This is a genomic window from Lachnoclostridium sp. An138 (assembly GCF_002160765.1).
GTDB lineage: Bacteria > Bacillota > Clostridia > Lachnospirales > Lachnospiraceae > Laedolimicola > Laedolimicola faecalis.
In genome coordinates this window covers 113,458-171,128 of record NZ_NFLF01000006.1, presented here as the reverse complement: position 1 = coordinate 171,128, position 57,671 = coordinate 113,458, and the positions used below count along the sequence as shown (strand labels likewise).

Sequence of the window (57,671 nt, the reverse complement as noted above, 5' to 3'; positions counted from 1 at the left end):
ATGGGCTGGTACTGGCTACGGTTTCAGACAGGCAGGAAGCTCTTGGAAGATATTTCCGGAATTCCGTTCCGGTTATTTTTATCGACAATCTGCCTCATGTGGACCCGGCCTATGAGGACTGCGTGCTTCTGGATAACGGCCGTGCCAGCGCCATGGCGGTAGAGTGCTTTATTAAGGAAGGGCATGAGAAAATTGCAATCATTGCGGGAAATGAACGAGAGACTACCGGAATGGAAAGAATTCTCGGATACAAACGCAGTATGGAAGAGCACGGGCTGGAGGTAAGGCCGGGGCTTGTGAAAATGGGGCATTTTCAGGAGGCTGGAGGTTACCGCTGTATGAAGGAACTTCTGGAGAACCGGGAAAAGGAACCGTTCACGGCAGTGTATGTCAGCTCCTATAAGATGACCTGCGGAGCCCTGCGCGCCATCCGTGAGAGTGGACTGAAGATTCCGGAGGATGTTGCCCTGATTGGTTTTGATTTTATTGATAATACCGGGCTGATCACTCCGTCTATTACGACAATTGTGCAGCCTATTGAGAATATCGGAGATGTCGTGGCAAAACGGCTTTTGGCCCGGGTTAAGACAGCGGAGGAATCGGAGCAGGGAGAACAGATTCGGGACATTGCTCAGAAGATTATTCTGGCACCGGAAATTCTGGAAGGAGAGAGCAGCAGGCGGACAGCCAGCGGGCAGTAATCGCAAAAAAGTATTGACAGAAGTCCATTCAAACACTATAATCTTAGTTGTGCAACGATCCCTTCAGCGGCGAACTGCGCGAGCTTTCCGCAGTTGAAGGTATATTACCCAGACAGTTGTCTAGTGCACAATATACAACTGGAGGGAGGTTAGGTGTGATACTATGTCGAATGTAATCGTAAAAGAGAACGAGACTTTAGATAGCGCTCTGCGTCGTTTCAAGAGAAACTGTGCGAAGGCTGGCATTCAGCAGGAGATTCGTAAGAGAGAGCATTACGAGAAGCCCAGCGTAAGACGTAAGAAAAAGTCCGAAGCAGCGAGAAAGCGTAAATACAATTAATTGTGCGTGAAATTCCCCGGCGATCCCGGGGAATTTTTTGATCTGGCGGGTAACTTTTGTTTCCGGTTCAGTCAACATGTTCTGTGCAAGAAAATTCTGCGAAGCGGATAAGGAAACAAAATTTAAAGGTGTAAACCTGCATAATTTGGAAATTTTACATAATTGTAGAGAAAGACAAAAAGAATAATTTACTTTTTTGTCATTTTGACTATAGCTTTTTGCACAAAAAAGATATAGTATAATTTAGATTCAATTATGATACGCAGACAGGAGGAAATCGCATGGAGCAGATGGAGACTGTGCTCAGCCGGCTTTCTGAGATTGAGGATGCGGCTGTCTCGCTGGAGGAACAGGCGGCGGAACAGAAAAAAGATATTGCCGCAGAGTATGATGCGAAGACAAAAGCGTTTGATGCCGAAATAGATGCTCAGACGCAGGAAAAGCTGAAAAATCTGAATGAAAAGCTGAAAGCAGAAGCTGAAAATGAGCTTCTCAAGATGAAGATTGAAACAGAACGCGAGCTTAATGCTATGGAGCAGGAATACAGTCAGAACCATGAAAAGCTGGCTGAAGGAATATTTCATAAAATGATAGGAGAGTAGGCATGGGCGATCTGATGAAATACAGCGCCATTGCCACCAAAATCAGAGCCATGGAGAGCCGCCTCCTGAAGAAGGAAGACTACCGGAGACTGGCAGAGATGGCAAGTGTGCCGCAGGCAGTGGCTTATCTGAAGAAGATTCCCGCGTACAGCGCCCTGTTTGGAAGCAGGGATGAAAATCAGCTTCACCGTGGAGAGATTGAAAAGCTTCTGATTGGAACACTGTACTTTGATTTTTCAAAAATTTACCGGTTCTGTGACAGAAGCCAGAAGAGTGTCCTGAGACTTTACTTCTGCAAATTCGAAATTGCTGTTCTGAAACGGGCCTTCCGGCGCGCGTTTAACCATGGAGACAGGACGGCAGAGGAGAAAGAGCTTCGGGGAATGATTCAGCGTTTTACGGAAATTCCTCTGGACAAGCTGTCAGAGGCCCAGACTGTCCCGGAGATTCTGGAAGTGCTGAAGGATACGCATTATTACAGAGTTCTGCAGAAACTGGAAAAATCAGAGCAGGTAAGTCTTTTTGATTTTGAGATGACGCTGGATCTCTATTATTTTTCTATAATATGGAAACAGAAAGATAAGCTTCTGAAAGGCAGGGATCTGGATCTTCTGACAAGAAGCCTGGGAAGTAAAATTGATCTGCTGAATATGATGTGGATTTACCGGGCAAAAAAATATTACCAGCTTACAGAGGCCTCCATTTACGCTCTTTTAATCCCCATTAATTATCGGCTGCATGACAGCGATATCCGGAATATGGTGACGGCCGGGGATGAGAGAGAGATGGAAGAGGCCGCGCGGAAAACCTATTATGGAAAGCGTTTTCTGGAGCTGGACGGGAAGAAACTGGAGATTATGTATAACCAGTTTATCCGAAAAATTTATGGGGAAGAGAAACGGAGCAATCCGTATTCCATGGCAGTGATTACCAGTTATCTGTTCGACAAGGAACTGGAGCTGGATAGGCTGACCACCGTCCTGGAGGGTGTCAGATATGGCATGCCGCCCGGTGAGACGTTGAAATACGTGGAGCAGGCGAGTGACGGAAGCACACAGTAGAGGAGGTAGCAGCAAGTGATTGTTAAAATGAAGTTCTTAAGCATCACTGGGCCGAAAAATGATATTGAGCGCATGGCTGGCCAATATCTTTCCAAGTATGAAATTCAGCTGGAAAACGCCCTGACAGAGCTTAAGACGGTAAGGGATTTGAGGGCCTATACGGATAAAAATCCTTATGAGGAAATCATCCGCCAGGCAAAAGAGTATCTCCCTGCCGGTTTGAAAACAGATAAGGAATTCCCGGATATGACTGTGGAACGGGCGGAGCAGATTCTCCGGGAAGCGGAAAAGAACCTGACCGAATTGCGGGGCCAGAGGACGGAACTTTCTGAACAGCGGGAAAAAGCCATGAAGCTGCTGGAAAATATTGATCCGTTTCAGGCTCTGGGATTTGAGGTACACAGGCTTCTGGAGTTCCGGTATATCAAATATCGTTTCGGCCGGATTTCAAAAGAGTATTTTGACAAATTTGAGCGGTATGTCTATGATACGCTGGATACGATTTTCTATAAATGCAGCAGCGATGAGGAGTATGTGTGGGGCGTGTATTTTGTGCCTGCTTCTATGGCAGACAAGATAGACGCAGTATACGCTTCCATGCACTTTGAACATTTCTTCCTGCCGGACGAGTATGAAGGTACGCCCAGCCAGGCTCATCAGGCTCTGCTGGACAAGATAGCCAGACTGGACAGCCGGCTGGCCGAAGTAGATCAGAAGATCACAGGCGTGACGGCAGACCGGGCGGATGAACTGGCCGGAGCGATGCAGTTCCTGGAGAAGCGTTCCGCAAGCTTTGACATCCGCAAATTTGCGGCTCTGACCAAGGAAAAGGACAATGTGTTCTATATTCTCTGCGGCTGGATGCCGGAGAATCAGGCGGATGCCTTCCAGAAAGAGATTGAGGATGATGAGCAGACCTTTGTGGTAGTGGAGGATGATCATGACAATATTTTCAGCACTCCGCCTACCAAGCTGAAGAATTTCAGGCTGTTCCGGCCCTTTGAAATGTACGTGAAGATGTATGGTCTTCCGGCCTACAATGAGATGGACCCCACTATGTTCGTAGCTCTGACCTATGCGTTCATTTTCGGAGCCATGTTCGGCGATGTGGGACAGGGGCTGGTACTTCTGCTGGGAGGTCTCTTCCTTTATAAAAAGAAGGGAATGGATCTGGCGGCGATTATCGCCAGCGCAGGTGTATTTTCCACTTTCTTTGGCTTTATGTACGGCAGCTTCTTCGGTTTCGAGGATACGGTGATAAAGCACATCTGGCTGAAACCCAAGGAGGCCATGATGACGCTGCCTGTGATTGGACAGATGAATACGGTGTTTGTGGTTGCCATCGTCTTCGGTATGTTCCTGATTCTGACGGCCATGATTATGCACATCATTGTATGTGTGCGCAATCATGACGCGGAAGGAACCTGGTTTGACACAAACGGAGTGGCAGGCTTCCTGTTCTACGGCTTCCTGGTAGCCAGCCTGATTCTTGTGATGAGCGGCCATACTCTTCCCGCAGCGGTGATTCTGGTGATTATCCTTGGAGTTCCGCTTCTGGCCATGGCCTTCAAGGAGCCTCTGGGAGCCTGGCTGGAGAAGAAGAAGGCAAAATTTGAGGACGGAGTACCCATGTACCTGGTTCAGACCTTTTTTGAAATGTTCGAGGTGCTTCTGAGCTTCTTCTCCAATACGCTGTCCTTTGTCCGTATCGGCGCGTTTGCAGTCAGCCACGCGGCCATGATGGAGGTCGTGCTGATGCTGGCAGGCTTTACGAACGGCGGCAGCGGAAACTGGATTATCATTGTTCTGGGCAATGCCTTTGTATGCGCCATGGAGGGTCTGATTGTGGGAATCCAGGTGCTGAGGCTGGAATATTACGAGCTGTTCAGCCGGTTCTACAAAGGAACAGGACATGCGTTCAAGCCTTATGAGCTGAAGAAATAAACAGTTGAAAAAGCATGTGAAAAAAGCAGCAATAAAAAATTTATTTATAAATATCTAAAGGTATTTTAAGGAGGAAAATAAAATGTCTATGGTAGTGAGAGTGTTACTGGTTGCAGCGTTAATCTTAAGTATTATTGTTCCCTTTGGCGCATATTTTCTGGGAGAAAAGAGCCGTAAGAGATATAAGAGATCACTTGCGTGCAACTGCTTCTTCTTCTTTGGAACCCTGGTACTGGCATCTGTTCTTTCCCTTGGCGGAGCAGGCAGCGTACAGGCTGCTGAGGCTGCCGCAGATGTGGCAGCCTCAGGCGCGGCCGCAGGCGGACTTTCTTCCGGTCTCGGCTATATCGCGGCAGCTCTGGCAACAAGCCTTTCCGGTATCGGTTCCGGTATCGCGGTAGCTTCTTCTGCAAGCGCGGCTCTTGGAGCTATCAGCGAGGATCAGAGCATTTTCGGTAAGTCCATGATCTTTGTAGCTATGGCCGAAGGTATCGCTCTGTATGGACTTATCATCTCCTTCATGATTCTTGGACAGTTATAAGCAGCCGCCTGAAAGGAAGGAATTCCTATGAAAATGTATCTGATAAGTGATAATGTAGACACCTGCACAGGCATGCGCCTGGCAGGAATTGAGGGAGCTGTGGTACACGAGAGAGAAGAGCTGAAAAGTGAGCTTGCCCGTGTCCTGGCAGACAAAGAGGTGGCGGTTATTATTCTGACGGAGAAGTTCGGCCGGGAGTTCCCGGATCTGATCAATGATGTCCGTCTGAGCCGCAGTCTGCCGCTTCTCATAGAGATTCCGGATCGCCACGGTACGACCCGGGATGAAAACTTTATCACTTCTTACGTCAACGAGGCGGTAGGAGTCAAACTGTAACAGGAAGAAGGAAGGTGGAACGCGGTGACGACAGAAGAAAAGCTGCAGCATTTTACCATGTATGCCATGGAAGAGGCGAGAAATAGGAGCAATACCATGCTCCGTGAATACAGAGATGCTCTGGAGAAGATTTTCCAGGAGCACCAGGAAAAGAAAAAACGTCAGGCGGATCTGGAGATAAAGACAGAAACGGTTCGCCTTGTAAGCCAGAATAACAAGCAGTTTTCAGAGGCTCAGATAGAAATCAAAAGAACCTTAAGCAAGCGTCAGGCAGAGCTGAAAGAAAAGCTGTTTGTGGAAGTAAAGGATATGCTGGCGCGGTTTGCTGAGACGCGGGAGTATCATCAGATGCTGGTGAAGCAGCTGCGTGAGGCGAGAGAGTTCGCGGGAGGAGAGGAAATCATTCTCTATATCGATCCTTCGGACGCGCAGTATCAGTATAGTATTGAAGCAGAAGTAGGAGCCCCGGTTACGGTCAGCACCTATTCTTTCCTGGGCGGAACCCGGGCGGTTCTGCCGGGCAGAAATATTCTGATTGACAATTCTTTTGAAACCAAGCTTGCGGAGGCAAAAGAGAGCTTTCAGTTAAAGGGAGGCAAGACCAATGAATAGAACAGGCGTTATCTATGGAATCAATGGTCCCGTTATCTACCTCCAGGGAAATACAGGTTTTAAAATGTCAGAGATGGTCTACGTGGGCCAGGAAAAGCTGGTAGGCGAGGTTATTGGACTGACAAAGGATATGACGACCATTCAGGTTTTCGAGGAGACGACGGGCCTGAAGCCGGGAGAGCTTGTAGAGGCCACGGGAGACGCGATTTCGGTCGTGCTGGCTCCAGGTATTCTTCATAATATTTTTGATGGAATCGAGCGCCCCTTAAGCGAGATCGCAAAGACCGGCGGCGCGTATATTACCCGGGGAACGATTGTGGATTCTCTGGATAAGGAAAAACTCTGGGACGCGCATATGACTGTCAAAGAGGGAGAGCGTGTCCGGGGCGGCACGATACTCTGTGAAGTTCAGGAGACTCATGCGGTAGTCCACAAGGTGATGGTTCCTCCGAATATGGAAGGAACGCTGATTAAGGTGATGCCAGACGGACAGTATACCATCTGCGACACTATTGCGGTTCTGCAGCTGGACGACGGTTCGGAGCAGGAGCTGACCATGACTCAGAAATGGCCTATCCGGATTCCGCGTCCTACCAGAAAGCGTTACCCGGCAATGAAGCCGCTGATCACAGGACAGCGTATTCTGGACACCCTGTTTCCTATCGCAAAGGGAGGTACAGCGGCGATCCCCGGCGGTTTCGGTACAGGAAAGACCATGACCCAGCACCAGATCGCAAAATGGTCTGACGCGGATATCATTATTTACATTGGCTGCGGCGAGCGTGGAAATGAGATGACCCAGGTGCTGGAGGACTTCTCCAAACTGGTGGACCCCCGGACCGGCAATCCTCTGATGGACCGTACCGTTCTGATTGCCAATACGTCCAACATGCCTGTGGCGGCCCGCGAGGCAAGCATCTATACAGGTGTGACTCTTGCCGAGTATTACCGGGACATGGGCTATGATGTGGCTATCATGGCGGACTCCACATCCCGATGGGCAGAGGCTCTCCGTGAGCTGTCCGGACGTCTGGAGGAGATGCCTGCCGAGGAAGGTTTCCCGGCTTATCTGGCTTCCCGCCTTGCGGCCTTCTACGAGCGTGCCGGCATGATGATGAACCTGAACGGCACAGAGGGAAGCGTCTCTATTATCGGAGCCGTGTCTCCCCAGGGAGGCGATTTTTCTGAGCCCGTTACGCAGAATACCAAGCGTTTCGTGCGCTGCTTCTGGGGACTGGATAAGTCTCTGGCTTATGCGCGTCATTATCCGGCCATTCACTGGCTGTCCAGCTACAGCGAGTATATTTCCGATCTGGCGCCCTGGTACAAGGACCATGTGGCAAAGGATTTCATGGACTGCCGGAATCGTCTGATGGTGATTCTGAATCAGGAAAGCAGCCTGATGGAGATTGTAAAGCTGATCGGAAGCGACGTGCTTCCTGATGATCAGAAGCTGGTTCTGGAGATTTCCAGAGTGGTGCGTCTGGGCTTCCTGCAGCAGAACGCCTTCCATTCGGAGGATACCTGCGTGCCTATGGAGAAACAGATGAAAATGATGGAGACAATCCTTTATCTGTATGACAAATCAAAGGCTCTCATTACCATGGGAATGCCCATGTCTGTGCTGAAGTCTGAGAATATCTTTGAGAAGGTTATCGCCATCAAGTATGACGTGCCCAACGATCATCTGGAGATGTTTGACGATTACAAAAAAGCGATTGATGATTTCTACAATCGCGTACTGGAAAAGAACGCATAAAGGGGAGGAAATGCTATGGCAATTGAATATTTAGGCTTAAGTGAAATCAATGGCCCTCTGATCGCCCTGGAAGGCGTCCAGAACGCTTCCTATGAGGAAATTGTGGAGATCAGCGTAGACGCGAAGAAAAAAGAGCTGGGCCGTATCATAGAGTGCTACAAGGACAAGGCGGTCATTCAGGTGTTTGGAGGCACGGACAGCATGTCCCTGCGCAACACCCATACAAAACTGACCGGACATCCTATGGAAATCGCCCTTTCACCGGAAATCCTGGGACGTACCTTCAATGGTCTCGGCCAGCCGATTGACGGCCTGGGAGAGATTGTGTCCGATGTGCACCGGAATGTAAACGGACAGCCGCTGAACCCGGTTACGCGGGAATATCCCCGTAACTATATCCGGACCGGTTTTTCCGCCATCGATGGCCTGACCACTCTGATCCGCGGACAGAAGCTGCCGATCTTTTCAGGGAACGGACTTCCCCATGATCAGCTGGCAGCCCAGCTGGTAAAGCAGGCGTCTCTGGGCGAGGATTCCGACGAGCAGTTCGGTATTGTGTTTGCCGCTATGGGTGTCAAGCACGACGTGGCTGATTTCTTCCGCCGCGCCTTTGATGAAAGCGGAGCCTACGAGCATGTGGCCATGTTCCTGAATCTGGCAAACGATCCGGTGGTAGAGCGTCTGATCACGCCGAAGGTGGCTCTGACTGCTGCCGAGTATCTGGCATTTGAATGCAATATGCACATTCTGGTAATTCTGACGGATATGACTTCCTTCGCGGAGGCCATGCGTGAGGTTTCCTCCTCCAAGGGAGAGATCCCGTCCAGAAAGGGTTATCCGGGTTACTTATACAGTGAGCTGGCGGCTCTTTATGAGCGTGCCGGCATCGTACAGGGCGTCAAAGGTTCTGTGACACAGATTCCGATTCTGACCATGCCTAATGACGATATTACGCATCCGATTCCTGACCTGACAGGTTATATTACGGAGGGACAGATTGTACTGGATCGAGAGCTTCACGGCCAGGCCGTATATCCGCCTATCAGTGTGCTGCCGTCTCTGTCCCGTCTGATGAAGGACGGTATCGGCGAGGGCTTCACCCGTGAGGATCATCAGGATCTGGCAAACCAGCTGTTTTCCTCTTACGCAAAGGTGGGCGACGCGAGAGCACTGGCGTCTGTAATCGGTGAGGACGAGCTGTCTCCTATCGATAAGAAATATCTGGAATTCGGAAAGGCATTTGAGGCCCGCTTTGTAGGCCAGGGTCCCGACGAAAACCGTACCATTGAGGAGACGCTGGACATTGGCTGGGAACTTCTCGGCATGCTGCCCAGAGAAGAGCTTGACCGCGCGGATACAAAGATACTGGATAAATACTATAAGCCTGCGGAAAAAGAGGAAAATTAATCCGGGTTTTCGGAAAGGGGCTTCTTCTATGACTGCTGGACCGCGCGAGACCGTCCCGCAGACTTTCACTGCCCGTGTCCATCCCTTCCTGTACACCTGTCTGCTTCTTGTCGGACTAAAAAGCAGTCCGCCAGAATCAGACAGGCGTTCAGGAAGAGGCTGAGACACTGGGCAGATGAAAGTCCGCGGGGGTATTCGCAGCCGCGATGCAGTCACGGAAGAATTCCAGCATCCGAAAAGCCCGAAGTAATTTTCCGGCCGTGCGGCGGAGCGGAGCAAATTCCCGCCCCTGCGGCATGGCGGAGTGAATTTCTGCAGGGCGCAGGAAGTCAGAAGACTGTTTGAGCAGTTGAGGTTACAGCGTCTGCCTTCCGCGCCGCGCAGAAAAGAAGGAGGTAATTGCATGGACAACAGTGCAGTCCCCACAAAAGGCAATCTCATAGCGGCTAAGAATTCTCTGGCTCTGGCCCGTCAGGGTTATGAGCTGATGGATAAAAAAAGAAATATTCTGATCCGGGAACTGATGGGGCTTGTGGATCAGGCCAAGGATATTCAGGCCGAGATCCGCACTACGTTCACGGAAGCCTATGCGGCCCTCCAGCGGGCCAATATGGAGCTTGGCATCAATGCCGTGGCTGACGTGGCCAGAAATGTACCGGTAGAGGACAGTATCGAGGTCAAGACGCGAAGCATCATGGGCACCGAGATTCCTCTGGTGCGCTACGACGCGGCTACCAGAACCCCGGTCTATGCCTTTTACAGCACGAAGGAATCTCTGGATATTGCCAGAGTGGCTTTCGAGAAGGTAAAGGATCTGACGATTAAGCTGTCCATGGTGGAGAATTCGGCTTACCAGCTGGCGGCCAATATCAAGAAGGCTCAGAAGCGCGCCAATGCTCTGAAGAATATTACGATTCCCCGGTATGAGATGCTGACGAAGACGATTTCCAATGCACTGGAAGAGAAGGATCGTGAGGAGTTCACGCGTCTGAAGGTCATTAAGAGAATGCATGGATAAAATAAAGAATAGGTCGTATGGGATATAAAGGGCCGCGGCAGAGGATGAGTGCGCACGACATTTTGGTTGTGCGGGCTTCTCTGCCGCGGCTTTTGGTTTATAATAGCTGTATGTCTGTTATACAGGCGGAAAAGGAGGGGGCTGTGAGCGCTGTGGCCAGAAGAGGGGGATTCAACTAGCTCTGTATCCAAAAACGGAGCTAGTCTTCCCGCAGCCGTTCTACTACCGTGTGCTTTTCTGACGCCCGGCTGGTCAGGATGGGAATACCTGTCCCAAGGAGGGTGAACAGAGGAACCACCAGCAGGAAGGGGGTCAGCTCCAGATGGTAGGTGAAGAACCAGAACAGCCCCTCGATGGCCCGGAAGGATACCGGTCCCAGCACCACAGTCAGAAGCAGGGCCAGCCCTGCAGCGCCCAGAGCGTACAGCAGTCCTTCGCAGGCCAGCATGGTGCGCAGCTGTCTGCTGGTCATTCCTACGGCCTGAAGTACGGCCAGCTCCCGCTTCCGGGAGATGATTCCGGTAAGAATGGCGTTGAAGAAATTCAGCACTCCCACCAGTCCCACGATGAAGCTTAAGGCTCCGCCCAGCAGCAGAAACATGGACCGCATGCTCTCAAATTCTCCCGCGTAGGTGGTTTTGCTCTCATAATCCAGTTCCGGATTTACGTTTTCCGTATAGTCTGCGAGAAATGTTTCCATGGCTTCGTTTGCCTCGTCAGTGGTGTCGAAGGCGTAATACATGATACTGTCTGTGCCCGTATCCTGAACAAAGGCCTGGTCATTCAGAATAAATTCATCTGAGCCGTAGTAGCGGTAGCTGAGAGCGGAGGGGACTGTCACCAGGGCAGCTACGGTGTAATCCACATCCCGGTATTCCACGGGCCGCTCCGCATAGTCTGCTCCATCCGGCACATCCTCATAGCTTCCGTAGACCTCCCCGGTGTCCGGATCATAGCATTCTGTCTCCTCCACATACCGTAGAGTGACCGTATCTCCAAGCTTCGCCCAGTGGCTGTCTGGATCGGCATTACCGTACTCGTCTTCACTGTACACGGCGGCGATAGTCCGGCTGCCCGGTTCATAGAGGGAAGACAGATCCCCTTCCAGTACCGTCAGGTGATCGAGGGCAAAGGAGCTCATGCCGGAAATCTGAGCATTGGCGGCCAGCAGTCCCTCTTCGTTCTGATCTGTGAGGCGGATCAGATTATCCAGCTGTTCCGGAGTGTAGAAATGCTGGTTCATCTGACGGAAGTAATTCTCAGTGATATACTCCAGCACCTGAGAGGTCTGTCCGTACACCATACCTTCGCCGGTGATGCCGCCCTGTGCCTGAATCTCGTCCATGGCCGGCTGGGGCACGCCCATATCGTCCGAAAAAATAAGGGTGCCGGTCTGGAATTTGGCGGCGTTCGCCACGATAAAGTCGCTGGCGGTGAAATTGGACACATACTTATCCATATCAAAGCCGCTGGTGAAGTTTACAGTTACGGTAAGCAGCACTACGGCGAGGGAAAGGGAGAGGATGGTCACGGTCGTCTTGCCCTTGTTTCGTCCCAGATTGGCCCAGGCCATGGTAAAGGGATTGACTCTGCGGGCTCTGCGGCTTTTCGCCCGGCTTCCCGCCCGGCCTTCCGTGTAACGCACTGCTTCCACCGGAGAGACTTTTGCCGCCATCCGTCCGGGCCGCCGGCAGGAGAGCAGCACTGTGATCAGGGCAAACAGAGCCGAGGCGGCAAAAATCAGCGGGTTCCCGGAGGTGAGTGTCACCACGCCGTCAAGCCGGGCTGTGATCACCGGCGTCAGCCGTCCGCCTATGAGCCAGCCAATTACCAGACCGATGGGAATGCCGGCGGCGCTTAAGACAAGAGCCTGCAGGCGGATGATCCGGCGCAGCTGCCGTGGTGTTGTGCCGATGGTTTTTAAGAGACCATAAAACCGGATATCCCCGGCGACGGAAATCTGAAATACATTGTAGATAATGAGGTAGCCGGTAAAAATGATGAGCAGGGCTATGGCGGTAATTGCCAGGAACACGGTGGGGTCCATGCTGTCGGACATCCGGGCTCCGGTATAGCCCCAGTTGACTCCGGTGTCGATGTAGTTCTCCCCCTGTGTCTCACTCTGATAGCCGTGATTGGATAAAATCTGATTCAGATCCTGCTCAATGTGCCGGGAGCCGCTTTTCAGCATCACGTCCATGTTCCAGGCTCCGGTCATGCCATTGGAGGAAGCGTTCGGGTCCACACCGCATTCCGAGAGGATTTCGTTTAGGCGGCTTTCGGGAATCAGGATATGATTTGCCACGATAGCTTCATCGTATTCCCACCAGCCGGAAAGAGTAAAGGTCTGCGTGGTGGTATGTCCGTCCACGGGAAAAGTAAGGGTGAATTCCGCTCCGATTTCCGGCTCGATTCCCAGAAGCTCCAGCACATGGGTGTCGGTGGCAGCCTGGTCTGTGCCTTCCTGGGGCAGTGCGCCGTCTACCGGATCGCAGTACATCCAGTGGGCTTCGTTGGCGTCAGCGTAGCTGACCTCCACATGAGATTTGTTGAAAGGCGCGTCTGTGGGCATGCCGAGAAAGCGCCGCAGGCCCCAGGCGTCGATCAGAGGATCGTCTTTCAGGGCGTCGAACTGCTGCTCCGTCAGGTATTTAAAGCCGCCATGGGACCAGCCCCCTACCTGGCGGAAATTGGACTGCTGGATGCCTTCGTTGATGGAAAGCGCGATGGTGAACAGGCTGGTAAAAAGCACTGCTGTCAGAGCGATAGCCGTTGCCGCGATCAGATTCCGGGTACGGCTGGCCTGCAGGGTCTTCCAGGCCAGCCGCCGGATACACTTGCTGTTTTTGACTTTCATGTACTCACCCCCTTACCGCGCCACGATCCGGCCGTCTTCGATGCGGACGATGCGGTCGGCCAGCTGGGCAATTTCCTCGTTGTGGGTAATCATCACCATGGTCTGTGCGAACTTCCGGCCGGTGACCTTCATCAGGGACAATACGTCCTGGCTGGTGCGGCTGTCCAGGTTGCCGGTAGGCTCGTCGGCAAGGAGAATGGCGGGCTTCGTGGCCAGGGCCCGGGCGATGGCTACCCGCTGCTGCTGGCCGCCGGAGAGCTGGCTGGGAAGATTGTTCAGTTTCTTCTCGATTCCCAGGGCCGCAATGACCTCCCGGACATAGTGCTTGTCGATTCGGCCGCCATCCAGCTGGATCGGAAGGACAATGTTCTCATATACCGTCAGGACCGGCACCAGGTTGTAGCTCTGGAACACAAAGCCGATCTTCCGCCGCCGGAAGATAGTCAGAGCCTCGTCCTTTAAGGAAAAGATATTTTTTCCTCCTACGGCGACAGAGCCGGAAGTAGGCCGGTCCAGCCCGCCCAGCATGTGGAGCAGGGTGGACTTGCCGGAGCCTGACGTGCCTACGATAGCCACAAATTCTCCATCCTCCACATGTAAATTTACCCCGTCCAGGGCCTTCACCAGCGTGTCTCCGCTGCCATAATATTTTTTCAGATCTCTGGTTTCCAAAATCGTCATAATAAAATACCTCCACGAAAAAGTCTGCACTGTCTTTCGACAATACAGACTTTACCACAGCAATCTTTCCAGGCTCTTTCTCAAATCTAACAGAATGGAAAGATTTTTATCTCTGCCTGGCTTCTCTTGGCAGATACAGTGAAAACACGCATCCCTTTCCGGGCTGGGAGGCGACCCGGATATAGCCGCCCTGCCTGGCCAGAATCTCCCGGGCCAGATAGAGGCCAAGGCCCAGTCCTTCCGCGCCGTGAGAATCCTTTCCACGGAAAAAGCGGTTGAAGATTTCCGCCTGCTCGCTTTCCGGAATGCCGGGGCCGGTATCCGCCACATCGATCCGGCAGAAGAAATCCAGCATCTGGGCAGAGATGGTTACAGTCCCGCCGGCGGGGGTATATTTTACAGCGTTATTCACCACGTTGCCAAGGGCCTCTCCGGTCCAGCGGGGATCGAAGGAGGCGCTGCCCTGGAAGAGGCTGGCTGTAATTGTGATTTGTTTGAGCTGTGCCGCCCGTTCCTCCTGCTCCGCCGCTCCCTCCAGCAGCGGGCCGACCGGATTTGGAGCCGGGACCGGCGCCACGATGCCGGCCTCCAGACGGGAGGCCTTCACCAGCGCCTGTATCAGGAAAGACAGTTTTTCTCCCTGAACTATGAGAGAACGGGCCAGCTCCTGCTGCCGCGGGGCCAGTTCGCTCTCGGACAGCAGAGAAGCGTACAGCAGCAGATTGGCGATGGGAGTGCGGGTCTGATGGGAGATGTCGGCAATCAGGGTTTTGACTGCCGCCTGTTCTCCTTCTATGGTCTTCCGGGCAGAAGCGGAGCCCTGAAGGAACCGGGCCAGCCGGCTCTCCAGGGCGGACAGTTCAGTTTCATTAAATGTGTCCTCCACAAAGCCGCCGGCGATAGCCCGGTCCAGCATCTGGTTCAGTTTCCGGAGGGTGCGCCGTCTGGCTGCCCACTGCCAGAGGCCAAATGCCGTGCCGGCAGCTGCCAGCGCAAAAGCGCACAGGGTCAAAGGGTTCATCTGCCCACCTCCCAGACATAGCCTACTCCGTATACGGTCCGGATGGGCGCGTCACCCAGCTTGGCGCGGAGCCGCCGCATGGCCACAGACAGAGCGTTCTCGTCTACGAATTCGCCTCCGTCCCACACCTTTTCCAGCAGCAGGTCCCGGGGCAGGGTACGGCCCCGGTTTTCCACCAGCAGGCGCAGCAGCCGCTGTTCGGTTTTGGACAGCTCGATGGGCGTGCCGTTTTTAAAAAATTCCAGGCGGGAGAAATCAAAGGCGAAGCCGTCCAGCTCCAGCCGGTCGGATTTTACGGGAGCGGACCGCCGCAGCTGAGCGTTTACCCGTGCCCGCAGTACCGCCAGAGAAAAGGGCTTGGTGATATAGTCGTCCGCTCCTGCTTCCAGACCGGTGACTTCATCAAGCTCCAGGTCGTTGGCTGTGAGCAGAATGGCAGGCGTGCCGTTTCCACTTTGGCGCAGCGTCCGCAAAAGCCCCAGCCCGCTGCCGTCAGGCAGATTGATGTCCAGGATCAGCAGATTGAAAATGGTATTCTGCAGAAGCTCTGCAGCCTGCTGCAGCGTGCCGCAGTGAGCGACGGTACAATCCGGCGTCTCGAGAGCCATGCGGATTCCCCGGCCCAGAGCTTCGTCGTCTTCTAAAAGCAATATCTGATTCAAGCCTTATACCCTCCCCTGTCTGAAGTCTGCCGTCATATCAGGAAGGCTTCAGAGTATTTGTTTTCTGCTGCTTTTATTATAAGCATTTTACGGAGAAAAACAACAGGGCAGAGAGATCTGAACGGTCAGTCCATGGGGGACGGAATCGGAAAACTGTATGGTCCCTTTATGGGCTCTGACAATCTGCTTTACCAGCTTTAAGCCCAGTCCATGCTCTGCCTTTGTACTGCCGTCCCGGCTGCTGGAAATATCCTGTCCCCGGTTCAGCCTGCCAAGGAGTACGGCAGACAGGCCGGTGCCGTTGTCCGACACGGTGCAGAGGCAGCGTCCATCCTCTTCATCCACGGAAAGGAGGATCTTACAGCCCTGGGGATTGTGGGTCATGCTGTTCTGAATCAGGTTGTCCAGCATCCGCAGAAGAAGGCCGGCGTCGCCGGGAAGATGGATGGAGCGTCCCGGATGAATTTCGGAGAATGTGAGCTCATACTGCCCGGGCAGGCCGTTGTTCAGCACTTCGCTGACGGCCTGTCTTCCGATTTCCACCAGATCCACGTCTTTGAGGCAGGCGGCCTGGAGAGAATATTCCAGCCGGGTGGTCAGATTCAGATCGTCGATCAGCCGCTTCATTTTTTCGCTTTCCCGGCGGATGATTCCCGCCTGCTTCCTTGCCTCCTGGGGAAGAAGAAGGTTGTCCTCAAGTTCGCTGGCGTACCCGAGCACCATGGAGAGCGGCGTGCGGATGTCATGGGAGACCCCGCGAATCCACTCGGCCCTTGTGTTATCCTTTCGGGTCATATAGGCGGCTGCCCGGTTCAGTCCTGCGTTGATTTCTGCCAGCTCGCCCTGTTCATCCAGATGCAAAGGCCTGCCGTGGCTCAGATCCTGGATTCCCTGCAGCGCCGGGGCCATGGCCTTTTCTACCCTGCGGGTATTCCGGAGCAGGAGAAAGGAGATCAGGAAGAGGTTGAACAGGAAGACTGCGGCGCTTCCTCCCAGCAGGAATCCCATATAAGGCCAGTTCAGGACATAATAATATTTTATCAGAGTCCGGGGCGGGAAGCCTGCCACCATCAGGCTCCCGTCCTCCCGCGCCCAGACCTTTACCGGGTAATCGTCCAGATACCAGCGGCTGAAGGAGGCGATGTCCCCGCTTGTGTAGGATCGGGGCAGCTCCTCCGGCAGATCCTGCTGCCAGATCACAGTTCCATTCTGGTCCAGCAGCATGGCCCAGGCGCCGCTTTCCTCCATCAGGGAGAGAGCGGTATCGTCGGCTGTCCAGACCCCATTCTGGAGCGTTACATGCCCGGAAAGCTCCTGGACAGAGAAGGAGGTATCGGAATCGCTCATGCTTCCTGCCACCATAATCAGAAAGAACAGGGTCAGGTTGATGATGATGAAAAGCAGTATAATTCGGAGCGTGGAAAAAATGTACCGCCGGAAAAAGCGCTGTACAGGATTCATGGCTTCTCCTCCTTCAGGTTCAAACGGTAGCCCAGGCCCTTTACCGTGATCAGGGAAACGGGCCGGGAGGGATTTTCTTCTATTTTTTCTCGCAGGTGCCGGATATGGGTGGAGAGGGTGCTTTCATACCCCTGCCAGAACTCTCCGCATATGGTCTCGCACAGGATTCCCGTGGTCACGATCCGCCCCGCATTTTCATACAGCTTTTCAAACAGCTGGAGCTCTTTGGCGGTCAGAGAGAGCGTTTCGCCGTCTTTCCATACCTCCGCGCGGGACAGATCCACGGTGGAAGCTGCCAGTTTGACCCGGCGTTTCTGCTCCGGGTAAGCGCGGCTGAGAATGGCTTTTGTCCGCAGCAGCAGCTCTTTGGGCAGAAAAGGTTTGGAAAGATAGTCGTCCGCTCCTGTTTCCAAGCCCTCGATGCGGTCCTCCGCCTCGCCGCGGGCGGTCAGCATCAGAACGGGGACGCGGCTTGTGCGGCGGATCTCCCGGAGCACGGCAAAGCCGTCCATTCCGGGCATCATGACATCCAGAATGATCAGATCGGGCTTCTGCTCCCTCCACAGCTGAAGGGCCGCGGCCCCTGACGAGGCGGCAAGAAGGTCATGGTATCCTGCATTTGTGAAAATAGAAAGCAGCATTTCCAGCAAGTCCGGGTCGTCATCCACCAGTAAGATTCTGTGTTCTTCCATAGCTTTCCATCCTTTCGCAATCGTTCATCAGCGCCGCATGACATCCCCCGGAGGACATGGCACAGTCCGTTCCTGGTACACCGGCGCTGTCTGTATTATACCCCTGAAAACGCCATCCGGCTATTCTGATCCGGAAATCTCAGAGAAAAATTAAGGATCGCTCAGTCTTAACTCAAGGTGGGAGTGATAATCTGCTGATATCACGAAAAGGAGGTATTCGTCTATGAACGATTACATGATTGAGACCCGCGGGCTCACGAAAAAATATGGAGAGCAGCTCAGCGTATCCGGCCTTTCCCTTCATGTGAGAAAGGGCCGCATCTACGGACTGCTTGGGCGCAATGGCGCCGGAAAGACGACAACCATGCGGATGCTTCTGGGACTGGCCGCGCCCACTTCCGGCGATGTAAAGATCTTTGGAGAACCCCTTCGGGGCAATGAAAAGAAAATCCTGCCTCGCATCGGTTCCCTGGTTGAATCTCCCGGTTTTTATCCCAATCTGACCGGAACGGAGAATCTACAGATATTTGCCTCTCTCCGGGGATTAAAAAAGCCGAAATATGTGAAAAACGCTCTGGAAGTGGTCAATCTTCCATACAAGGATAAAAAGCTGTTTTCCCAGTATTCTCTCGGCATGAAGCAGCGTCTGGCCATCGCGCTGGGAGTCATGCACAATCCGGAGCTTTTGATCCTCGACGAGCCTATCAACGGCCTTGACCCCATCGGCATCGCGGAAATGCGGGATTTTATCCGGGAGCTGTGCGATGCTATGGATAAGACCATCCTGATTTCCAGCCACATTCTTTCTGAAATTTCACTGCTGGCGGACGACATCGGCATTATTGACCATGGCGTGCTGCTGGAAGAGGAGAGCCTGGAGGAGCTGGAGCGGAAGAATGGTAAATATTTCTGCTTCCGGGTATCAGACCCGAAAACGGCGGCCCGGCTTCTGAAACAGCAGATGGGAGTCCAGGACATTGCCATCGGAAATACGAATGAGCTGACGGTTCGGGATTCCGGCCTGGAAACAGGCGCGGCCGTCCGGCTGTTTGTGGAGGCGGGCCTGACCGTGTCGGACGCTCATCTTTATGAGGAGACCCTGGAGGACTATTTCAAAAAGGTGACAGGGGGTGAGGGCATTGCTTAAGCTTTTGCGCTGTGAACTCGCCAAGCTGCGGAGAAAGCCTCTGTTTTTCGCCGCCGCGGCGGTGTCTGCCCTGATTCCGCTGGCCTACGCTCTGTTTCTGCCTGATTTTAAGCAGTTTACAAGCAGCAGGGAAGCAGTGGATTCCATGATGGCAGCCCTGTTTCAGATGAGCGCCTGTCTGCTTTTGATGCCCGCGCTGGTCGTGCTGGCCTCCAATCTTCTCTTTGAAGAACAGGACAATGATACGCTCAAAAATCTGGTGACGGTTCCCGTAAGCAAGGCGTCCCTGGCTCTGGCAAAAATGCTGCTGCTGTTTTTGTTTTCCGCCGCCTTCATGGCTGTGGGAGGACTGGTGAACCTGGCCCTTGTGTCGGCGGCTGGCTGGGCGCCGGAGGGCTTCTGGAGGCTCTTCTGGGTGGGAATCGGCCAGGGGATCATGATGTGGGCCGGAGCGCTGCCCTGCATTCTTTTGGTGGTGCTTCTGAACCGCAGCTATATTATTTCCGTGATTATTGCCTTTTTCTACACAAGCATCAATTACATTTTCGGCATGAATGATCTGTTTATTATGCAGCCCTTCGGCTTTAACCCGGGGACGCTGCTTCCGGGCTCCCTGGCCTTCCGCTGGTACTTTCAGTATTTTGACACATCCCATGCGGGCGCGGAGACAGCGGCCCTGCTGGAACGGATCAGTCCCTATTTTGTGACGGTTCCCCAGGCTTTTCTTGTAACCGGCGCAGAGGCCGTTCTGTTTTTGACTTTAATTGCTCTTGTCTATAAAAGACAGGGCTGCTGAAAAGAAGGAGGTGTGAATCATGTGGAATATCATCAAAGGGGAATGGCAGAAGCTGCGCCGGTGCCAGATTCTGCTGGTAGGAATCGTGGCGCTGGCTCTCTGCCCTGTGGTGCAGTATGGAAGCCAGCTCATTGTCAATCCGGAGATACGGGACCCGAATTACGATTTTGTCCGTCTGTTTTCCAGTGTGGTCTGGGGAAATACGCAGGTTTTCCTGCCTATTTCTCTCGTGATGACTGGAGGATGGATGATTGACCGGGAGCATACCAGTGACACCATGAAAAATCTGCTCGCTGTGCCGGTATCCTATCACAGGCTGCTGGGCGGAAAGCTGGCCGTGGCCGCGGCTTTGGCCCTGGTATTCGGGGTATACAGTGTCATTGCGACAGTGGTGACAGGAAGTCTGGCCGGGCTGGACGGATTTTCCATGATTGTTCTGGCGCGTCAGGGAGGCCAGGTGATTCTGGCGGCTTTTTATACCGGGCTTGTCTGCATGCCGCTGATCCTGATTTTCGGACAGATCCGGGGCGCTTATCTTGCAGGATCGCTTCTGACTTTCTTTCTTGGCTACTGCATCCTGTTTTTCAAAGGCGGCTTTCTGCTTTCCGCGTATCCCTTTTCCGCGGCGCTGGTGCTGTCCGGATTTGACATGCAGGAATACAACGGCGCCATAGAGTCTCCCAGTATTCCGCTGGCGCTTTTAGGCATGCTTTCGGTTCTGCTTTTGACTGCCGGGGTCCTGTTCTCCTCTCATCCGGGCAGCAGGGCCGGAAGCTCCGGAAAGAAGAAAAAGAAAAAGGGCCGCGGCCAGCGGCGGCGCAGGTAAGGAGGACTTTATGAAACAGATAGATCTTATGAAACAGACAGAGCGAAAGAAAAAGGTATTGGCGGCGCTCTGCGCAGTTCTGTGTACCGGCCTGTTATCCGGCTGTTCTTCCGGAGGGGTTCTGGATAGTAAGGAAAAAAATGAGCAGCTGAAGGATACCATTCTGGAGACTTATGACGCGCTCATAGGAGGGGCAGGCACAGCAGTCCTGACCCCCGAGAGATCGCTGGAAGGGAGACTTACGAGAGGAGAAGATGACTATACCGGATCTTACAGGGCGTCTTATACGGAATTTACAGGCACGGAAGTGCTGTTCGGCGGGACGACGCTGAAACGGGAGGAGGGAGGAACCCTGGAGCTTACCTGCTCCCTCTCTTTGGAGAGCGGAAAGGCGGAAGTCCTCCTCCGCTCCGGCTCCGATGATCCGGAGATCCTCTTATCCGGGAGCGGGGAGTATACCGGCACCTGGGAGGTAGACGGGGAAAGTACCTATATCGGCGTGCGGTGTGAAGACGCGGTGGGAGAGCTGTTTATTCAAATAGAATAAAGATACAATATGGGGGCGGACTTCACCCCCATATTGTCAGGGAATGCTTAGTGATTAAACAGAAGTGCCTGAGACAGGAATGAATGGTAATGGAAAAACAGAGCAATTAAAAATATCCTTTTGTCGACTTTCCGTCCCGAATCTGATAAAATAAAAATTGTAAGGATTTGTTAAGAATATGAGGTGTGGGAATGTATTATGTCGGGATTTGTGATGACGGAGAGAACACCTGTTCTGAACTAGAAAGCATGGTTTTTTTCTATGCAGAACAGAAAAGTATGGAATTAAAAACTGCTGTCTGGTATACAGGCGAGAGTCTTTGTGGGTATCTGAAGAAAGGAGAGCCGTTAGATGTTTTGTTTTTGGATATTGAGCTCTGGCAGATGACAGGCATTGAGGCGGGAGCGTATATCCGGAACCGCCTGGAGGACAGACGACTTCAGATCGTGTATATATCGGGAAAGGCATCTTACGCCCAAAGCCTTTTTAAAACCCAGCCGCTGGATTTTCTTGTGAAGCCCATCCGGCAGCAACAGGTGGACGAGGTACTTGATCTGGCAGTGAAGCTCCTGGGGAAAAATGAGACGAAATTCGCGTATCAGAGCGGCAGGGATTATTATTATATTCCTTATGGTGAAATCCTGTATTTTATCAGCGAAGGAAGAAAAATCCGTATTGTGACGGCACAGGGAGAAAAGGAGTTTTACGGGAAAATCAGAGAACTGGAAAAGACGCTTCCGAAGGATTTCCTGAAAATCCATCAGTCCTATCTGGTTCATACGCTTTTTGTGGCCCGTTATGCCTATGAGGAAGTGGAGCTGACAGACGGGACGATCTTAAGCATCAGCAAAAAATACCGGAAGCAGGTGAGGGAGAGGCTTCTGCGGGGAGGGGAAGAGACATGACAGACGTGATTCTCTGCGCGGCATCGAATTTGTTCCGAATGTACGTGATCAGCCGTTTTATGAAAACGCTGATCGGGGAGCCCAGAGCTTCCAGGAAAATGCTGTTTTTTGCCTATGGGACTTTTTATGTGGTAAATACAGCGCTGTTTCTGCTGCTTCATCTGTCGTGGGTGAACCTACTATGTAATTTGATGGGCATAAGTTTAATTGCATGTTTGTATACCAGGTCAGTTAAATTAGCATTTTTTACAGTAGTTTCATATTCAGTTATTGCCATGGCATGTGAATTTATCATAATATCATTATTTACAAATTATGAAGAAGGGCAAATATTCAATCAGATATTACAAGTGCTTTCAGTGCTGCTTTCTATTATTTTTGAATTACTGGCAGAAAGATTTATAAGAACACAAAGAAACGATGACAGTGTGTATAGCATAGCATTATTGTTGGTGCCGTTGAGCAGTATTGTTGTAAATATAATCTTGACAAATACAGATAGTGTAACAAATATTGGATTGATTGTTCTGAATCTGGGTTTTCTTTTAAGCGATTTTTTGATTTTCTATTTGTATGATCTGTTATCTGAAACGTTATATGAAAGATATGAGAATGCTTCTATGCGATTGCAGCTTGGGAGTTATTCTAGTCAGATGCAGATATTGAAGGAAAGTGATGAAAAAGTAAAAGCCTTACGCCACGATATGAAGCATCATATGAACGAGATTAGACTGATGGCGAAGCAGGATAAGACACAGGAAATCCAGAATTATATTGATGATATGGAGAATTTTGTATCAAATCCGAAGGAAATGGTTTATTCAGGAAACTGGGAAATTGACAGTATTTTAAACTATATGCTTGAGCAGGCAAAGAAGGAACTGCGTACAGTGGATGTGCAGGTGCAGTTGCCTGAAAAATTCTCCCATACCTTTGATTTGAATGTAATTCTAGGAAATCTTCTGGAGAACGCCATAGAAGGAGCGGGGCAGACAGAGGAGAAAAGACTGAAACTCCGAATTGTTTTTCAGAAAGGAATTCTGCAGATCGAGATAGAAAACAGCTTCTGTGGTAAAATGGTTCGGAAGCGTGAAATATTTTTTACCACAAAACCAGATAAAGCGGCGCATGGAATCGGTTTAAACAACGTAAGAAAAATTGTTGAAAAATATAATGGTTTGATGGAGGTACGCTCAGGGAAAGATATATTTTTTGTAAAAGTTATGCTGTATATATAAAGCATTTTCATAAACTGGTATGCAGGGGCAGGAAAACGAATGTTTCTTGCTCTTTTTTTCGCCAAAATGAAAAAGAAAACGTCCAATTTTGACAGGAACATAGACTGTTTTTTACAGGAAACGGCACAGACTTTCTTTTTGTGATAAGATACGGGCAGAAAGGAGGGGAGGCCAATGCAGAGAAAGGGCTTGATTGGAAACAAAGTGGAGAAACTCATTGTAAAAGTGGCAAAAGGTTCGGCAGAGCGTGAAGCAAATATGTGCTGTATGTACTGGGGGTATCAGCCCAAAGAACCTGAAAGCCTGAAAAAGCTGCGGGAATTTTGAGCATCGCAGAGCGCATGACAGAGAAACTGCTGTCGGATGAAATCATTTCCCAGAAAGAAGCAGAGTTGGTGTGTTATGGGCTTGAGAGCATTAAAAGCGACCTGACAGGAATTGCGATGTCGATTCTGATTGGAGTATGCTTTGGCCGGTTGCTGGAGGGTATACTCTTATGGGGGCTTATGTATCCTCTTCGGAAAAACGCGGGAGGCTTTCATGCCAGCACCAGAATGAGATGTATGCTTTTATCCGTAGGAATGTTGATAGTAACCTTTGCCTGTCTGATAAGATATAACTGGCCGAGGACAGTCTACATATTTATTACAGCGGTATCTTTTTTGGTTATCCTGTTCCTTGCGCCTGTGGAGAATCCAAATAAGCGTTTGGATAATGCAGAACGGAAGGTGTATGGTAGAAGAACTAGGATAATTCTGACATCAGAAAGCGTGTTGTTTTTGCTGGCATTACTGTGGAAGTGGGAAAAACTAACTGCGGTTATCGCAGCAGGGTTTGCAATCGTTGGAACTTCTCTGATTGTGGGGCAGCTGAAAATGAGAAAATTTAAGGAGTAGGAGGAATGAGTTATGATGAAGAAAACGCTGACCACAATTTTATTAGGAGCTACATTGTGTACCATACTGGTATCGGGGCCTGTTTTCGCAGAAGGTATTAGCAATATCAGTCCATCTGTTATTCAGGCAGAACGAGAGGATGTTTCTTTAGAAGAGGCGTTACAAGATCCTACATTTGATATTAATCATGTGGACACTAATGAAAGTATTATGCCTAGGTCAACATATTGGAATGTTTGGGGGGAACGTGAATATAGGAAAAGCGATAATACTGCGCGTCCTATCGGTTATTCAGAGCATGTTTCGAATGGAACAGTTTTAAATACGTTCCACTATACAAGAACCTATCTTGATGGAGGTATTTTAGGAGGCAAAAAAGGTGATTCTGACCGCCAATGGGGGTATAAAACGGTACAAGCTACTGGTACCTATTGTATGATGGATGTATGGGATACCTGTATTCATAAGGTAAAATATGGGACAGAAGACTAAATAAATCTTAGAGTTCTGACACAGAATAATATTGAAAACTTCAATATAACAGTATCTGCTTTACTTATTTGCTGAGAGGGGCTGTGCCTTCTCAGCAAATAATCGTTATAAATCTGCAAAAGGATAAAATGTGATGGGAGTTTATTTTAAGAGAATCTTTGCAGTAATAAGATCATCTTTTCTGTTGACCATTATTTTAATAAGCATACACCTTTTAATTGCATTTGTGGGGCTATACAAAACGAATTCTGCTCAGGAAAGCGTAGATAAAAAGCATGTATATTTTGAACTGCAGCAGGAAAGCAGCCCTTTTGATGTTCCATTAGAAAATTATGTTCATTTTTATTCGCAGCTATGCAATAATTTGGGATTTGAATATTATGAATGTTATTTACAATATTTAGAAACAAGTTCGGAATCTGAGAACTTCTTTGATTATGAAACGGAAACATTACAAAAAGGGTGTGACGCGGTTTTATGCGTCCAGATAAGTGAAAATCTGCAAAATAGGAATCATTTTGAATGCTATAGGGGAAGACTTTTTGATACAAAAGATTTTCAGTATTATGGAGGAACGATCCCTGTTATTTTGGGATATGAGTACCGGGATGTATATCAAATAGGTTTTCAATTTACCGCAATATATCTGTATCAGACATATAACTTTGAGGTTGTGGGAATTTTGGATAAAGATTCAATGATCCAGAATCCGGGCGCCACAATATTGCTGGATAAATATGTTATCATGCCTGGCTTTAATGTTTGTAGTATGCCGCAGGAAAATGCAGGAATAACCATTCATTATGCAAATAAAACAAGTGGTTGCCTGGTGGCTCCAATAGAGAAATTTACTGAAACATCAAACTACATAAAGCAATTATTACTGGATCAGAAATGCGGATATTATACGATAGATGTTTTCCCTGTAAAATATAATGTTATAGAGAAAACAGGTTTTGATATTGTAAGCTTTATCATCGGTTTATTAATAATATTTCTGGTTTTTCACATACTTTATTACCGGCATATCAAAAAAACAAAGAAATATATTATAAAAAACAGAATCCTCTTCGTATGTGCAGAATTAGCAGGAACAGGACTGCTTTTCCTGACGATGTACTATGCTTTTTCATTTTTGATAAGTATGAAAATGGATATGGGAATTTTGGGTATTTTCGGGATTTTCGTTATTGTTACAAAATATGTTTATTTGCCGACTGGCAGGGAAATCTGAATGGTCAGTCCATGGGGCACGGAATCGAAACCGTATAGCTTCCTTATGGGAGCTGGCAATCTGCTTCACCAGCCTCAGCCCTAGACTATGCTCTGCTCTTGTACTGCCGTCCCGACTGCTGAAAGTATCGCTCATTCTTGGCAGAATTGATTCCAATGTGTCTTTCCACACGATATTCTTCATGTTAAAATGGAATCATACTTTCATGGAAGGAGAGTATAGTTATGGGCATCTATCTGAATCAATGCCATTTAGTTAACGATAAAGATGCCTGATGCTTTTATAAAAAAACATTGAATCCATCCTCACAACCGCATTTTATGGAAACTGGCAGCCTTTTACTAGATATGGAACATATTTTAGACACGACAAAAAGACAGATTGCATGTCTGTCTTCTCAAGAGCTATAATGATAATGCTTATGCTTTATGCAGCTCGATATATGAAATATCGAGGTCTCTGGAAATAAGCTGATTGAAGTTGAAGCCTTGGATATTGGTGGCAACTCCGGATGGGATTAATCCCTTTTGCAATAGCAATATCACATCGTATTGTTTTTAATAGTGATATTTTCTTTCGGCCTGGAATTGTTTCAGATAGTTATCATAGCAGTTTTTCATTCGATCACGCTGTACTTTGATATAAAGGATCTCCTTTTAAATCTTATTGGAGGCTTGGCAGGATATGGGTTATTTGCTGCTTGGCGATGATAGTCCGGAAATTTTCATACCTGCAAAAAAATAGTCAAATGTTTTCTTACATTTATCAGAGATGCGCTTCAGTTAAATGTGCTGCTTCAACTATAGCTAAATGGTTTTAGGAAAAAGATAGCATTATTTTATTGAACGCTTATGGAACAGGTTTTGGCCTGTTCCATATTTTTAAAGGGAGCTAATATATGACTTTAAAACATTTAGTATTTGCCTTTTGCTTCGGTTTCGTTTTATCAGGCTGTTCATCAGAAAAGCATCCATCAATTGAATCTATAGGAAACATCCAGAAAGAACCAGAGCAGAATCCGAAAATGATAGAGGACTTTTCGGAAGAAGAAAAAGAGATCCTTACTGCCGAAGCTGTGGAGCAGCTTGCGGCAAAGCACGCGGAGCTGGCAATCGAAGACTTTGGGCCATATCTGGACTTGTCTCCGCTTCAGGAAGAAGGCAGTCTGTGGGAAACGCTGGAATTTGATTATGAGGGGGAGACGTTGTGCCTGCGTGTAAGCGCAAGCGATAAAGAACTGGCTGCCGCTCCTTATGAAGGCGCTCTGGATGGAGCAGTGGTTTTTCGAGAGGATTTTCTGGAGCTTGATTCCGCAGAAGAGGAATATGCTTACGATGGAAGCTGCGCGGATATCCGTTCCGGGAATCTGGAACATATTCTGGATGGAAACGTGGAGATGTCAGATTATCTGACAGTGACGCTCCCGGAAGGATTGAGGTTGAGCGGTTTCAAATACTGGATGGGCAGCCACGGCGGCGCTGCATTTTTGAGAGAAGGGGAGGCAGAAGAAGAACTGACATTGGAAAATGCAGGCTTCTATGCCGAAAAACCGCTGGCGGGCGGCATTGAGATTTGGGGGAATGGAGAGATAGAGCAGGGGACGTCAGTTGTAAAGGAACTGACTCCTCTTGAGACGGGAGGATGGGGAAAAGACGCTCTGATTCTCCGCCGGGGGATACGGCAGACCGATTCCGGGACCGTCTGGTATATAGCCCGCACGGAGAGGGAAGGAAGCCGTATTTCCTATTGCCTGTATCTAAGTGAAGAAGAATATACGGAAGAAGAGTTTCTGGCGGTTTCAGAGACGCTGTGCCTTATGGAGAATGCGGTTTATTAATGTTTCGATGATTATAATGAGTTGTTCTTTTTAAATTTTCTTGTACAGCTGAAAAATAGTGCGTGCAGAAATATGGAACACCCGTCCCTTTTCCGTTGCTATGCAGGCTGCCTTTTAAATGTTATTATTTTAACAAAAGGGCTTGATAGCCGGAAAGGGGATTCATATGAAAATCAAAGCAGCAGTGACACACGCAAACGCAGAGCCGTTTCAGATTGAGACGGTGGATCTGGAGGAGCCGAAGGCGGGGGAAATTCTGGTGAAAATCGCAGCCTGCGGAATCTGCCATACGGATGAGGCAGCGCAGCACGAGCAGGTGCCGACGCCGCTTCCGGCCGTGCTGGGACATGAGGGAGCAGGCATTGTGGAAAAGGTCGGAGAAGGCGTGACCGAGTTTAAAAAGGGGGACCGGGTTGGCTTTTCCTTTGCTTTCTGTGGTCACTGTGATAACTGCCATACAGCTCATGTGGCAAGCTGCGAGCATTTCAACGACATCAATTTCGGCGGCGTTCTGCGGGACGGAACCTCGAGATTGTCCCAGAACGGCGAAACACTTTCCATGTTTTTCGGCCAGTCGGCCTTTGCGGAGTATGCGGTGGTGGACGCGGACTGCGCGATCAAGGTGGAGGATGACAGCATCGATCTGGGGATTGTGGCGCCGCTGGGCTGCGGCATTCAGACAGGAGCGGGAACGGTGCTGAATTTCCTGAAGCCGGAGTTTGGAACATCTATCGTGGTGTTTGGCTGCGGCACGGTGGGCATGAGCGCGATTATGGCCGCGCGCATCGCCGGCTGCTCGAAGATCATCGGCGTGGGCGGCAACGAGAAGAGCCTGAAGCTGGCCCTTGAGATCGGAGCGACCCATGTCATCAACCGGAAGCAGTGCGATGATATCGTGGGAGAGATCAAGAGGATTACGGGCGGCGGTGCCAATTATTCCATTGACACCAGCGGAGTGCCGGATTTTGTCAGAAAGGGACTGCACTGCCTGGCGCCTATGGGGGTAGAAGTGGTTGTGGGAATCACGCCGCCCATGGAAATCGATATGTTCGGAGAGCTGATGGCAGAGGGAAAGACTATTTCCGGCGTGATAGAAGGAGCGGCTGTGCCGAAGGTCTTTATTCCGAAAATGCTGGAGTATTACCGGCAGGGCAGATTCCCGGTAGATAAGCTCGTCAAATATTATTCCTTTGCGGACATCAACCAGGCCTTTGCGGATTCCCATAACGGAACGGCGCTGAAAGCTGTGGTCCGCATGGACGAAGGCTGGGAGAAATAAACGAAATAGGCGAAAACCGGGGAAAAGAAGCGAAAACCGAGGAAAATAAGCGGAGCTTTACAGCTCTTTTCAAAAAGGCTATACTGGAAACGGTATAGCTTTTTTGCGCGAAAAAACGGAGCAGGAGAACAGAAGCCTTGGATTTCAAAACACTGGAATACTATCGAAAAATCTATGAGAAGCGGAGCATCCGGCAGGCGGCTGCGGAGCTGTATATTTCGCCGCAGGGCTTAAGCCGCACTCTTTACGCGCTGGAGGAAGAGCTTCAGGTCAGGCTCTTTGAACGCTCTGTGAAGGGGCTTGAGCCCACCAGAGCCGGAGACTATTTTTATCAGGAGGCGGAGAAGCTTCTGAAAAGCATGCATCAGACGGCATTTCAGGTGCGGAGCCTTTATGGGGAAGAGGAAGCCCTGCGCCTGGTGTGCAGCTACGGGGCGCTGTCGGCCCTGCCCTATTCCAGAATTCTGGAATTTAAAAGGAAGTACCCGGAGATCCATCTGCAGTGGAGGGAATACCCGGATCTCCAGGCGGAGCAGCAGTTGGTTGAAGGCGATTACGAGATAGGGCTTCTGGTAAAGGGGGAGGAGCCGTTTGGAGACAGATATGAGAGCATCGATCTGTTTTCCCGCTGTATCAGGATTCTGGTGTATGAGGGACATCCGCTGTACGAACGGGAGCGTCTCACCTATCAGGATCTGAAGGACGAGCCTCTCATTATGGAGGGAAATGATTTCCGGATTTATGAGGTGTTCCGGAAAAAATGTATGGACGCCGGCGTATATCCGGAGATTGTGGCAGAGACCGGTGACATTGGCTTCTGCCATGAGCTGTGCGCAATGAAGCAGGGCTTGAGCGTCACCATTGATTTTGTGACGGAGTATATCAGAACCGGCGGAGTGAAGGCGCTGCCTCTGGAAGAGCCGGAGATTCTCTGGACCGTACAGCTGGTGCGGCATAGGGCGAACCGCCTGTCGCCGGCTGCGGAGAAATTTTTCCGTTATCTCTGCAGTGAATTTGAGGAGAAGAAAGAAAATGGCAGAAGCCATGTAAAATGTACGTGAAAAAATACAAAACTTTATTTTAGGGCTTGTTACTACTTTAACAACGTGCTATAATACAGTGGATTGCTGAAAAATTATCAATTACAATACGTAAACGAGAGAGAGGTAACAGAGTATGAACAGTGAGACATCAAACAAGATCGTTGTGATCGGAGCAGGAAACGTAGGAGAAACCATCTGCTACACTCTGATGCTGCGCGCGCAGGTAGGAGAGATCGTTCTGATCGATGTAAATGAGAAGAAGGCAAAGGGTGCGGCCCTCGATATTTCCCATGGTACAGCTTTCTACAGCCAGGTACGTATCAAGCAGGGCGGATATGAGGAATGTGCAGACGCGAAGATCATCATCGTGACTGCAGGCGTTGCGCGTAAGGAAGGACAGACCCGTCTGGATCTGGCAAAGGTGAACACAGGTATTGCCAGAGACATTGCGCAGAACATTATGAAATATGCAAAGAATCCTCTGATTATCGTTGTATCCAACCCGGTAGATGTCAATACCTATCTGATTCAGAAGGAGACAGGACTTCCGGCAGAGCGCGTCATCGGAACAGGTACTTCTCTGGATACGGCGCGTTTCCGTTATCTCTTAAGCCGCCGCTGCAAGGTGGATATCCGTGACATTCAGGGATACATTCTCGGTGAGCATGGCGATTCCCAGGTTCCGATCTGGAGCAGCGTAAACGTGGCAGGCGAGACCATCGATCACTTCCTTCCCACAGACGAGAAAGAGAAGGAGGAAGTAAAGACGGAGATTGCCACAAAGGCGCGTACCGCAGGCGCAGACGTTATTTCTCTGAAGGGCGCTACCTTTGACGGAATCGCAATGTCTGCTTTCCGTATTGTGGAGTCTATTCTGAAGAATCAGAATACCGTTCTTCCGGTTGCTCATGTGCTGGATGAGAGCTACGGCGACATGGCAGGCTCTACGATCAGCCTTCCCTGCGTAGTCAATGGCGAGGGTATTGCCAGAACCCTGAAGATTTCCATGACGGATGAGGAGCTGGTGGCTCTGAGACATTCTGCAAAGGTCCTGAAAGACTTTATCGCGGACGTGGTTGCGAACGACTAAGCGGAAGCGGCTGTTGTGTATTCTTAACATAATATAAAACGACAGATGGCAAGTCAAATACCCCGATGCAAGCATACGGGGCATCAAACTAGAAACGATGCAAGCATCGGGGTATTTGACCCTCGCGGCGTTCGCCAAATGGACGCGCGAGCGCGTCCGCTTGGCTCACTGCCCGCGGGAATAAAAAGAAGCGTGGATTTGGGGACAGATCCATGCTTCTTTTTTTGCGCGCTGTACCCGGCAGCCGGATAGAGGAAGCAGCTTCCCCTATCCGATTTATCTGTTAAAGGACTGACAATAAAGTTAACAAATTAACATATACAGGGAAAAACTACAGAGTTAGTCGATAAAAATTCCCAGAAAAACGCTGGGATTTAACAAAAATGGATGAAAAAATAACACAGAATATAACATTTTGTATAAAAAGTTTAGAAAAAACCATAAAAAAATCCCCGGAAGGGGTTGTTAAAAAAATGACGACATGATACAATGTTGAAAAATTGATAGAAATTTATCAAATGGAAAGAAGGAGGTAGTCAAATGGTGTACAGCTATTATCCGGGCTGCACGTTGAAGAACAAGGCGCAGGACCTGGATCGATACGCCAGAATGTCAGCAGAGGCGCTGGGCTTTACGCTTCAGGAGATTGAAGAGTGGCAGTGCTGCGGAGCTGTCTATCCTCTGGCTTCGGACGAAATCGCCACAAAGCTGTCGGCAGTCCGCGCCTTAAACGACGCGAAGGAAAAGGGCCAGGATCTGGTGACGCTCTGTTCTGCCTGTCATCATGTTATCAAGCGTGTGAACGACGATATGCAGCATGTGGAGGATATCCGCACCAGGGCAAACAATTATCTGAAGCTTGACGAGCCCTATCTGGGAGAGACGAAGGTGCTTCATTTTCTCGAAGTGCTGCGCGACCGGGTGGGCTTCGATACCCTGAAGGAAAAGGTGGTGCGTCCTCTGACCGGACGGAAAATCGGCGCGTACTATGGCTGTATGCTGCTTCGTCCAAGCTCCGTGATGGCCTTTGACGATCCGGAGAATCCCACAGTGATGGAGGATTTCATCCGGGCGCTGGGAGCGGAGCCGGTGGTCTATCCGTTTCGGAATGAGTGCTGCGGAGGGTACATATCATTGAAGGATAAACCGCTGGCAGGAAGCCTGGTAGACAAAGTGATGGAATCTGCCGTCTGTCACGGGGCGGAAGAGCTGATTACCGCCTGCCCCCTGTGTCTCTATAATTTAAGGAACAGCGGAAGCCGGGAGAAGGTTCCGGTGACCTACCTGACAGAGATTCTTGCGGAGGCTCTGGGACTGCTGCCGGAGAAAGAAGCGCCGGATCATGCGGCGGCTTCCGGGGCGGAAGGCCAGGGAGAATACGCGGAAGGAGGAGATGCAGATGTATAGCACAGAAACGGCAAAGGCTGACATGATCCGCGAGATCAGCGGTGTCAATACAAGAAAATGCATGAAATGCGGCAAGTGCTCTGCATCCTGTCCGGCCTATGATGAGATGGACATCCGTCCCCATCAGTTTGTCTCCTATGTGGAGAGCGGCGATGTGAGCTCTCTTCTGGAATCAAAGAGTCTCTGGAAATGCCTTTCCTGCTTTGCCTGCGTGGAGCGGTGCCCGAGAGACGTGAAACCGGCGAAGCTCATCGAGGCGGCAAGGCTGATGGTGGTACGCCAGAGAGGCGGCAATTATTTAAACCCGGACGAGGTGCCGGAGCTTCTGGATGCGGAACTGCCCCAGCAGCTTCTGGCAAGCGCGTTCCGCAAATACAGCAAATAGAGAGGATCAGGAGGTGAAGAAAAGTGCATAGAATAGGAGTATTTGTCTGTCATTGCGGTACGAACATTGCGGCGACGGTAGACATTGACCGGGTGGTGGCAGCGGCGGCGAAGGAGCCGGGCGTGGTCCACGCGGAGGATTATCAGTATATGTGCTCCGAAGCCGGACAGCTCAAAGTCCGGGAGGCCATAAAGGAAAAACAGCTCACAGGCATCGTTGTCTGTTCCTGTTCTCCCAGAATGCACGAAAATACATTCCGCCAGGCGGCGCAGCGCGCGGGCTTAAATCCCTACATGGTAGAGATCGCGAATATCCGCGAGCACTGTTCCTGGATACATAAAGACAGAGAGGAAGCCACAGAGAAGGCCATTATCCTGGCAAGGGCGGCCATCGCGAAGGTGATGCTGAACGCACCCCTGACGGCCGGGACCAGCCGGGTAGTGAAACGGGCTCTCGTGATTGGCGGCGGTATCGCCGGCATCCAGACGGCCCTTGACATTGCCGAGGCCGGCTACAAGGTGGACATTGTAGAAAAGACGCCGAGTATCGGCGGAAGAATGTCCCAGCTTGACAAGACTTTCCCGACCCTGGACTGCTCTGCCTGTATCCTGACGCCGAAGATGGTGGAGGCGGCAGCCCACGAAAACATCACCATTTACACTTACAGCGAGGTGGAGAAGGTGACAGGCTTTGTGGGCGATTTTCATGTGGAAATCCGGAAGAAAGCCAGAAGCGTGGATATGAGCAAGTGTACGGGCTGCGGCGTCTGCCAGGAGAAATGCCCGTCCAAAAAGGCGCCCAACGAGTTCAACCGGGGACTTGATAAGAGAAGCGCCATCTACACGCCTTTTGCCCAGGCCATCCCCAACGTGCCTGTCATTGACCGGGAGCACTGCATCAAGTTCAAGACCGGAAAATGCGGCGTCTGCGCGAAGGTCTGCCAGGCCGGAGCCATTGACTATGAGCAGAAGGATGAGATCATTACGGAAAATTACGGAGCTATCGTGGTAGCCACGGGCTTCGATACGATTAAGCTTGATAAATATGACGAATATGCTTACAGCCAGAGTCCGGATGTGATTACCTCCCTGGAGCTGGAGCGTATCATGAACGCGGCGGGTCCCACAAAGGGCCATCTGGAGCGTATGTCGGATCACAGGGCTCCCAAGTCCATGGTATTTATCCAGTGTGTGGGCTCCCGCTGTGCCGATAACCGCGGAAAGAGCTACTGCTCCAAGATCTGCTGTATGTACACCGCCAAGCATGCGATGCTGATCCGCGATAAGTATCCGGATGTGGATGTGACGGTATTTTACATAGACGTGCGTACGCCGGGCAAGAACTTCGATGAATTTTACCGCCGGGCCGTGGAAGAATACGGCGTCCATTATATTAAGGGTCAGGTTGGAAAGGTGGCGCCCCAGGGCGATAAGCTTCTGGTGCAGGGCGTGGATCTGCTGGACAACAGGCGGATTCTCATGGAGACGGACATGGTAGTTCTGGCGACGGCGATAGAACCGAATCCTGACGTGCGGAAAATCGCGACCATGCTGACGGCCAGCATTGATACGAATAATTTCCTGACGGAGTCCCACGCGAAGCTGCGTCCGGTGGAATCGCCCACGGCGGGCATCTTCCTCTCCGGCGTCTGCCAGGGACCGAAGGATATTCCGGAGACGGTAGCCCAGGCTGGAGCCGCGGCTGTGAAGGTAGTCGGACTTCTGGCAAAGGACCATCTGGTGACGAATCCCTGCGTGGCCAAGTCGGATACCCTGCTCTGCAACGGCTGTTCCTCCTGCGAAAAGGTCTGCCCCTACGGAGCCATTTCCTATGAGGAGCAGGAAGTGAACGACCACGGCATCCGGGAGACGAGACGTGTGGCAGTGGTCAACAGCGCCCTCTGTCAGGGCTGCGGAGCCTGCACAGTGGCCTGCCCGTCAGGCGCCATGGATCTGCAGGGCTTCTCAAACAGACAAATTCTTGCGGAGGTGGATGCGATATGCAGGTAGAAAATACAGAATTCCGACCGAAAATCGTGGCGTTCTGCTGCAACTGGTGCAGCTACGCCGGAGCGGACCTGGCCGGCAGCAGCCGCCTTGCCTATCCGGCGGATGTGAAGATTATCCGGGTGCCCTGCTCCTGCCGGGTGAATCCCATGTTTATCTTAAGAGCTTTCCAGAGAGGAGCCGACGGCGTGATCCTGTGCGGCTGCCATCCGGGAGACTGCCACTATACCACAGGCAACTATTATACCAGAAGAAGAATGACGCTTCTGTTCTCCATGCTGGATTACCTGGGTGTGGAAAACGGGCGTACCCGCGTGGAATGGGTGTCCGCGGCCGAGGGCGTTAAGTTCTCGACGACCATGAATGAGTTTGTGGCGAAGATTCACGAGCTCGGAGAAAACGTAAGACTGGAGGATCTGCGATGCAAGAACTGATCACAAGAGCAAAAGAGCTTCTGGCTGACGGAACCGTGTCGCGGGTGCTCGGCTGGAAAAAGGGCGATATGGGCTGGGACCCGGAGCCTGCTTATTTTGAAAAAGAAGAAGATTTGAAAGATTTCGTGTATAACCCCTTCTGCGGCGCGAATTTAAGCAAGTATCTGATCGCAGCCGGGAAGCTGGAGGGAACGACGCTGGTATTTTTAAAACCCTGCGATACCTACAGCTTCAACCAGCTCACAAAGGAGCACCGGGTAAAGAGGGAGAAGACTTATATCATCGGCGTAGGCTGCCATGGAACCCTGAAAGCAGAAAAGGTCTTAAGCGCCGGAATCAAGGGCATCGAGGACGCTGCCATCGAGGGAGATACGCTGAAAGTAAAGACCCTTTACGGGGAAAAGGAAATGCCCCTGATGGACGCTCTTCTGGAGCGCTGTAAAGTTTGCAAAGGGAAAATCCACGTGGTCTTTGACGAACTGATTGGCGCAGAGGAAGGCGAAGAGGCGGGACCGGGAGAACTTGCCGGAAACCGCTTCGCGAAGGTGGAGGAGCTGGAAGCCATGCCGCCGAAGGAGCGGTTCGCGTTCTGGCAGGAACAGCTCTCCAAATGTATCCGCTGCAATGCCTGCCGGAATGTCTGTCCGGCCTGCAGCTGCCTGAAATGCGTGTTTGACGGCAATCAGTTTGACAGCAGCCAGAAAGCGAATGTCGATACCTTTGAGGAGCAGATGTTCCATATTATCCGGGCTTATCATGTGGCCGGACGCTGTACGGACTGCGGCGAGTGCAGCAGGGTATGTCCGGAAGGCATCCCGCTTCAGCTTCTGAACCGGAAATTTATCAAGGATATCAATACCTTCTACGGCGAATACCAGGCAGGAGCCGATACGGAAAGCCGGGCTCCCCTGACGGATTTTACCTTTGAGGATGTGGAGCCGGGGATTGTAAGTGAGAGAGGAGGCGGAAGATAGCATGTACAGAATCGACAAAAGCAGGCTCGCAGAGCTCTTTGCAGCCATAAGCGGAAATCAGGATCTCTTCCTCCCTTTACGGAAAGCCGATCAGACCAATTACGGGCTCTGGAGCGAAGAAGAATGCTTTGATCTCGATACGCTGAAAACCGTAAAGTCTGCCAAGGACTGCTTCTTTCCTCAGAGCGAGGTGCTCTACCGCTGTAAGAACGAGGACGGTAAGCTCTCCATTGATCCGCAGAAGCTCTGCGACAGGCCGTTTGTGGTCTTTGGCATGCGCGCCTGCGACGTGAAAGCCATCGAGGTGCTGGACAGAGTCTTCTTAAGCGATCCGGTGGATACCTTCTATGCGGCCCGGCGGGAGCACGGCATCATCGTATCCCTGGCGTGCCATGAGCCGGAAGAAACCTGCTTCTGTAAAAACTTCGGTATTGACGCGGCAGAGCCGGGAGCTGATGTGGAGACCTGGATCATAGAGGACAGCCTGTACTGGAAGCCGCTGACGGAAAAAGGAGAGGCGCTTACGGTATCTCTGGCCGGGCTTCTGGAAAATGCGGACGCTGCTTCCGCGCCGGACGCGGCAGAGAAGGCGGAAAAAGCCGTGGCGAAAGAGCAGTCGTCCATTCGTGATATCACAGAGAAGCTGCCCCTTTCCCATCTGAACCTTTCCAGATTCAAACCGGAAAATACCATGGAGCTTTTTGATTCTCCGCTCTGGGAAGAGATGTATAAGCCCTGTCTGGCCTGCGGAACCTGCACCTTTGTATGTCCCACCTGCCAGTGCTACGACATCCGGGATTTCGACGGCGGAAAGAACGGCGTACAGCGCTACCGCTGCTGGGATTCCTGCATGTACTCTGATTTTACCATGATGGCCCATGGAAACCTGCGAACCAGCCAGATGCAGCGGTTCCGCCAGAGATTCATGCACAAGCTGGTCTATTATCCGGCCAACAATGACGGTTTATATTCCTGCGTGGGCTGCGGACGCTGCGTCAGCAAATGTCCCGCATCCCTGAATATCGTAAAAGTGATTAAGAAAATGGGAGGTGAGGCGTAATGTGTGAATGCAGCTGCGGCGGAAAGACAAAACCGGATACTCTGATTCCAATGATTGGCGTCATCACGGATATCCGGACGGAGACGCCGGATGTAAAGACCTTCCGTGTGGTAGGACGGGACGGAAAGAAGCTCTTTGAGCATATGCCCGGACAGTGCGCGATGGTTTCGGTGCCCGGCGTGGGCGAGGCGATGTTTTCCATTACCTCTTCACCGACCAATACCGAATTCCAGGAGTTCAGTATCAAGCGCTGTGGAACCCTGACGGATTACCTGCATAATATGACAGCCGGCGAGGAAATCACCGTGCGCGGACCTTACGGCAATTCATTTCCGGTGGAGACGGCCCTGAAGGGTCAGAACCTTCTGTTCATCGCCGGAGGAATCGGTCTTGCGCCCCTGCGCTCCGTCATCAATTATGTGCTTGACAAGCGGGACAACTACGGCGCGGTAGATATCCTGTATGGTTCCCGTTCCATGGATGACCTGGTTCAGCTGAAAGAAATCCAGGAGGTCTGGGCGAAAACGCCCGGTGTGGATGTGTACCTGACCATCGACCGGGAGCAGGAGGGCTGGGACGGCCATGTAGGCTTTGTTCCTTCCTATCTGAAAGAGCTGGAATTTGCCACAGACAAGACTGTGCTGGTCTGTGGACCGCCTATTATGATTAAGTTCGTGCTTGCGGCGCTTACGGAAATGGGTTTTGACAAAACCCAGGTGTACACCACGCTGGAGCTCCGGATGAAATGCGGCGTCGGCAAATGCGGCCGGTGCAACATCGGTTCCAAATACGTCTGCAAGGACGGCCCCGTGTTCCGCTGCGATGAGATAGACGAACTGCCACCAGAGTATTGACAGCACTGAGCATCGCACAGACGAAAAGCGGCAGGCTGGCGTCGTGCTTGCACGTAAGACAGACTGGCGGTTTTTGGATGTATGAGGCGAACGCCTCAACCGAGATGAAGCCCGCAGGGCGGAATCGAGGTGGCGATGCGAAGAAAAGGCCCCCTGGGGGGAGCCCTCAAGCGAAATGGAGCCCGCAGGGCGGAATCGAGCTTGGACAGCGCGGGGTATAGCACACAGACGGAAAATGGAAAGAAACTCATTCCAACATAGGAAGGAAAGGAACGGTATATAGAACATGCAGGATATGGTAAACGTATATTTTTATGGAAAGAAATATTCCGTGCCCGCAGATCTCACAATCATGGCTGCCATGGAATATGCAGGTTACCGGCTGGTCCGGGGCTGCGGCTGCCGCCACGGCTTCTGCGGTGCCTGTGCCACCATTTACAGAATCAAGGGAAACAATGAGCTGAAGACCTGCCTGGCCTGCCAGACACAGGTACAGGAAGGCATGTATATCGCCACGCTGCCTTTCTTCCCGGCAGACAAGCGGAATTATGACATGGAGGAAGTCAGTCCGAAGCAGCGGGTGATGATGGACCTTTATCCGGAAATCTACAGCTGCATCGGCTGCAACGCCTGTACCAAGGGATGTCCTCAGTCGCTGAACGTGATGCAGTATATTGCTTACGCCCAGCGGGGCGATTTCGAGAAATGCGCGGAGGAGTCCTTCGACTGCATCGGCTGCGGCATCTGTACCTCCCGCTGTCCGGCAGGCATCTCCCATCCGATGGTAGGCACGCTGGCCAGGAGACTGACCGGGAAATACATAGCCCCGGAGTCCCAGCACCTGAAGAAGCGTGTGGAAGAAATCCACAGCGGCGCCTTCGATGATCTGATTGAGCAGATTATGGAGAAGCCGATTACGGAGATGCAGGAACTGTACAACAACCGGGATATTGAGAAATAAGGAGGGAAGCGGATATGTATACAGCGGAGATGCTGGAATCAATTAAAAAGGTGGAAGCCACCAGAGCGCAGCGCCTGGGCGTGGAGCCCAGGAGAATGACGGCGGAGGAAAAGGACGAGCTGCTGCGCAGATTCCACCCGGATTACCGGACCGACGGCTTCCAGGAGATCAAGGTAGGACCGAATAAGGGAGAAAAGGCGCCCTTTGAGCTGGGAACGCTGCTTCACTCCAACAGCCGCATTTTAAATGTGCCGATCAATCTGGATAAGGTCGACTACGACGCGGAAGTGCTGGTCATCGGCGGCGGCGGAGCGGGAGCTTCGGCGGCGCTGGAAGCGCAGGCGGCCGGCGCGGATGTCATGATGGTGACAAAGCTCCGTATCGGGGATGCCAATACCATGATGGCGGAAGGAGGCATTCAGGCGGCGGACAAGGAAAACGATTCTCCCCAGCGCCATTATCTGGACGCTTTTGGCGGCGGACATTTCGCGGCAAGACCGGAGCTGCTGCGCCGCCTGGTCATGGAGGCTCCGGATGCCATCCAGTGGTTGAATGATCTGGGCGTGATGTTTGACAAAGATAAGGACGGACGGATGATCACGACTCATGGCGGCGGAACTTCCAGAAAGAGAATGCACGCCTGCAAAGATTATTCCGGAGCAGAGATCATGCGGGTACTTCGTGACGAAGTCTGGAACCGCCAGATTCCGGTGGTGGATTTTACGGCGGCGGTAGAGCTGATTAAGGATGACAGAGGCCAGGTGGCAGGAGCTGTTCTGCAGAACATGGAGACAGGAGAATATAAGGTTGCCCGCGCAAAGACGGTGATCATTGCCACAGGAGGAGCGGGACGGCTTCATTATCAGAATTTCCCCACTTCCAATCACTATGGCGCTACAGCAGACGGGCTGGTTATGGGATACCGGGCCGGAGCCCCGCTTCTCTACCAGGATACGATTCAGTATCATCCCACCGGAGCGGCGTACCCGGCGCAGATCTTTGGAGCGCTGGTGACGGAGAAGGTGCGTTCCGTAGGAGCGATGCTGGTAAATGCAGATGGAGAGGCATTTATGCATCCGCTGGAGACAAGAGACGTATCAGCGGCTTCCATTATCCGGGAATGTACCGAGAGAGGGAAGGGCGTCAAGACTCCCACGGGCTGGGGAATCTGGCTGGATACGCCCATGATAGAGATGCTTCATGGGGAGGGAACCATTGAAAAGAGAATTCCCGCCATGCTGCGGATGTTCCTGAATTACGGCATTGATATGAGAAAACAGCCGATTCTGATTTATCCTACGCTCCATTATCAGAACGGAGGGCTGGAAATCGGGGGAGACGGCTTTACCAAGGTGATTCCGAATCTGCTTGTGGCGGGAGAGGCTGTGGGAGGCATCCACGGAAGAAATCGTCTGATGGGAAATTCCCTGCTCGACATCATTGTATTTGGACGCAATGCGGGAAAGGCTGCCGCGGCCAGAGCCAAAGAGGTGGAGCTTGGGAAAATGAATCTTGACCATCTGCAGAAATACGCGGAGGAGCTGGAGGCAGCCGGCCTGCATACAGGAAGCGTATCACCGATGCTGCTGCCGAACTATACATTCAGTATGCCGAGATAGACAGCAGGACACGACAGGAGGGAATGACATATGGGGGTAATACAATGGTTTCAGGAGAATGTATTTTCCAATACGCTGATGATGGTGTTTTTGATTGCTGTCATCGGGTATCTGGTAGGAAGTATCAAAATCTGCGGTCTTGAGCTTGGGACCGCGGGTATCCTGCTTGTGGCTCTGGTCTTTGGCCATTTCGGCGTGGAGATTCCGGATTTGGTGCGGGAGCTGGGACTGATCTGCTTCGTGACCTCGGTGGGCTTTATTGCGGGTCCGAAATTCTTCCGGAATTTTAAAAGCAATGCGGCTTCCTATATTCTGCTCGGAATTCTGGTGATTGCGGCAGGAGCGCTTGTCTGTGTGGCGGTCATCAAAGTGTTTGGAATTCCTACGGATATCAGCGTGGGAATGATGACCGGAGCGCTTACCAGCACGCCGGGACTGGCGGCGGCGCTGGAGGCCACAGGCTCTGACGCGGCTTCTGTAGGTTATGGAATCGCATATCCCTTTGGCGTAGTGGGGGTGGTGCTTTTTGTACAGCTGGTGCCCAAAATTCTGAAAGTGGATATGGCCGAAGAACGGGCGAAATTTGAAGCGGCGGCAGGCGTGGAGGTGGAAGAGTACCACAAGACGAAAAAAGAAGAGCTGTTTTACGCGGACAGTATGGGATTCTTCCCATTTTCACTGGCGATTGCTCTGGGAATCATTCTGGCAAAGATCGAGATACCTCTTCCGGGCGGCGCCGTGTTTGCGCTGGGGACTTCCGGCGGACCGCTGATTGCGGGACTTATATTGGGCCATTTCGGCCATTTCGGACGATTGAGCGTGCAGGTGGAGAAGCATGTGCTGGAGTGCCTTAGAGAATTCGGCCTTGCCCTGTTCCTTCTGGGAGCCGGTTCTCAGGCTGGCGCAGGCTTTGTGGAGATTCTGAAGGAGCATGGTGTTATGCTGTTCCTCTACGGAGCTTTGATGACGCTGATTCCCATGTTCATCGGCTATTTCTTTGCCGTGAAAGTGCTGCACCTGAATCTTTTCAATACGCTGGGGTCCATCTGCGGCGGCATGACCAGCACGCCTGCTCTTGGCACGCTGATCCGTGTGGCAGAGACAGACGATGTGGCGAGCGCCTATGCGGCCACCTATCCCATAGCGCTGGTTTCAGTGGTTCTGGCCAGCCAGTTTATCGGGATTTTCCTGTAGCGTCCCGCAAGCCGGGAGCGAGACGAAGCGAAGCGGAGCCGAGCTGCGCGTGGCTTAATGCGGGAAAAAGCTGCGCAGGAGCAGGGGATTACGGATGGTTTAATGCGAAAAGAGACTGCACAGGAACAGAAACTGTGATACAATATAAGACAGGCTGATACATTATCATTATATGGAGGTGAAAACTATGCGGGAAATTCAGGCACAGCAGATTACGGACGTGGTGGAGCGTCTGTGTATTGAGGCGAATGAACAGCTGCCTGAGGATATCAAAAACGCGATTCATCGCTGCCGCGCATGTGAGGACTGGGAGATCGCCCAGGGAGTTCTGGACCAGATTATCACAAATTTTGAGATTGCGGGAGAGGAGAAGGTTCCCATTTGCCAGGATACGGGAATGGCCTGTGTCTTCCTGGAGATTGGCCAGGACGTACATATTACGGGCGGTGATTTACGGGAAGCGGTAGATGAAGGCGTACGCCGGGGCTATGACAAAGGATATCTCCGGAAATCCGTCGTGCGCGATCCGGTGCGCCGGGGAAATACGGGAGACAATACGCCGGCCATGCTGTACACGGAAATTGTGCCGGGAGAGCAGATAAAGGTGACGGTAGGACCCAAGGGCTTCGGAAGCGAAAATATGAGCGCGATCCGGATGTTCAAGCCCTCCGCCGGGATCGAGGGCATCAAGGATTTTATCCTGGAGACGGTGGAAAACGCGGGACCCAATCCATGTCCGCCTATGGTAGTGGGCGTGGGAATCGGAGGCACCTTCGATAAGTGCGCTCTTCTTGCGAAGAAAGCTCTGATGCGCAGCACGGAGGAGAGAAATCCCGATCCCTATTACGCGGCTCTTGAAGAAGAGATGCTGGAGAAAATCAACCAGCTGGGAATCGGCCCCCAGGGCTTTGGAGGACGGACTACGGCTCTGGCTTTAAATATTGAAACCATGCCGACTCATATTGCGGGCATGCCCTGTGCGGTCAATATCAACTGCCATGTGACGCGCCATAAGACGGAGGTGATTTGATGGAAAAGCATATTACTCTTCCTCTTACAGAGGAGCTTGCGGATACCCTTCACGCGGGAGATACGGTCTATCTGACCGGGACGATCTATACATCCAGAGACGCAGGCCATAAGCGGATGTGCGAGACCCTTGCAAAGGGAGAAAAGCTTCCCTTTGACCCCACAGACGCGACCATCTATTATGTAGGGCCCACGCCGGCCAAGCCGGGCCAGGTCATCGGAAGCGCAGGCCCCACCACCAGCGGCCGTATGGACGCTTACGCGCCGACACTGATGTCCGTGGGCGCCCGGGGGATGATCGGAAAGGGAGCGAGGCTTCCGGAAGTGGTCGAGGCCATGAAAAAATATCATGGAGTTTACTTTGGAGCCATTGGCGGAGCAGGCGCCCTGCTTGCAAAATGCATCAAAAAATGTGAGCTGATTGCCTATGAAGATCTGGGGGCGGAAGCCCTTCGGAAGCTTTATGTGGAGGAGATGCCTCTGGTAGTCATCATTGACAGCGAGGGAAGAAACCTTTACGAGGAAGGAAAAGCAGCTTATCTGGCAGCAAAGAAATAAGGCATCATGGGGCCGGCGCGGAGAGAAAACCCTGCGGCGGCCCTTTTTCAGAGTAAGGAAAAAGGTATGGAAGGTATGAAAATACACCTGGAAAAGGCTTCGGAATCCTATATTGTGGGAGTGCTTCTGGCTGTGGCCGGAGGCTTTCTGGACGTATACACATATATCTGCAGAGGCGGAGTGTTTGCGAATGCCCAGACGGGAAATATTGTCCTTCTGGGCATCAGCGCGGCGGATGGAAACTGGGAACAGATCTGGTCCTATATCTGTCCGATTCTGGCGTTTATGGCCGGAATTCTGCTGACAGAAGCCGTGCGGAAAAAATACCGCTACAATTCAGGGCTTCACTGGAGACAGATAGTAATTGCCCTGGAATTCGCGGTGCTTCTTGTGATTGCCTTTGTGCCGTCCGGGCGTTATGACGATATTGTCAATACACTGGTTTCCTTCGTATGCTCCATGCAGGTAGAGAGCTTCCGCCTGCTTCATGGCAGCGCCTATGCCACAACCATGTGCACCGGTAATCTCCGCAGCGCTACGGAACAGCTTTTTTACTATAATATAAATAAGGATAAAAAGGCGAGGAATAAAAGTCTTCAGTACTATGGCATCATTTTCTTCTTTATCATAGGAGCCGTTGCGGGAACGGCTCTGACCAGACGGTTTCTGGAAAAGTCTGTGCTGGTGGCCTGTTTCCTGCTTCTGGCAGTCTTTGCGATCATGTTCATCCCTCCGGCTGACCAGACAGAAGAACCGCAGAATCAGGACTGCAAAACCTGAATCAGGAAATCGCGGCAGAGGACAAAGAAGGGTTTTTCTTTACAGGCCGTAAAAAAAATGTTAAAATGGACAGAAATTTATAAAGCAAGGGAGTAATGTTATGTCAGGTGATACACTGAAGATACTTTTGGCGATGATCGGCTATATGCTGGTAGTCATCGGAATCGGCCTGTATTTCGCAAAGCGGGCGCAGGCAAACTCGGAAAACTATTTCCTGGGCGGAAGATCCCTGGGTCCCTGGGTGGCTGCCATGAGCGCGGAAGCCTCAGATATGAGCGGCTGGCTTCTGATGGGACTTCCCGGAGTGGCTTACTGGTGCGGTCTTGCGGACGCAGCCTGGACAGCCATCGGTCTGGCGCTTGGCACCTATGTGAACTGGCTGATTGTGGCAAAGAGACTGCGGCGCTATTCAGCGGTGGCGGGAGATTCCATTACCATTCCGGATTTCCTGAGCAACCGTTTTCATGAAAAAAAGAAAGTGATTCTGGGAATTTCCGCGCTTTTTATTCTGGTATTCTTTACCGTATACGCGGCAAGCTGCTTCGTGACCTGCGGCAAGCTGTTCTCGACCCTGTTCGGAACCTCCTATCATTCCATGATGATTGCGGGCGCTGTTTTCGTACTGGTTTATACCTTTATCGGCGGCTTCCTGGCTGAGAGCGCTTCCGATTTCATGCAGGCAGTGGTTATGGTGATTGCCCTGCTTACGATCCTGATTCTGGGGACGAATGCGGCAGGCGGCCTGGGTAATGTGATTGAAAACGCGGCACAGATTCCGGGTTATCTTTCTCTGACCGCGCAGGCGACGCCAGTGACTGACGCGGCGGGCGTACAGCAGGCAGCGGGCGGCGTTCCGCTGTTTGGAGAGGCCGGAAGCTACGGTTTCCTCACCATTATCTCCACGCTGTCTTGGGGACTTGGATACTTTGGCGTACCCCAGGTTCTGCTTCGTTTTATGGCCATCCGCAAAGAGGGAGAGCTGAAACAGTCCAGAAGAATCGCAACCATATGGTGCGTGATTTCTCTGGCGGCTGCGGTTATCATCGGTATCATCGGACGCTCGCTGTATCCGGTTGAGGAGACGCTTGCTACCGCCAGCGGAGCGGAAAACGTATTTGTCGTGCTGTCCCAGGCGCTGCTTCCGGCAGTGCTGGCGGGAATTATCATGGCTGGAATTCTGGCGGCCACCATCAGCTCTTCGGACTCTTACCTGCTGATTGCGGCATCCGCTGTTTCCAAGAATCTTTATGAGGGAATCCTGAAAAAGAATCAGGCGGATGATAAAAAGGTTATGAATCTGTCAAGAATCATGCTGCTTCTGATTGCGGTGGTAGGCATGATAATCGCCTGGGATGAGGACAGTGTTATCTTTAATATTGTATCCTTTGCGTGGGCCGGATTTGGAGCTACCTTTGGACCGGTTATGCTGTTTTCTCTCTTCTGGAAGCGCATCAACCGTCCGGGAGCGATTGCCGGTATGCTTTCCGGCGGAGTGATGGTGTTTGTATGGAATCTGCTTTTAAAGCCCATGGGCGGAATTTTCGGAATTTACGAGCTGTTCCCGGCCTTTGTGATTTCCTGTATCGTAATTGTAGTGGTATCGCTTGCCACAGAGGCGCCCTCCGGTGAGATTGAAAAAGAGTTCGAGCTGGCAGCGGGAAAGCAGGCGCTTGACTGATGGCAAAGCATAAGGAAAAAGATGTGAAGACCAATGCCATGCGCATTCTGGAGCAGAAAAAGATCCCATATGCGGTCCATACCTACGACTGTGAAGAATTTATGGACGGAGTCACCATGGCGGATGCTCTCGGGCAGCCCCATGAGCTTGTATACAAGACTCTGGTGACGGTGGCAAAGAGCAGAGAACACTATGTATTTGTGATACCGATCGAGGCGGAGCTGGATCTGAAGAAGGCGGCAAAAGCCGTGCACGAGAAAGCCATAGAGATGCTGCCCCTGAAGGAACTGACGGATTTGACCGGTTATGTCCGGGGCGGCTGTACCTGCATCGGGATGAAAAAGCAGTTTCCGGTGGTCATGGATGAGAGCGCGCTGAAGCTGCCGAAGGTCATGGTCAGCGGCGGAAGACGAGGCTCCCAGATGGAGCTTTCGCCGGAAGATTTGATGAAGGCTGCGGGTGGAAGTTTTGCGGATGTGATAATCTGACGGTTTGACTCTGTCTGTGTGTCCTTGTCAACTGAGGGTAACATAGAAAGACATAGAAAAAGGATATCGGAGATGCCGAAACGGCATTTCTGATATCCTTTTTACTCTATTGCATATGGCAAAGAGTTTCCACGCAAAGTCAAATATCCGGCCGTATAGCGGGACATTTCTGATACAACAAAAAAGCTCCTGAAATTCAGGAGCTTTTCAGCAGTCGATAGGGGAATCGAACCCCTGTTTCCGCCGTGAGAGGGCGGCGTCTTAACCGCTTGACCAATCGACCATAACCTCAGGCTTTTTACTGTCCTGCCTGCCGACTTGCTTAGTATATACTAGGCGCAGACATTTTGCAAGCTTTTTTTTCAAAAAATATAATATTTTTCATCATATTTTTCATCTGTCTTTCATCCGTGCTTTTCACAGGGCTTCCGGAAGCCTGAAAAATGGCCTGGAATTCCGGAATTGCAGCTTTCCAGAACTTGCTTTGCTGAAAGGCAGGAACCATCCGCATACTAAGAGGCAGAATATACTTCCTGTAAAAACAGGGGACAAGGAGTTGACCGGCATTGGGGAAACATTATGATTTCTGTTCATTTTTTGTGATTCCGGCTCTGACGTTTCTGCTGGCGGCAGGGAACAGCCTGACGGCGGTGAATTTTTCAGTAATAGGAAACAGGGAAGGGCAAAGGGGGATTTTCCTTCTCTGGGGTGCGGTCACCGGAAACTATTTTTATCTGTATGTGAGAGATCTGCTGAAGCTTGGCAGGTATGAAGACAGATGGACGGAACTCAGCCTTTTCATTGCTCTGGCGCTTTTCCTGTGCGGAATCGGGCTGCCGTATCTGCCGCGGAAGGTTCCGATTCTTTCCCGCCTTCATGTCTGGGCTTCTTTTGGCGGAGCGGCGGCTCTGTTTATATGCCTTTACCGGCTTCTTCATGTAGCGGAGAGGAAGGAGGGAATAAGACTTAGGGGGCTGAAAGGATTTCAGCTGTCGGTGGCGGCGGTTTCCGCATGGATTTATTTCCGGGCCGGAATGGTGTCGAGCCTGCTTGAAATGTTTGTAACCTTCAGTACCTGCGTGTATCTTGCCCTTCTTCAGGGAAAATTAGAAAAAATACGTTTGTCAAACCACTAGATGTTGTGGTATACTGTTCTGGTTAAGAAGAAATCAGAACATTTGTTTGAATATATCGGGAGTGAACGTAATATGACAAAGAAAACTACCTACGACGCGGACAGCATCTCTGTTCTGGAAGGTCTGGAGGCTGTTCGGAAGAGACCGGGCATGTATATCGGAAGCGTGTCCAGAAAGGGATTGAACCACCTGATTTATGAGATCGTGGACAATTCCGTGGACGAGCATCTGGCGGGCTTCTGCTCCCGCATTTACGTATATCTGGAGAAGGACGGCTCCTGCACCGTGTCAGATAACGGCCGTGGAATCCCGGTCGATCTGCATGCCAAGGGCGTGTCGGCGGAGCGGCTGGTGTTTACGACCCTGCATGCGGGCGGTAAATTTGATGATTCTGTATACAAGACCAGCGGCGGCCTTCACGGCGTAGGTTCTTCGGTGGTAAACGCCCTGTCCACTTATCTGGATATCGAAGTGAGCCGGGACGGGTACATCCATCACGATCATTATGAACGGGGCGTGCCGACCATAGAGCTGGAGAACGGCCTGCTGCCTGTCATCGGCAGGACGAAGGAGACCGGGACAAAGATCAATTTCCTCCCGGACCCGGAGATTTTTGAGAAGACCAGATTTCAGGCGGAGGAGGTCAAGAGCCGCCTTCATGAGACGGCCTATCTGAATCCGGAACTGACGATCATCTTTGAGGATCGCAGAGGAGAGGAGACCGAGCATGTAGAGTTCCATGAGGAAAATGGAATCATAGGCTTTGTGGAGGATCTGAATAAAAATAAAGAAAAGATTCATGATGTCATTTATTTTAAGGGAGAATCAGAAGGCATCGTGGTGGAAGGAGCCTTTCAGTACGTCAATGAGTTTCATGAGAATGTGCTGGGCTTCTGTAATAATATTTATAACGCGGAGGGCGGAACCCATCTGACAGGTTTCAAGACCAGCTTCACCACGGTCATAAATAATTATGCCAGGGAGCTGGGAATCCTGAAGGAAAAGGACGCGAACTTTACGGGAGCCGACGTGAGAAACGGCATGACGGCCGTTATTTCCATCAAGCATCCTTCTCCCCGGTTTGAGGGACAGACCAAGACGAAGCTGGACAACCAGGATGCGTCGAGGGCCGTATCCAAAGTGACAGGCGACGAGATTGTCCGGTATTTTGACCGGAACCTGGAGACTCTGAAGAATGTTATCGGCTGCGCGGAAAAGGCCGCGAAGATTCGGAAGACCGAAGAACGGGCCAAGACGAACCTGCTGACAAAGCAGAAATATTCTTTTGACTCCAATGGAAAGCTTGCCAACTGCGAGAGCAGGGACGCTTCAAAGTGTGAGATTTTTATTGTAGAGGGAGACTCTGCAGGGGGCTCCGCCAAGACAGCCCGCGACCGGAACTTTCAGGCGATTCTGCCCATCCGCGGAAAGATCCTGAACGTGGAGAAGGCCAGCATTGACAAGGTCCTGGCCAATGCGGAGATCAAGGCCATGATCAATGCCTTCGGCTGTGGATTTTCGGAAGGCTACGGCAACGATTTTGATATCACAAAACTTCGGTATGATAAAATCGTGATTATGGCCGATGCGGACGTGGACGGCGCTCATATTTCCACACTGCTGCTGACGCTTTTCTACCGGTTTATGCCGGAACTTATCTACGAAGGCCATGTATATATTGCCATGCCTCCGCTCTATAAAGCCATGCCGGCCCGGGGACAGGAAGAATATCTGTATGATGATAAGGCGCTGGAGCGCTACCGGAAGAAGCATAAGGGAAGCTTTACGCTGCAGAGATACAAGGGACTTGGAGAGATGGACCCGGAGCAGCTCTGGGAGACCACACTGAATCCCGAGACGAGGATTCTGAAAAGAGTGGAGATTGAGGACGCCCGCATGGCTTCCGGTGTGACGGAGATGCTGATGGGAACAGAGGTGCCGCCGCGGAGGGCCTTTATCTACGAACATGCCTGCGATGCGGAGCTGGATGTGTAGGATAGCTGAGACAGGCAGGGAGGAATTATGGAAGAACAGATTATACGTACTGAATATTCGGATTTGATGCAGAAATCCTATATAGACTACGCCATGAGCGTCATCATTTCCCGCGCGCTGCCGGATGTGCGGGACGGCCTGAAGCCTGTGCAGCGCAGAACGCTCTATGACATGTATGAGCTTGGAATCCGCTGGGACCGGCCCTACCGGAAATGCGCCCGAATCGTCGGCGATACCATGGGTAAATACCATCCCCACGGGGACAGCTCCATTTACGAGGCCCTGGTGGTCATGGCGCAGGATTTTAAAAAGGAGCTGCCGCTGGTGGACGGCCATGGTAATTTCGGTTCCATTGAGGGCGACGGAGCCGCGGCCATGCGTTATACGGAGGCCAGGCTGCAGAGAGTGACCCAGGAAGCGTTCCTGGCAGATCTGGACAAGGATGTGGTAGACTTTGTCCCCAATTTTGATGAGAATGAAAAAGAGCCGGTGGTGCTGCCTGCCCGTGTGCCGAACCTTCTGGTAAATGGCTCCGACGGAATTGCTGTAGGTATGGCCACCAATATTCCGCCTCACAATCTGGGCGAGGTCATTGACGCGGCCAAGGCTTATCTGAAAAATCCGGACATCACGACAGAAAAGCTGCTGAAGCTGATGCCGGGGCCTGATTTCCCCACAGGGGGCATCGTGGTGAACAAGGATGAGCTGCCGGCGATTTATGAGAGCGGAACCGGAAAGATCAAGATCCGGGGCCGGGTCGAGGTGGAGAAGCTGAAAGGCGGAAAAGAGCAGCTTGTGATCACAGAGATCCCCTATACCATGATAGGAGCCAATATCGGAAAATTCTTAAACGATGTGGCCTCTCTGGTTGAGACCAGAAAAGTGCCGGAAATCACTGATATTTCCAATCAGTCCTCCAAAGAAGGCATCCGCATTGTGCTGGAGCTGAAAAAGGGGAGCGATACGGAGGCACTGAAGAATCTGCTTTATAAGAAGACCCGCCTGGAGGATACCTTCGGCGTGAATATGCTGGCGGTGGCTGACGGAAGACCGGAGACCCTGGGACTGAAGCAGATTCTGGAGTACTATATCGAATTCCAGTATGAGCTGACTACCAGAAAATACCGGACGCTTCTTGCGAAGGAGCAGGAGAAGAGAGAGATTCAGGAAGGCCTGATCAAAGCCTGCGACGTCATCGATCTGATTATCGAGATCTTAAGGGGCAGCCGGAATGTAAAGGAAGCAAAGGCCTGTCTGACTGAAGGCGCCACGGAGGGAATCCGTTTCAAATCAGAAGCCTCCAGAAAGCGGGCTTCCAAACTGCGTTTTACGCCGCGCCAGGCGGACGCGATTCTGGAGATGCGCCTGTACCGGCTCATTGGTCTGGAGATTCAGGCTCTCATAGAGGAAAACAAGAAGACTCTGAAGAATATCGCGGAATATGAAGATATTCTGGAGAATCACGACAGCATGACCCGGGTGATTATCCGGGAGATGGACGCTGTCAGGAAGGCATTCTCCAGGCCGAGACGGACTTCTGTGGAAAATGCGGAGGAGATTGTTCTCGAAGAAAAGAAGATCGAAGAGATGCCGGTCATGTTCCTGATGGACCGCTTCGGATATGCCAAAACCATCGATATGACGGTGTACGAGCGGAACAAAGAAGCGGCCGACAGTGAAAACAAATACGTATTCCCCTGTATGAATACAGGAAGAATCTGCGTATTTACAGATACCGGAAAGCTTCATACGATCAAGGTGCTGGATCTTCCTTTTGGAAAATTCCGGGACAAAGGGTCTCCCATTGACAATCTCAGCAATTACAACAGCAGTGAAGAGCAGATGACGGGAATCGGAAGCATGGAGGAGCTGAAGAACAAAAAGCTGTTTTTCGCTACCAGAAACGGTATGCTGAAAATTGTAGATGGAAGCGAGTTTGAGACCAATAAAAGGACGGTGGCTGCCACAAAGCTTGCGGAAGGCGACGCGGTACTGAAAGTGGCGGTCACAGACGGAAGCGAGCAGGTGGTGCTTCAGAGCAGAGAAGGGTATTTCCTCCGTTTCGGAATTGGGGAAGTGCCGGAAAAGAAGAAGGGAGCTCTGGGCGTACGCGGCATGCGGCTGGGAGAAAAAGACTCTCTGGAGGCTGTGTATCTCTACCATCCGGGGACAGAACAGGCAGTGGAATACAGAGAAAAGCCGCTGGTACTGAATAAGCTGAAGCCCGGAAGCCGCGATACAAAGGGAACAAAGGTGAGGAACTGAATATGAAGATTTTGGTGGCGCTGCCTCTGAATGAAAGGCAGAAAGAAAAACTGGAACAGAATTTCCGGCATCAGGAATTTGTGTACTGCCTGCCGGAAGAGCTGACGAAAGAGACGATTTCCGATGTGGAAGTAATTCTGGGGAACGTGCCGCAAGAGCTTCTGGCCTATGCCGGAAAGCTGAAATGGCTGCAGCTGAACAATGCGGGTACGGAAGGCTACTGTGACGGGGCGCTTCCGGAGGAGGTCCTCCTGACGAACGCTACGGGAGCCTACGGACTGGCGATTTCCGAGCATATGATAGGAATGCTTTTTGAGCTTCAGAAGAAGCTGAATCTGTATGCGGCAAACCAGCGGGCGCACATCTGGAAAGAGGAAGGAAATGTCCGCCTGATAGAAGGCAGCCGGGTGCTGGTGATTGGCCTGGGGGATATCGGAACAGCCTTTGCCCGGAAAATGAAAGGGCTGGGATGCCGTACCGTGGGAATCAAGCGCCGGGAGGCCAGAAAGCCCGAGGGCGTGGATGATCTTTTTACGCTGGAACGGCTGGAACAGCAGCTTCCGAAAGCAGATATTGTGGCCCTCTGTCTGCCGGGATATGAGGGGACATATCATATGTTGAATGAGGAACGAATAGCGATGCTGAAGGAAAACGCGGTGGTTCTGAATGTGGGACGCGGTATGACGGTGGATACGGAAGCGCTGACGAAGGCCCTTCGGGAAGGGCGTATCGCAGGCGCGTGTCTGGACGTGACAGATCCGGAGCCTCTGCCTTCGGAACATCCGCTCTGGGATATGGACAATGTGATTCTGACGCCGCATGTGTCGGGAAGATTCTCTCTGCCGGAGACACTGGAGAAGATTTTGAATATCTGCATCGAAAATCTGGAATGTTATCTGGTAAAGAGGCCGCTCCGGAATGTAATTGACCGGAAGACCGGATACCGCATGTGAAACGCCGCACTTGCCAATATGGGAAAGCTGTGGTATGATTTTGCCAAAATACCTGACTGTTCAGCCGGCAGTTCTGGCGGAGCTGAACCGGAAATCAATATACTGTGAGAGAAGCGAGGAGACGTTATGGAGAACGAAACGACTGGTAGAAATTTTATTGAGCAGATGATAGACAAGGATCTTGCGGAGGGTGTCTATGATACGGTTCATACGCGTTTTCCGCCGGAGCCCAACGGATATCTGCATATCGGACATGCCAAAGCGATTCTGCTGAATTACGGAATCGCGAAAAAATACGGAGGAAAATTTAATCTCCGGTTTGATGACACGAATCCCACGAAGGAAAAGATCGAATTTGTGGAATCCATCAAGGCGGACGTGCAGTGGCTGGGCGCGGACTGGGAGGACCGTCTCTTTTTTGCGTCCGACTATTTTGAACAGATGTATGAGGCGGCTGTCAGGCTGATTAAGAAGGGAAAAGCCTATGTCTGCGACCTGACTGCGGAGGAGATCCGGGAGTACCGGGGAACGCTGACCGAACCGGGAAAGGAGAGCCCTTACCGGAACCGGAGCGTGGAGGAGAATCTGCAGCTTTTTGAGGAGATGCGGGAAGGAAAGTACGCGGACGGAGAGAAGGTGCTCCGGGCAAAGATTGACATGGCTTCTCCGAATATGAATATGCGGGACCCGGTGATTTACCGGGTGGCGCATATGACTCATCACAATACGGGAGACAAATGGTGCATCTATCCCATGTATGATTTCGCGCATCCGATAGAAGACGCTATCGAGGGCATCACGCATTCCCTGTGTACGCTGGAATTTGAGGATCACCGTCCTCTTTACGACTGGGTAGTCCGTGAGCTGGAGTATCCTGTGCCGCCCCGCCAGATTGAGTTTGCTAAGCTCTATCTGACCAACGTGGTCACAGGAAAGCGTTATATCAAGAAGCTGGTGGAAGAAGGCATTGTGGACGGCTGGGATGATCCCCGTCTGGTGTCCATCGCCGCCCTGAAGCGCCGGGGCTTTACGCCGGAATCCATTAAGATGTTTGTGGAGCTCTGTGGAATCTCCAAGAGCCAGTCCTCGGTGGACTATGCCATGCTGGAGTACTGCATCCGCGAGGATTTGAAGCTGAAGCGCCCCCGTCTGATGGCTGTGCTGGACCCGATTAAGCTGGTGATCGATAATTATCCGGAAGGACAGGTAGAATATCTGGACGCTGCCAATAACCTGGAAAACGAGGAGCTGGGAAGCAGAAAGATTCCTTTCTGCCGGGAGCTTTATATTGAACGCGAGGACTTTATGGAGGAGCCGCCGAAGAAATATTTCCGGCTGTTTCCGGGCAATGAGGTCCGCCTGATGCATGCGTATTTCGTAAAATGCGAGAGCTTTGTGAAGGACGAGACCGGAAAGGTCGTCGAGGTGCACTGCACCTACGATCCGGAGACAAAGGCCGGAAGCGGATTTACGGGCCGCAAGGTGAAAGGCACCATTCACTGGGTTCCGGCGCCTTATGCGATCACGGCCCAGGTACGCCTTTATGAGAACATCATTGATGAGGAAAAGGGCGTGTACAACGAGGATGGAAGCCTGAATCTGAATCCCAATTCCCTGACGGTGGTAGAGAATGCCTATCTGGAGCCCGGTTTTGAGGACGCAAAGCCTTATGACAGCTTCCAGTTTGTGCGGAATGGCTTTTTCTGTGTGGATGCAAAGGATACCACTCCGGAGAAGCTGGTGTTCAACCGGATTGTGTCACTGAAGAGCTCCTTCAAGCTTCCGAAAGCATAAGGGGAATCCGGAATGAGGGAGCTTGCGATCGGTCTTGATCCGGATACAAAAGAGCCTCTGTATGAGCAGATATACAGCTATATCAAACACGATATTCAGAAAGGGCAGCTGCGCGCAGGAGAGCGGCTGCCCTCAAGTCGATCTTTATCGGCGTCTCTGGAGGTGAGCCGCAGCACGGTGGAACTGGCCTATGAGCAGCTGGTGTCGGAGGGTTATCTGGAAGCGGTTCCCTGCAGAGGCTATTATGTGTGCCGGATAGAAGGACTTTACAGCCTGGACGCGGGGAAAGAGCCGGTACGGGAAAAGAGACCTGCCGGAACCTCTGCCTGGGATTTTGATTTGACGCCGAATGGCATTGATCTGGAAAGCTTCCCCTTTGATGTATGGCGCAGACTGACCAGAAATGTTCTGCTGGATGACAGCAGGGAGTTGTTTCAGCTGGGCGATCCGAAAGGAGAATGGGAGCTTCGGGAGACAATCAGCCGCTATCTGCATCAGGCCAGAGGCGTCAGCTGCCGGCCGGAGCAGGTGGTGCTTGGGGCCGGAAATGATTATCTTCTGATGCTGCTTTCCGTAATACTCGGGACCGGGCGCAGGGTAGCCATGGAAAGTCCTACCTATAAACACGCCTACCGGATTTTTGAACAGCTGGGATTCTCTCTCACCACGGTTTCCATGGACGCGCGGGGAATGCGCGTGGAAGAACTGGAGGATTCCGGGGCGGATACAGCCTATGTGATGCCCTCCCACCAGTACCCGCTGGGGATTGTCATGCCTATCAGCCGGCGGATGGAGCTTTTGAAGTGGGCCTACGGAAAGGAAGGGCGTTATCTGATCGAAGATGACTATGACAGTGAGTTCCGGTATAAGGGAAAGCCGGTTCCGGCGCTGCAGGGAGCGGATCGGAACGGCCGGGTCATTTATATTGGGACGTTTTCCAAGTCCATAGCGCCGGCCATACGAATCAGCTATCTGGTGCTGCCGGAGCGGCTTCTGGAGAAGGCGGAAGACAGACTGAGGCGTTTTTCTTCCACAGTGTCCCGCACGGATCAGATGATCCTGCATCATTTCATTCAGGAAGGATATTTTGAGCGCCACCTGAACCGGATGCGCCGCATTTACGGCAGAAAGCATGATATTCTGCTGGGAGAACTGAAAAAACTGTCCGGAAGCGTCCGTGTTACGGGAGAACATGCGGGAGTACACCTTCTGGTTGAATTTCAGAACGGAATGACGGAAGCGGAGGTAATCCGCAGGGCAGAGGAGCAGAGAGTCCGGGTATATCCACTTTCAGAATATACCATCGACGGTTCCGGAGAGAAAATGAGAAATCCGGCGGTGCTTCTGGGCTATGCGACGCTTACGGAGGAAGAGCTGCTGGAAGCGGCTACGCGGCTTGTAAAAGCCTGGAAGCCAAATTCTCCGCGGCAGGCTGGAGAAGCAGGAGGACAGTCAGCGAGGCAGCTGCGGAAATAAAAGAAAAATGAATGGAAATACTTTAAGTAAATAAGGCGGACAAAGATCCGCTTCATAAGGAGGAACGACAAATGAGCGAAACCATTTTGACAATTACAGCAGAAAATTTTGAAAAAGAGGTGCTGCAGTCTGCGCTTCCGGTACTGGTGGATTTCTGGGCGCCCTGGTGCGTATACTGCCGCCGGATCGAGCCGGCTGTGGAGGAGCTTGCGGAAGATACGGAAGGAAACCTTGTGGTTGGCAAGGTCAATGTGGATGAGCAGGAAGCGCTGGCAGACCGTTTCGGCGTGGAGAGAATCCCGAGTCTGATTCTTTTCCGGAATGGGGAACAGGCGGGGGAAGAGCTGGTAGCTCCCGGTTCCAGAGACGCAATCGAAGAGTGGCTGGAGGAGAATGGCGTCAGCCTGTAGTTCCGGAAAAAACGGGCTTTGGAAGGGAGAGATATATGGAAGACAAAAATGTGGAAGAAAGAATTTATGATGTGATTGTCATCGGAGGCGGACCGGCAGGATATACGGCTGCTCTGTACGCGGTGCGGAGCGGGCTTTCCGTGCTTGTGCTGGAAAAGCTTTCTCCGGGAGGACAGATGACCAATACGGATCAGATAGACAATTATCCTGGTTTTCCTGAAGGAATCGGCGGCTTTGAACTGGGCGAAAGGATGCAGAAGGGAGCCCTGCGTTTTGGAGCGGAAAATCAGTTTGCAGAGGTGAAGTCTGTGGAGCTTTCCGGTCCGGTGAAGGCTGTGAGGACACGAAAAAAGGAATTCAAAGCCCGCGCGGTCATTCTGGCCACAGGAGCCTATCCCCGCAAGACAGGCATAGAAGGTGAGGAACGGCTGGCGGGACGGGGCATAGCTTACTGCGCGGCCTGTGACGGGATGTTTTATAAGGACAAGACCGTGGCTGTCTATGGCGGTGGGAATACGGCGGTGGAAGACGCCCTTCTGCTTTCACGGATCTGCGCAAAGGTCTATCTGATTCACAGAAGAGACGCACTGCGCGCGGCAAAGGTTTATCAGGATGCGCTTTTTGGAAGCAGTGTGGAGCTGATCTGGAACAGCCGAGTGACCGGCTTTCTTGCGGACAAGCGGCTGACGGGCGTGGTGCTGACAGATACGGGGACTGGAGAGAAGAGAGAGCTCTCTCTGGACGGCCTTTTTGTGTCTATCGGACGGATTCCGGATACAAAGCTTTTCGAAGGACAGGTGTCCATGGATGAGGCAGGATATCTCATTGCGGACGAGAGCACGTGTACCAATGTTCCGGGTGTGTTTGCGGCCGGAGACGCGCGGACCAAGAAGCTGCGCCAGGTGATTACGGCTGCGGCGGACGGGGCCATGGCTGCCTGGAGCGCGGAGCAGTATCTGGCCGGAGAGGCGTAAAGCGCGCTTTTTGCCGGTTTCCGCAGAAGACTTTCTGGAAAAAAGACGGAATGTGTAAATAATTGTTGTGTATTTTTATACAATAGGTTACAATGTATGATACACATATAATAAACAAGTAGGGAGAGAAGTTATGAGTTTCAAAAGAAAAAACGGGCAGGCTCCGGCTAAAAAGGACTATACAAAGCTAAAGACGCCTCACACCTATGCGATTAT

Annotated in this window: 56 protein-coding genes and 1 tRNA gene (2 of these 57 only partly in view); 50 read left to right on the top strand and 7 right to left on the bottom strand. The window is 51.6% G+C overall.

Features of this window, described 5'->3' with window-relative positions:
• The 11 genes from B5E82_RS07460 to B5E82_RS07410 all read left to right on the top strand — a co-directional run.
• Window positions 1-701 carry the 3' portion of a LacI family DNA-binding transcriptional regulator gene (locus B5E82_RS07460; RefSeq protein ID WP_087306929.1) on the top strand. 349 nt of this gene lie to the left of the window's left edge, so only the last 701 of its 1,050 coding nucleotides appear in the window; the start codon falls outside the window, past its left edge; the stop codon is at window positions 699-701.
• Between the two features lie 163 nt (window positions 702-864).
• Window positions 865-1,041, top strand: coding sequence for a 30S ribosomal protein S21 (gene rpsU, locus B5E82_RS07455; RefSeq protein ID WP_004054229.1), 177 nt, complete (start codon window positions 865-867; stop codon window positions 1,039-1,041).
• A gap of 281 nt (window positions 1,042-1,322) precedes the next feature.
• Window positions 1,323-1,643, top strand: a complete 321-nt coding sequence (locus tag B5E82_RS07450) for a hypothetical protein (RefSeq protein WP_087306928.1) — start codon at window positions 1,323-1,325, stop codon at window positions 1,641-1,643.
• A 2-nt stretch (window positions 1,644-1,645) separates the two neighbouring features.
• Window positions 1,646-2,704, top strand: a complete 1,059-nt coding sequence (locus tag B5E82_RS07445; RefSeq protein WP_087306927.1) for a V-type ATPase subunit — start codon at window positions 1,646-1,648, stop codon at window positions 2,702-2,704.
• 15 nt (window positions 2,705-2,719) lie between these two features.
• Window positions 2,720-4,648 carry a V-type ATP synthase subunit I gene (locus B5E82_RS07440; protein WP_087306926.1) on the top strand — a complete coding sequence of 643 codons (1,929 nt, stop codon included), beginning with the start codon at window positions 2,720-2,722 and terminating at the stop codon, window positions 4,646-4,648.
• An 82-nt stretch (window positions 4,649-4,730) separates the two neighbouring features.
• On the top strand, window positions 4,731-5,189 hold the full coding sequence (locus B5E82_RS07435; RefSeq protein ID WP_087306925.1) for an ATP synthase subunit C: 459 nt from the start codon (window positions 4,731-4,733) through the stop codon (window positions 5,187-5,189).
• Window positions 5,190-5,216: 27 nt separating this feature from the next.
• A complete protein-coding gene (locus B5E82_RS07430) occupies window positions 5,217-5,525 on the top strand; it encodes a V-type ATP synthase subunit F (protein WP_087306924.1) in 309 nt (102 codons plus the stop codon).
• 24 nt (window positions 5,526-5,549) lie between these two features.
• The gene (locus B5E82_RS07425; protein ID WP_087306923.1) at window positions 5,550-6,137 is read left to right on the top strand and encodes a V-type ATP synthase subunit E; all 588 of its coding nucleotides are present in this window, start codon (window positions 5,550-5,552) and stop codon (window positions 6,135-6,137) included.
• A complete protein-coding gene (locus tag B5E82_RS07420; protein ID WP_087306922.1) occupies window positions 6,130-7,896 on the top strand; it encodes a V-type ATP synthase subunit A in 1,767 nt (588 codons plus the stop codon). Before B5E82_RS07425 ends, B5E82_RS07420 begins: the two co-directional genes overlap by 8 nt.
• 15 nt (window positions 7,897-7,911) lie before the next feature.
• Window positions 7,912-9,303: a V-type ATP synthase subunit B gene (locus tag B5E82_RS07415; RefSeq protein WP_087306921.1), complete on the top strand. Its 1,392-nt coding sequence runs from the start codon at window positions 7,912-7,914 to the stop codon at window positions 9,301-9,303.
• Between the two features lie 403 nt (window positions 9,304-9,706).
• Window positions 9,707-10,321, top strand: coding sequence for a V-type ATP synthase subunit D (locus B5E82_RS07410; RefSeq protein ID WP_087306920.1), 615 nt, complete (start codon window positions 9,707-9,709; stop codon window positions 10,319-10,321).
• A gap of 199 nt (window positions 10,322-10,520) precedes the next feature.
• On the opposite strand, the gene B5E82_RS07405 is transcribed toward B5E82_RS07410, so the two are convergent.
• From B5E82_RS07405 to B5E82_RS07380, 6 genes are all read right to left on the bottom strand, one after another.
• A complete protein-coding gene (locus B5E82_RS07405; protein ID WP_087306919.1) occupies window positions 10,521-13,178 on the bottom strand; it encodes an ABC transporter permease in 2,658 nt (885 codons plus the stop codon).
• Between the two features lie 12 nt (window positions 13,179-13,190).
• On the bottom strand, window positions 13,191-13,859 hold the full coding sequence (locus tag B5E82_RS07400) for an ABC transporter ATP-binding protein (RefSeq protein WP_087306918.1): 669 nt from the start codon (window positions 13,857-13,859) through the stop codon (window positions 13,191-13,193).
• 106 nt (window positions 13,860-13,965) lie between these two features.
• Window positions 13,966-14,880, bottom strand: coding sequence for a sensor histidine kinase (locus tag B5E82_RS07395; protein ID WP_087306917.1), 915 nt, complete (start codon window positions 14,878-14,880; stop codon window positions 13,966-13,968).
• Window positions 14,877-15,542 carry a response regulator transcription factor gene (locus tag B5E82_RS07390; RefSeq protein ID WP_087306916.1) on the bottom strand — a complete coding sequence of 222 codons (666 nt, stop codon included), beginning with the start codon at window positions 15,540-15,542 and terminating at the stop codon, window positions 14,877-14,879. The genes B5E82_RS07395 and B5E82_RS07390 overlap by 4 nt, the downstream gene beginning before the upstream one ends.
• A gap of 87 nt (window positions 15,543-15,629) precedes the next feature.
• On the bottom strand, window positions 15,630-17,003 hold the full coding sequence (locus B5E82_RS07385) for a sensor histidine kinase (protein WP_087306915.1): 1,374 nt from the start codon (window positions 17,001-17,003) through the stop codon (window positions 15,630-15,632).
• Window positions 17,000-17,695, bottom strand: coding sequence for a response regulator transcription factor (locus B5E82_RS07380; protein ID WP_087306914.1), 696 nt, complete (start codon window positions 17,693-17,695; stop codon window positions 17,000-17,002). Before B5E82_RS07380 ends, B5E82_RS07385 begins: the two co-directional genes overlap by 4 nt.
• A 223-nt stretch (window positions 17,696-17,918) precedes the next feature.
• On the opposite strand from B5E82_RS07380, the gene B5E82_RS07375 reads away from it, so the two are divergent.
• The 30 genes from B5E82_RS07375 to ybaK all read left to right on the top strand — a co-directional run bounded on the left by B5E82_RS07375 (window position 17,919) and on the right by ybaK (window position 46,452).
• Window positions 17,919-18,842: an ABC transporter ATP-binding protein gene (locus B5E82_RS07375; RefSeq protein WP_087306913.1), complete on the top strand. Its 924-nt coding sequence runs from the start codon at window positions 17,919-17,921 to the stop codon at window positions 18,840-18,842.
• Window positions 18,835-19,638, top strand: coding sequence for an ABC transporter permease (locus B5E82_RS07370; protein ID WP_087306912.1), 804 nt, complete (start codon window positions 18,835-18,837; stop codon window positions 19,636-19,638). Before B5E82_RS07375 ends, B5E82_RS07370 begins: the two co-directional genes overlap by 8 nt.
• 19 nt (window positions 19,639-19,657) lie before the next feature.
• Entirely contained in the window at window positions 19,658-20,464 is an 807-nt protein-coding gene (locus B5E82_RS07365; RefSeq protein WP_087306911.1) for an ABC transporter permease, read from the top strand.
• Between the two features lie 10 nt (window positions 20,465-20,474).
• Window positions 20,475-21,011, top strand: coding sequence for a hypothetical protein (locus tag B5E82_RS07360; protein WP_087306910.1), 537 nt, complete (start codon window positions 20,475-20,477; stop codon window positions 21,009-21,011).
• 278 nt (window positions 21,012-21,289) lie between these two features.
• Complete coding sequence (locus B5E82_RS07355; protein WP_330398301.1) at window positions 21,290-21,916, top strand: LytR/AlgR family response regulator transcription factor; 627 nt, start codon at window positions 21,290-21,292, stop codon at window positions 21,914-21,916.
• Entirely contained in the window at window positions 21,913-23,154 is a 1,242-nt protein-coding gene (locus B5E82_RS07350; RefSeq protein ID WP_087306908.1) for a sensor histidine kinase, read from the top strand. Before B5E82_RS07355 ends, B5E82_RS07350 begins: the two co-directional genes overlap by 4 nt.
• Before the next feature lie 174 nt (window positions 23,155-23,328).
• Window positions 23,329-23,481 (top strand): cyclic lactone autoinducer peptide, encoded by a 153-nt coding sequence (locus tag B5E82_RS07345; protein WP_087306907.1) that lies wholly within the window; start codon window positions 23,329-23,331, stop codon window positions 23,479-23,481.
• A 14-nt stretch (window positions 23,482-23,495) separates the two neighbouring features.
• Entirely contained in the window at window positions 23,496-24,050 is a 555-nt protein-coding gene (locus B5E82_RS07340; RefSeq protein ID WP_087306906.1) for an accessory gene regulator B family protein, read from the top strand.
• Between the two features lie 12 nt (window positions 24,051-24,062).
• Entirely contained in the window at window positions 24,063-24,542 is a 480-nt protein-coding gene (locus B5E82_RS07335) for a hypothetical protein (protein WP_087306905.1), read from the top strand.
• A 133-nt stretch (window positions 24,543-24,675) separates the two neighbouring features.
• Complete coding sequence (locus B5E82_RS07330) at window positions 24,676-25,776, top strand: hypothetical protein (RefSeq protein ID WP_087306904.1); 1,101 nt, start codon at window positions 24,676-24,678, stop codon at window positions 25,774-25,776.
• Window positions 25,777-26,327: 551 nt separating this feature from the next.
• Entirely contained in the window at window positions 26,328-26,486 is a 159-nt protein-coding gene (locus B5E82_RS18950) for a VanZ family protein (RefSeq protein WP_442911303.1), read from the top strand.
• 314 nt (window positions 26,487-26,800) lie between these two features.
• Entirely contained in the window at window positions 26,801-27,613 is an 813-nt protein-coding gene (locus B5E82_RS07325; RefSeq protein WP_087306903.1) for a hypothetical protein, read from the top strand.
• A 166-nt stretch (window positions 27,614-27,779) separates the two neighbouring features.
• Window positions 27,780-28,892 (top strand): NAD(P)-dependent alcohol dehydrogenase, encoded by a 1,113-nt coding sequence (locus B5E82_RS07320; RefSeq protein ID WP_087306902.1) that lies wholly within the window; start codon window positions 27,780-27,782, stop codon window positions 28,890-28,892.
• Window positions 28,893-29,029: 137 nt separating this feature from the next.
• The gene (locus B5E82_RS07315) at window positions 29,030-29,953 is read left to right on the top strand and encodes a LysR family transcriptional regulator (protein ID WP_087306901.1); all 924 of its coding nucleotides are present in this window, start codon (window positions 29,030-29,032) and stop codon (window positions 29,951-29,953) included.
• Window positions 29,954-30,068: 115 nt separating this feature from the next.
• Entirely contained in the window at window positions 30,069-31,025 is a 957-nt protein-coding gene (locus tag B5E82_RS07310) for an L-lactate dehydrogenase (RefSeq protein ID WP_087306900.1), read from the top strand.
• A gap of 540 nt (window positions 31,026-31,565) precedes the next feature.
• Window positions 31,566-32,432, top strand: a complete 867-nt coding sequence (locus B5E82_RS07305; protein WP_087306899.1) for a CoB--CoM heterodisulfide reductase iron-sulfur subunit B family protein — start codon at window positions 31,566-31,568, stop codon at window positions 32,430-32,432.
• A complete protein-coding gene (locus tag B5E82_RS07300) occupies window positions 32,425-32,817 on the top strand; it encodes a 4Fe-4S dicluster domain-containing protein (protein WP_087306898.1) in 393 nt (130 codons plus the stop codon). The genes B5E82_RS07305 and B5E82_RS07300 overlap by 8 nt, the downstream gene beginning before the upstream one ends.
• A gap of 23 nt (window positions 32,818-32,840) precedes the next feature.
• On the top strand, window positions 32,841-34,826 hold the full coding sequence (locus tag B5E82_RS07295; RefSeq protein ID WP_087306897.1) for a CoB--CoM heterodisulfide reductase iron-sulfur subunit A family protein: 1,986 nt from the start codon (window positions 32,841-32,843) through the stop codon (window positions 34,824-34,826).
• Window positions 34,817-35,257 (top strand): hydrogenase iron-sulfur subunit, encoded by a 441-nt coding sequence (locus B5E82_RS07290; RefSeq protein WP_087306896.1) that lies wholly within the window; start codon window positions 34,817-34,819, stop codon window positions 35,255-35,257. The genes B5E82_RS07295 and B5E82_RS07290 overlap by 10 nt, the downstream gene beginning before the upstream one ends.
• Entirely contained in the window at window positions 35,245-36,231 is a 987-nt protein-coding gene (locus B5E82_RS07285; protein WP_087306895.1) for a 4Fe-4S dicluster domain-containing protein, read from the top strand. The genes B5E82_RS07290 and B5E82_RS07285 overlap by 13 nt, the downstream gene beginning before the upstream one ends.
• A gap of 1 nt (window position 36,232) precedes the next feature.
• Window positions 36,233-37,291, top strand: a complete 1,059-nt coding sequence (locus B5E82_RS07280) for a 4Fe-4S dicluster domain-containing protein (RefSeq protein ID WP_087306894.1) — start codon at window positions 36,233-36,235, stop codon at window positions 37,289-37,291.
• On the top strand, window positions 37,291-38,145 hold the full coding sequence (locus B5E82_RS07275) for an FAD/NAD(P)-binding protein (protein WP_087306893.1): 855 nt from the start codon (window positions 37,291-37,293) through the stop codon (window positions 38,143-38,145). Before B5E82_RS07280 ends, B5E82_RS07275 begins: the two co-directional genes overlap by 1 nt.
• A gap of 286 nt (window positions 38,146-38,431) precedes the next feature.
• Window positions 38,432-39,106, top strand: a complete 675-nt coding sequence (locus B5E82_RS07270) for a 4Fe-4S dicluster domain-containing protein (protein WP_087306892.1) — start codon at window positions 38,432-38,434, stop codon at window positions 39,104-39,106.
• Between the two features lie 14 nt (window positions 39,107-39,120).
• A complete protein-coding gene (locus tag B5E82_RS07265; protein ID WP_087306891.1) occupies window positions 39,121-40,725 on the top strand; it encodes an FAD-dependent oxidoreductase in 1,605 nt (534 codons plus the stop codon).
• 30 nt (window positions 40,726-40,755) lie between these two features.
• Window positions 40,756-41,919: a permease gene (locus tag B5E82_RS07260; protein ID WP_087306890.1), complete on the top strand. Its 1,164-nt coding sequence runs from the start codon at window positions 40,756-40,758 to the stop codon at window positions 41,917-41,919.
• A gap of 187 nt (window positions 41,920-42,106) precedes the next feature.
• A complete protein-coding gene (locus tag B5E82_RS07255) occupies window positions 42,107-42,949 on the top strand; it encodes a fumarate hydratase (protein ID WP_087306889.1) in 843 nt (280 codons plus the stop codon).
• A complete protein-coding gene (locus tag B5E82_RS07250) occupies window positions 42,949-43,506 on the top strand; it encodes a Fe-S-containing hydro-lyase (protein ID WP_191415947.1) in 558 nt (185 codons plus the stop codon). The genes B5E82_RS07255 and B5E82_RS07250 overlap by 1 nt, the downstream gene beginning before the upstream one ends.
• 66 nt (window positions 43,507-43,572) lie before the next feature.
• Window positions 43,573-44,286: a YoaK family protein gene (locus B5E82_RS07245; RefSeq protein ID WP_330398299.1), complete on the top strand. Its 714-nt coding sequence runs from the start codon at window positions 43,573-43,575 to the stop codon at window positions 44,284-44,286.
• Window positions 44,287-44,386: 100 nt separating this feature from the next.
• A complete protein-coding gene (gene putP, locus B5E82_RS07240; RefSeq protein ID WP_087306887.1) occupies window positions 44,387-45,964 on the top strand; it encodes a sodium/proline symporter PutP in 1,578 nt (525 codons plus the stop codon).
• Window positions 45,964-46,452 carry a Cys-tRNA(Pro) deacylase gene (gene ybaK / locus B5E82_RS07235; protein ID WP_087306886.1) on the top strand — a complete coding sequence of 163 codons (489 nt, stop codon included), beginning with the start codon at window positions 45,964-45,966 and terminating at the stop codon, window positions 46,450-46,452. The genes putP and ybaK overlap by 1 nt, the downstream gene beginning before the upstream one ends.
• Before the next feature lie 211 nt (window positions 46,453-46,663).
• Here the strand turns inward: ybaK and B5E82_RS07230 are convergent.
• A tRNA-Glu gene (locus tag B5E82_RS07230) sits at window positions 46,664-46,735 on the bottom strand.
• 283 nt (window positions 46,736-47,018) lie between these two features.
• On the opposite strand from B5E82_RS07230, the gene B5E82_RS07220 reads away from it, so the two are divergent.
• From B5E82_RS07220 to yfcC, 9 genes are all read left to right on the top strand, one after another.
• Complete coding sequence (locus B5E82_RS07220) at window positions 47,019-47,588, top strand: hypothetical protein (protein WP_087306884.1); 570 nt, start codon at window positions 47,019-47,021, stop codon at window positions 47,586-47,588.
• Window positions 47,589-47,660: 72 nt separating this feature from the next.
• Entirely contained in the window at window positions 47,661-49,583 is a 1,923-nt protein-coding gene (locus B5E82_RS07215) for a DNA gyrase/topoisomerase IV subunit B (protein ID WP_087306883.1), read from the top strand.
• Window positions 49,584-49,610: 27 nt separating this feature from the next.
• Entirely contained in the window at window positions 49,611-51,848 is a 2,238-nt protein-coding gene (locus tag B5E82_RS07210; protein ID WP_087306882.1) for a DNA gyrase/topoisomerase IV subunit A, read from the top strand.
• 2 nt (window positions 51,849-51,850) lie between these two features.
• Entirely contained in the window at window positions 51,851-52,801 is a 951-nt protein-coding gene (locus B5E82_RS07205; RefSeq protein ID WP_087306881.1) for a D-2-hydroxyacid dehydrogenase, read from the top strand.
• A 126-nt stretch (window positions 52,802-52,927) separates the two neighbouring features.
• On the top strand, window positions 52,928-54,595 hold the full coding sequence (locus B5E82_RS07200; RefSeq protein WP_087306880.1) for a glutamine--tRNA ligase/YqeY domain fusion protein: 1,668 nt from the start codon (window positions 52,928-52,930) through the stop codon (window positions 54,593-54,595).
• Window positions 54,596-54,607: 12 nt separating this feature from the next.
• Window positions 54,608-56,071, top strand: a complete 1,464-nt coding sequence (gene pdxR / locus B5E82_RS07195) for a MocR-like pyridoxine biosynthesis transcription factor PdxR (protein WP_087306879.1) — start codon at window positions 54,608-54,610, stop codon at window positions 56,069-56,071.
• Window positions 56,072-56,142: 71 nt separating this feature from the next.
• Window positions 56,143-56,481 (top strand): thioredoxin family protein, encoded by a 339-nt coding sequence (locus B5E82_RS07190; protein ID WP_087306878.1) that lies wholly within the window; start codon window positions 56,143-56,145, stop codon window positions 56,479-56,481.
• Between the two features lie 35 nt (window positions 56,482-56,516).
• A complete protein-coding gene (gene trxB, locus B5E82_RS07185) occupies window positions 56,517-57,455 on the top strand; it encodes a thioredoxin-disulfide reductase (protein WP_164488685.1) in 939 nt (312 codons plus the stop codon).
• A 133-nt stretch (window positions 57,456-57,588) separates the two neighbouring features.
• A protein-coding gene (gene yfcC / locus B5E82_RS07180; RefSeq protein ID WP_087306877.1) for a putative basic amino acid antiporter YfcC crosses the window boundary here: on the top strand, window positions 57,589-57,671 show its start. 1,663 nt of this gene lie beyond the right edge of the window; 83 of the gene's 1,746 nt are visible here — the first part of the coding sequence; it begins with the start codon at window positions 57,589-57,591; the stop codon falls past the right edge of the window.

What these genes read in the sequence shown, in the direction of transcription:
- rpsU (WP_004054229.1), top strand. Translation starts at nt 865, where the DNA reads ATGTCGAATGTAATCGTAAAAGAGAACGAGACTTTAGATAGCGCTCTG.
- B5E82_RS07450 (WP_087306928.1), top strand. Translation starts at nt 1,323, where the DNA reads ATGGAGCAGATGGAGACTGTGCTCAGCCGGCTTTCTGAGATTGAGGAT.
- B5E82_RS07445 (WP_087306927.1), top strand. Translation starts at nt 1,646, where the DNA reads ATGGGCGATCTGATGAAATACAGCGCCATTGCCACCAAAATCAGAGCC.
- B5E82_RS07435 (WP_087306925.1), top strand. Translation starts at nt 4,731, where the DNA reads ATGTCTATGGTAGTGAGAGTGTTACTGGTTGCAGCGTTAATCTTAAGT.
- B5E82_RS07430 (WP_087306924.1), top strand. Translation starts at nt 5,217, where the DNA reads ATGAAAATGTATCTGATAAGTGATAATGTAGACACCTGCACAGGCATG.
- B5E82_RS07420 (WP_087306922.1), top strand. Translation starts at nt 6,130, where the DNA reads ATGAATAGAACAGGCGTTATCTATGGAATCAATGGTCCCGTTATCTAC.
- B5E82_RS07415 (WP_087306921.1), top strand. Translation starts at nt 7,912, where the DNA reads ATGGCAATTGAATATTTAGGCTTAAGTGAAATCAATGGCCCTCTGATC.
- B5E82_RS07410 (WP_087306920.1), top strand. Translation starts at nt 9,707, where the DNA reads ATGGACAACAGTGCAGTCCCCACAAAAGGCAATCTCATAGCGGCTAAG.
- B5E82_RS07405 (WP_087306919.1), bottom strand. Translation starts at nt 13,178, where the DNA reads ATGAAAGTCAAAAACAGCAAGTGTATCCGGCGGCTGGCCTGGAAGACC.
- B5E82_RS07400 (WP_087306918.1), bottom strand. Translation starts at nt 13,859, where the DNA reads ATGACGATTTTGGAAACCAGAGATCTGAAAAAATATTATGGCAGCGGA.
- B5E82_RS07395 (WP_087306917.1), bottom strand. Translation starts at nt 14,880, where the DNA reads ATGAACCCTTTGACCCTGTGCGCTTTTGCGCTGGCAGCTGCCGGCACG.
- B5E82_RS07385 (WP_087306915.1), bottom strand. Translation starts at nt 17,003, where the DNA reads ATGAATCCTGTACAGCGCTTTTTCCGGCGGTACATTTTTTCCACGCTC.
- B5E82_RS07380 (WP_087306914.1), bottom strand. Translation starts at nt 17,695, where the DNA reads ATGGAAGAACACAGAATCTTACTGGTGGATGACGACCCGGACTTGCTG.
- B5E82_RS07375 (WP_087306913.1), top strand. Translation starts at nt 17,919, where the DNA reads ATGAACGATTACATGATTGAGACCCGCGGGCTCACGAAAAAATATGGA.
- B5E82_RS07365 (WP_087306911.1), top strand. Translation starts at nt 19,658, where the DNA reads ATGTGGAATATCATCAAAGGGGAATGGCAGAAGCTGCGCCGGTGCCAG.
- B5E82_RS07360 (WP_087306910.1), top strand. Translation starts at nt 20,475, where the DNA reads ATGAAACAGATAGATCTTATGAAACAGACAGAGCGAAAGAAAAAGGTA.
- B5E82_RS07355 (WP_330398301.1), top strand. Translation starts at nt 21,290, where the DNA reads ATGGAATTAAAAACTGCTGTCTGGTATACAGGCGAGAGTCTTTGTGGG.
- B5E82_RS07350 (WP_087306908.1), top strand. Translation starts at nt 21,913, where the DNA reads ATGACAGACGTGATTCTCTGCGCGGCATCGAATTTGTTCCGAATGTAC.
- B5E82_RS07345 (WP_087306907.1), top strand. Translation starts at nt 23,329, where the DNA reads ATGCAGAGAAAGGGCTTGATTGGAAACAAAGTGGAGAAACTCATTGTA.
- B5E82_RS07340 (WP_087306906.1), top strand. Translation starts at nt 23,496, where the DNA reads ATGACAGAGAAACTGCTGTCGGATGAAATCATTTCCCAGAAAGAAGCA.
- B5E82_RS07335 (WP_087306905.1), top strand. Translation starts at nt 24,063, where the DNA reads ATGATGAAGAAAACGCTGACCACAATTTTATTAGGAGCTACATTGTGT.
- B5E82_RS07330 (WP_087306904.1), top strand. Translation starts at nt 24,676, where the DNA reads ATGGGAGTTTATTTTAAGAGAATCTTTGCAGTAATAAGATCATCTTTT.
- B5E82_RS07325 (WP_087306903.1), top strand. Translation starts at nt 26,801, where the DNA reads ATGATAGAGGACTTTTCGGAAGAAGAAAAAGAGATCCTTACTGCCGAA.
- B5E82_RS07320 (WP_087306902.1), top strand. Translation starts at nt 27,780, where the DNA reads ATGAAAATCAAAGCAGCAGTGACACACGCAAACGCAGAGCCGTTTCAG.
- B5E82_RS07310 (WP_087306900.1), top strand. Translation starts at nt 30,069, where the DNA reads ATGAACAGTGAGACATCAAACAAGATCGTTGTGATCGGAGCAGGAAAC.
- B5E82_RS07305 (WP_087306899.1), top strand. Translation starts at nt 31,566, where the DNA reads ATGGTGTACAGCTATTATCCGGGCTGCACGTTGAAGAACAAGGCGCAG.
- B5E82_RS07300 (WP_087306898.1), top strand. Translation starts at nt 32,425, where the DNA reads ATGTATAGCACAGAAACGGCAAAGGCTGACATGATCCGCGAGATCAGC.
- B5E82_RS07290 (WP_087306896.1), top strand. Translation starts at nt 34,817, where the DNA reads ATGCAGGTAGAAAATACAGAATTCCGACCGAAAATCGTGGCGTTCTGC.
- B5E82_RS07285 (WP_087306895.1), top strand. Translation starts at nt 35,245, where the DNA reads ATGCAAGAACTGATCACAAGAGCAAAAGAGCTTCTGGCTGACGGAACC.
- B5E82_RS07280 (WP_087306894.1), top strand. Translation starts at nt 36,233, where the DNA reads ATGTACAGAATCGACAAAAGCAGGCTCGCAGAGCTCTTTGCAGCCATA.
- B5E82_RS07275 (WP_087306893.1), top strand. Translation starts at nt 37,291, where the DNA reads ATGTGTGAATGCAGCTGCGGCGGAAAGACAAAACCGGATACTCTGATT.
- B5E82_RS07270 (WP_087306892.1), top strand. Translation starts at nt 38,432, where the DNA reads ATGCAGGATATGGTAAACGTATATTTTTATGGAAAGAAATATTCCGTG.
- B5E82_RS07265 (WP_087306891.1), top strand. Translation starts at nt 39,121, where the DNA reads ATGTATACAGCGGAGATGCTGGAATCAATTAAAAAGGTGGAAGCCACC.
- B5E82_RS07260 (WP_087306890.1), top strand. Translation starts at nt 40,756, where the DNA reads ATGGGGGTAATACAATGGTTTCAGGAGAATGTATTTTCCAATACGCTG.
- B5E82_RS07255 (WP_087306889.1), top strand. Translation starts at nt 42,107, where the DNA reads ATGCGGGAAATTCAGGCACAGCAGATTACGGACGTGGTGGAGCGTCTG.
- B5E82_RS07250 (WP_191415947.1), top strand. Translation starts at nt 42,949, where the DNA reads ATGGAAAAGCATATTACTCTTCCTCTTACAGAGGAGCTTGCGGATACC.
- B5E82_RS07245 (WP_330398299.1), top strand. Translation starts at nt 43,573, where the DNA reads ATGGAAGGTATGAAAATACACCTGGAAAAGGCTTCGGAATCCTATATT.
- putP (WP_087306887.1), top strand. Translation starts at nt 44,387, where the DNA reads ATGTCAGGTGATACACTGAAGATACTTTTGGCGATGATCGGCTATATG.
- ybaK (WP_087306886.1), top strand. Translation starts at nt 45,964, where the DNA reads ATGGCAAAGCATAAGGAAAAAGATGTGAAGACCAATGCCATGCGCATT.
- B5E82_RS07215 (WP_087306883.1), top strand. Translation starts at nt 47,661, where the DNA reads ATGACAAAGAAAACTACCTACGACGCGGACAGCATCTCTGTTCTGGAA.
- B5E82_RS07210 (WP_087306882.1), top strand. Translation starts at nt 49,611, where the DNA reads ATGGAAGAACAGATTATACGTACTGAATATTCGGATTTGATGCAGAAA.
- B5E82_RS07205 (WP_087306881.1), top strand. Translation starts at nt 51,851, where the DNA reads ATGAAGATTTTGGTGGCGCTGCCTCTGAATGAAAGGCAGAAAGAAAAA.
- B5E82_RS07200 (WP_087306880.1), top strand. Translation starts at nt 52,928, where the DNA reads ATGGAGAACGAAACGACTGGTAGAAATTTTATTGAGCAGATGATAGAC.
- pdxR (WP_087306879.1), top strand. Translation starts at nt 54,608, where the DNA reads ATGAGGGAGCTTGCGATCGGTCTTGATCCGGATACAAAAGAGCCTCTG.
- B5E82_RS07190 (WP_087306878.1), top strand. Translation starts at nt 56,143, where the DNA reads ATGAGCGAAACCATTTTGACAATTACAGCAGAAAATTTTGAAAAAGAG.
- trxB (WP_164488685.1), top strand. Translation starts at nt 56,517, where the DNA reads ATGGAAGACAAAAATGTGGAAGAAAGAATTTATGATGTGATTGTCATC.